The organism is Segatella copri, from assembly GCF_949820605.1.
Classification (GTDB): Bacteria; Bacteroidota; Bacteroidia; order Bacteroidales; family Bacteroidaceae; genus Prevotella.
In genome coordinates this window covers 1,890,586-1,948,256 of the sequence record NZ_CATKVU010000006.1, presented here as the reverse complement: position 1 = coordinate 1,948,256, position 57,671 = coordinate 1,890,586, and the positions used below count along the sequence as shown (strand labels likewise).

The window sequence follows — 57,671 nt, the reverse complement described above, 5'->3', positions numbered from 1 at the left end:
GAAGAGAGATGTTTTCTCCGATTGCCGTTTACAGCAATTTTTCTGCAAATATAGCAAAAAAGAACCAATAATCAAAGCGATTGGAACAAAAACACCAAAAAAAGAAGAAAAAATAACATAGGGTTAACGAAAAAATGCCTATCTTTGCATTATCTTAGCAAAACAGAATAAAGATATAAACAACAAAACAAAACAGAAAAATGAAAAAGACAATGATTTTTTTTCTTCTGATGCTGACAGCAATATCAGCATCAGCGCAATCCACAGCTCGCAAGTTCGTATTGAAGAACAGCAGCGATGGACAGAGTGAACTTACCTGTTATCTTCCTAAGAAACCCTCTGGAAGAGCCGTAGTAGATTGTCCTGGAGGTGGGTATTCTCATCTTGCAATGGACCATGAGGGACATCAGTGGGCAGAATATTTCAACAAACAGGGTATCGCTTTCTTCGTCTTGAAATACCGTATGCCTAAGGGAAACCGCAATATTCCGTTGAGTGATGCCTATCAGGCGATGCGAACCGTTCGTGACAGTTCTGCAGTATGGAGAATAAATAAGGAAGATGTTGGTATCATGGGCTTTTCTGCCGGTGGACATTTAGCTTCTTCCGTCAGTACTCATGCAGAGGCGGCTGTGCGACCTGATTTCTCGATTCTTTTCTATCCTGTGATTTCAATGGATGAGCGTATCTCTCATAAGGGATCATGTGTGAATTTCTTGGGTGAAGAGCGTAATACCGATAAGAAACTGGTAGAAGAGTGGTCTAATGACAAGGCTGTTCGTCCTAATCTTACCCCTCGTGCCATCATACTGATGTCTTTTGATGATAAGGTTGTTCCTCCTGTAACCAATGGCGTAGCCTATTATTCTGCCATGAGCAAGGCGGGCAACGAGTGTACCATGCACATCTATCCGACTGCCGGACATGGATGGGGGTTCCGCGATGCCGCTCATGGCTTCCCGTATCACGACCAAATGTTGAATGACCTTACCTGTTGGCTCAACAGGCTTCCGTCTAAGTAATCTAAGTAATAAGTAAAGAGAATACCTAAAAAGAGGGTGTGTCATAAGTTAATGATACACCCTCTTCTTGTTGTTGGAAAAACTAGGATATGTTGTTGAAAGAGCTAGGATATGTTGTTGGAAGAGCTAGAATATGTTGTTGGAAGAGCTAGGATATGTTGTTGGAAGAGCTAGTATATGTTGTTGAAAGAGCTAGTATATCTAGTATATGTTGGTGGAAAAGTTAGTATATGTTGTTGTGACAGTTAGTATCTCCGGTCGCACAACAGCTGTTGTGCGCTTGCATAACAGCTGATATGCGCATGCACAACAGCTGATGTGCATGCGGTGGCCAACTGTTATGCGCCAACTATTTTCCAAACTTATGGCACATCCTCTTTTTCTTTTTATATACTCCTAATAAGCATTCTTGTCAGGGCAGATAATGCTCTTGGCTGTCATGAAGATAATCTTGATATCAAGCCAGAACGACCAGTTCTCTATATACCAGATATCACGGCGGATACGTTCCTCCATCTGCCAGAGCTCCTTGGTCTCACCACGGAACCCGGTAACCTGAGCCCAACCTGTGATACCCGGCTTGGAGAAGTGGCGAACCATATACTTATCTATCAGGCTTCCATATACCTCTGTATGATGCAGCATGTGAGGGCGCGGACCCACAATACTCATGTCTCCCTTAAGAACATTGAAGAATTGAGGAAACTCATCTATGTTCGTCTTTCTCATAAAGTTGCCGAAAGCAAATTTACGTGGGTCGTTCTTTGTTGCCTGTGCCTTGTCTGCATCCTTGTTTACATGCATGGAACGGAATTTAAGACAGTAGAAGGTATCACCATTCAGACCCGTTCTTGCCTGTTTGAAGAAAATTGGACCAGGACTCTGAATCTTGATGATGAGAGCTATGAATGGAATGAATGGTAGAATGCACAAACATGCAAGCCCGCTCACCACGATGTCAAAGCTACGCTTGATAATGCGGTTTGACGTGCTTGTTAGGGGTTCTATGCGGTTTGAATATACCGTCCTTCCCATGAAATTCTGGGCATCAAGATGCAATTTGTACTCACCAAACACACGTGGCAGGTAGTAGAAGTGTATCACATTTTTATCACAGAAGTGTATGATGTTGATGATCTCAGGATCTTTATGCGACAGGCAGCAGAAAACCTCGTCAATATTGGAAGGTTCACCATTGATGGTATCATTCATGGTAGAAGAGATAATCTCTTTGAGCTGTTTCATGTTTCCTATTCTTTTCAACCCTTCCGGATTATCAGTGATGTCTTCATCTGCATAATATCCTTTTACGATATAACCTGCCGAGGGATCTTCTGTCATCGTCTTGTACATCTCGCTCACGGCAGGATCGTTACCTACAAAGACGACGGTGCGTGAGTTGCGGCCCTTAGAGCGGAAATACTTTAGTAATTTGAGCTCGCAGAGTCGGCTTATGATGAGAGACAGATAGAATGTTATGCCGAAGATAATGCTGAAGGAGAACATCTTTCCCCCGTGACCGAGTAGTCTTGAGAAGGTAAAGAAACAAAATGTTGTTGCTGCAGCCAGATAAAAAGTACGCCTTGTAACCTGCAGGAACCCGATCTTTCTGACATGAATGATGGTGGAATAGAAGTATTCGCCTAGGAACAAGGCAGCATTGGCAACAAAAAAGGTGATCTTTGTTGCTTTGTCGAAATACGCGGGTATGAGTTCTTGACCATATTGGGTATAGAACAACAGTACGATGTTGAGAATAACGAAATCGGCACCTATCACCAGTCTCCTTATCATTTCATTTCCTTTATAATGCTTGTTCGTCATTTGCTTATGTTTATTATACTCCTAGTTATTTATATATCTTTAAGTTGTTTGAGGTATGCTTAAATGATATTTGGTCGCAAAGGTAATAATAATAGTTGAAAATCGGAAATAAATCAGCAAAAAAATATCGAAATAGACCAACATGAACCAGCTTGAACCAGCTTTTCTTGTTTTTAATCTGTTTAAATGATGTTTTTTCTTCCTTTTTACTTTCTTGCGTATATCTAGGTATTTTTATATGAAATAGGTAGTTTTTTTAGAAATTGCTTGGTGGTCTCAAAAGAAAAACGTACTTTTGCAGCCGGATTATCACGGATGAATCTTCTTTGAGACCTGTTGGTACTGGGGGTAAACTCCTGATGTGATGCAGTCTCTCACTGTTAATTTGTGAAATCTCAAGTATGAACAATAAACGATTTAGATAGTAATAATATGCAATTAATTTTATTATCGGGTGGCTCGGGTAAAAGGCTCTGGCCACTTAGCAATAATGCTAGAAGCAAACAGTTCTTGCCATTGCTCGAAAAGGAGAATGGGGAGATGGAAAGTATGGTTCAGCGCGTGGTACGTCAGGCTCAGGAAGCAAATCTGACCAACGATATTACGCTTGCTACAAACGCCAGTCAGCTGGATATCATCCAGAACCAGCTGGGAGAGCGGGTTTCTGTGGTTACCGAACCGGAGAGGCGTGATACTTTCCCTGCTATCGCTTTAGCTGCAAGTTATCTGAAACTGAAGAAGAAATGTGAGGATGATGAGGTTGTGGTTATTATGCCTTGTGATCCTTATACCGAGTTGGAATATTTCCATACCATAGCCCGTATGGTGGAATGTGTGGAGAAAAACGTCGCCGACCTCGTGCTGATGGGTATCAAACCTACTTATCCAAGTGCAAAATATGGTTATGTGGTTCCTTTTGCTGAAGGAGAGAAGTATCAGATAGTGAAGAGATTTACCGAGAAACCGGATGTGCCTACAGCAGAGAAACTCCTGGAGGAGGGTGCTTACTGGAATGGTGGTGTCTTCGCTTTCCGTTTGGGCTATATGATGCAGATTGTACGTAAGTATATGCAGAGTGAGAACTTTGAAGATACTCGTGCAAGATATAGCGAATTTCCAAAAATCTCTTTCGACTACGAGGTGGCGGAGAAGGCTGAATCGGTAGCGGTAGTACCGTTTAATGGTGAATGGAAGGACCTGGGTACCTGGAATACACTCACTGATGAGCTGCACCATGCCAGCATTGGTAATGCGGTGATGGGAAGTCATTGCGAGAATACGCATGTCATCAACGAACTCCAGTTGCCTCTGTATGTGGATGGCTTGAAGGATGCTGTTGTTGCAGCGAGTCCTGATGGCATCTTCGTCTGTGCAAAGAAATATTCCGAGGACATCAAGAAGGCGGTAGAACATCTTACTCCGCGTCCGATGTATGAGGAAAGAAGGTGGGGTACTTATCGGGTGATTGACGATTCTGAGTATGCTGACGGCAATCATTCGCTCACCAAGAGTATTACCTTGAAGCCAGGTAAGAATATCAGTTATCAGCTTCATCACCATCGTTCAGAGGTGTGGACATTCGTAGAAGGTGAGGGCATCTTTGTACTTGATGGTGAGGAGAAACATGTGAAGGCTGGTGATACCGTGGTGATTCCTCTGGAGCATTATCATGCCATCAAGGCGATTACACAGCTGACTTTCATCGAAGTTCAGAATGGTAATCCACTGGTTGAGGAGGATATTGAAAGATTCGATTATCAGTGGAAAATGAAATAAAACACAAGTTTTTGTGATATAATGTCAGTATTTAAACGTGTCAAAGTGTCAGTATGGATGCTTTGGCACGTTTTTCGTATATCGTCGGAGTGACGGGTAGCAATACCTGTTGGCAAAATAAATGTATAACAATTAAAATATTATAGAATCATGAACATTAAACCATTAGCAGACAGAGTGCTGGTACTTCCTGCACCAGCTGAAGAAAAAGTAGGTGGAATTATTATCCCTGATACAGCAAAAGAGAAACCACAGCGTGGTAAGGTCGTTGCTACAGGTAAGGGTACGAAAGACGAAGAGATGATTCTCAAAGAAGGTGATACCGTACTCTATGGTAAGTATGCTGGCACAGAACTCGAATTCGATGGTACTAAATATATCATGATGCGTCAGAGCGATGTACTCGCTGTAGTAGAAGAGTAATTCTTAAAGGTAAAAAAGTAAAAAGGTAAAAAAACTTTTTGCTGATATTTATTTAAACATTATTAGAAAGAATATATTATGGCTAAAGATATTAAATATAATATGGATGCCCGCGACCTCTTGAAGAAGGGTGTTGATCAGTTGGCAAATGCAGTAAAGGTAACTCTCGGTCCTAAGGGCCGCAACGTGGTAATCGAAAAGAAGTTTGGTGCTCCTCAGATTACTAAAGATGGTGTTACCGTGGCTAAGGAAGTAGAGTTAGAGGATAAATTCGAAAATACTGGTGCTCAGCTTGTTAAGAGCGTTGCCAGCAAGACCGGTGATGATGCCGGTGATGGTACAACAACTGCTACTATCCTGACTCAGGCTATCGTAACAGAGGGCTTGAAGAACGTTACTGCAGGTGCAAACCCAATGGACTTGAAGCGTGGTATCGACAAGGCTGTGGCTGCTGTTGTTGCCTTCATAAAGGAACATGCTGAACAGGTAGACGACAACTACGATAAGATTGAGCAGGTGGCTACTGTTTCTGCCAACAATGATGCTGAGATTGGTAAGCTCTTGGCTGACGCAATGCGCAAGGTTTCTAAGGATGGTGTCATCACTATCGAGGAGAGCAAGAGCCGTGATACCAACATCGGTGTTGTTGAGGGTATGCAGTTTGACCGTGGTTACTTGAGCGGTTACTTCATGACAGATGCAGACAAGATGGAGTGTGTAATGGATAACCCATACATCCTTCTTTATGATAAGAAGATTTCTAACTTGAAGGAGTTCTTGCCAATTCTCCAGCCTGCTGCTGAGAGTGGTCGTCCTTTGTTGGTTATCGCTGAGGATGTTGATTCTGAGGCTTTGACTACATTGGTAGTTAACCGTTTGCGTGGCGGTTTGAAGATTTGTGCTGTAAAGGCTCCTGGCTTCGGCGACCGTCGCAAGGCTATGCTGGAGGATATCGCAGTGTTGACTGGCGGTGTTGTTATCTCTGAGGAGAAGGGCTTGAAGTTGGAGCAGGCAACTTTGGATATGCTGGGTTCAGCTGACAAGGTTACCGTCAACAAGGACAATACAACTATCGTTAATGGTCATGGCGAGAAGGCTAATATCCAGGATCGCGTAGCTCAGATCAAAAACGAAATTGAGAATACCAAGTCTTCATATGATAAGGAGAAACTTCAGGAGCGTCTGGCTAAGCTCGCCGGTGGTGTAGCTGTCCTCTATGTAGGTGCCAACTCTGAGGTTGAGATGAAGGAGAAGAAGGATCGTGTTGACGATGCACTCTGCGCTACCCGTGCCGCTATCGAGGAAGGTATCGTTGCTGGTGGTGGAACTACTTATATCCGTGCTCTCGAGGCGTTGAAGGATATGAAGGGTGATAACGCTGACGAGACAACAGGTATCCGTATCGTAGAGCGTGCTATTGAGGAGCCTCTCCGTCAGATTGTTGCCAATGCCGGTGGCGAGGGTTCTGTAGTAGTAAATAAGGTACGCGAGGGCGAGGGTGACTTCGGTTACAATGCCCGCAAGGACGTTTACGAAGATATGCGTCAGGCTGGTATCGTAGATCCTGCCAAGGTAGAGCGTGTAGCTTTGGAGAATGCTGCTTCTATCGCAGGCTTGTTCCTGACAACAGAGTGTGTGTTGGTTGACAAACCAGAGCCTGCACCAGTTGCACCAGCTGCAGCACCTGGTATGGGTGGCATGATGTAATTAGATGAATAATTTGAGCAAACAAAGCACATCGTAAGACAGCGAGTTTGCAAAGCGAAAATATCAAATAGGGGTGATTCTCAGCGAATTATCCCTATTTTTTTGTTTTTTTAGTCATAAAGATGCAAAAAATAGCAAAATTATTTGGTTCGAATAATCTTTTTTTGTAACTTTGCATCGTAAATAAAAGAAAGTATCATCCGAAGGGATGGCAAAGATATTTTTTTGATTTGTTTTAGTAGATTAGTTTTTAAGTAGTTTGTTTTTGGAAATCGGTTGTCGTGAGACATCCGATTTTTTTTTGTTTTTATTTTGTTTTCTCAATTTAATTGTGTAATTTTGCAGCATAATAGAAAATTCATAGCATGAACAATATTGATTGGAAAAAAGCAGTGGTCTTTCTGATTGTTATCGGAGGACTCATTTATATTACAAAGGCAGAGTTGGGAATGACTACTACAAACTCGTTCCTTACTACGCTGGGTATCTTATTGCTTCTCTTTATCGGAGATAACTTCGCACAGAAGATTGATGATGATCGGAAACGACGTAAACTGAATAATGATGGAAAAGCTGATTGATTTATATAAAAAATGGGCGGGTGAAGAACCGGCGGATGTCATAAAATTGGCAGGGCAGGGGAGTAACCGGCAGTATTTCCGTATCATTGGGCATGATGGTGATACGGTAATTGGTGTGATAGGAACCAGTCGTGATGAGGATCATGCCTTTGTATATCTGGCTCAGCATTTCCAGCTCAGACAGTTGCCTGTTCCCCAGATTCTGGCGGTGAGCGATGATGAACTCTGCTATCTTCAGACAGACCTTGGCGGTACTTCGCTTTTCGATGCCATCAAGGGCGGACGAGATGCGGGCGGACGTTACAATCAGAAAGAGAAGGAACTCCTTAAGAAAACCATTCGTGAACTTCCGAATATCCAGATTCGCGGTGCAAGAGGATTGGATTGGCAGAACTGCTATCCGCAGCCAGAATTCGATGTAGACAGTGTACTCTTCGACCTCAACTACTTCAAGTATTGTTTCCTGAAGCCTACCGATTTGGATTTTCACGAACTGAAGCTCGAAGCCAACTTCCGGCTTTTTGCCAAGGATCTGACATCAGAACCGATGGATTGTTTCCTTTATCGCGATTTTCAGGCGCGCAACATCATGCTGGATGATAAGGGAAATCCATACTTTATTGATTTTCAGGGTGGCCGAAAGGGACCATTTTATTATGATCTGGCCTCATTCCTCTGGCAGGCATCTGCTAAGTATCCGTTCAAACTGCGCAGAGAACTGGTTTGGGAATACTACCAGTCATTGAAACATTATACCGAGGTACCTACGGTGCGACATTTTGTAAATCGGTTGAGTCTTTTTGTGCTCTTCCGTACCTTGCAAGTGTTGGGTGCCTATGGATTCCGTGGTTATTTCGAGCGCAAGAAGCATTTCATTGACAGCATTCCGCCGGCTATCCAGAATTTACGCGATCTTCTGAAAATGGGAGACAAGGTATTCCCTTATCCTTATATGATGGATATGTTGAGAAGACTGACCGAATTGCCACAGTTCAAGGTGATAGAGAGTGTGGCGCTGAGTCGTGCAGACGGCTATAAGACTACCGACAACAATATCTATCGTGCGCATCCGCAGGACGGACCTGCCACCTATTCTAAATATGATGGTAAGGGACCGCTGGTGGTAAGAGTGTATAGTTTTTCTTTCCGTAAGGGCATTCCAGAGGATCCGTCGGGCAATGGTGGAGGTTATGTCTTCGACTGCAGAAGTACCCATAACCCTGGCAGATACGAGCCTTATAAGAAGTTGACGGGTCTGGATGAGCCTGTTATCCGATTCCTGGAGGATGATGGTGAGATATTGAAGTTCCTGGATCATGTCTATGCACTTGCCGACCATCATGTAAACCGCTACATGCAGCGTGGTTTCACCTCTCTGATGTTCTGTTTCGGATGTACAGGCGGTCAGCATCGCAGTGTATATTCTGCGCAGCATCTTGCCGAACATATTCACCGGAAGTTTGGTGTAGAAGTGCAGATTTGTCATCGTGAACAGCATATTGAACAGGTTTTGCCGGCAAAACAATAGAAAATAGCGTGCAAATTTGGCTATCTCGCAAAAAGTTAGTAAATTTGCACGCACATTTTAAAATAGCTATTTAGCAATGATGCAAGCAATGATATTCGCAGCAGGTTTGGGCACTCGCCTTAAGCCACTTACCGACCGCATTCCGAAGGCTCTGGTAAGTGTCGGGGGAGAACCTTTGCTCAAACGTGTCATCTTTCAGTTGAAGGATGCCGGTTTCACTCGCATTGTAGTGAACGTGCATCATTTCTCCCAACAAATTATCGATTATCTCAGAGCACATGACAACTTCGGTATGGACATCCGTATCAGTGATGAGAGTGAAAAGCTGCTCGAAACGGGTGGAGGTATCCGGAAGGCATGGCCGCTCTTCAACCAGTCAGAGCCTATTCTAATCCACAACGTTGATATTCTGAGTAATGTAGATCTGAAGAAATTCTACCAGATGGAGAGCAGGGATATGATTGCTGCCCGCCTGATGGTGAGCGAACGCAAGACCAAGCGTTATCTGCTCTTTGATGACAGCATGCGACTGGTGGGATGGACGAATATAGAAACGGGCGAGGTGAAGAGTCCTTATCCTGATCTCAATCCCAAAGATTATAAGATGTATGCTTTCTCGGGCATTCATATGGTTGCCCCATCGCTCTTTCCATTGATGGAGGAGGAACCGGACAAGTTCCCTATCATGGACTTCTATCTGAAGCATTGCGACAAGGTGCGCATAGAGGGATATGTAAAGAACGACCTCAAGCTGATGGATGTGGGAAAGCAGGAGACGCTGAAAGAGGCGGAAGCATTCCTGGAATCGTTAGTTAATAGTTTATAGTTAATAGCGGTATGCCGTATAGCAAGATTACTATAAACTATAAATTGTAAACTGTAAATTAAAATTAGATATTATGCAACAGAAGATTATTATTTTGGATTTCGGTTCACAGACCACACAGCTCATCGGCCGTCGTGTCCGTGAACTCGATACCTTCTGCGAGATCATGCCTTACAACAAGTTTCCGAAGGATGACCCATCTGTCATTGGTGTCATCTTGAGCGGTAGCCCTTATTCCGTTCATGATCCGGAAGCTTTCAAGGTAGATCTGAGCCAGTTTATCGGTCGCATTCCTGTACTCGGCATCTGCTATGGTGCTCAGTTCCTCTCTTACGCCCAGGGCGGTAAGGTGGAGGCTGCTGACAGCCGTGAGTATGGTCGTGCCAACTTGGAGCATTTCGATAAGGAGAATCCTTTGTTCAAGGGATTCATCGAGAACTCTCAGGTTTGGATGAGCCATGGTGATACCATCACTGCTATCCCTGATGATTACAAGTGCATCGCTTCTACTGCTAATGTGAAGTATGCTGCTTATGCTTCTACCAAACAGCCTGTATGGGCAGTACAGTTCCACCCAGAGGTGTTCCACTCTTTGCAGGGTACACAGCTCTTGAAGAACTTCGTGGTTGATATCTGCGGAAGTAAGCAGGACTGGAGTGCTGACTCTTTTGTTGAGACAACAGTTGCTGAGTTGAAGGAACAGTTGGGCGACGATAAGGTTATCCTCGGTCTTTCTGGCGGTGTTGACTCCAGTGTGGCTGCCGTTCTCCTGAACAAGGCTATCGGTAAGAACCTTACCTGTATCTTCGTAGATCATGGTATGTTGCGCAAGAATGAGTTCCGTGACGTGATGGAAGACTACAAGTGTTTGGGCTTGAATGTAATCGGCGTGGATGCATCAGAGAAGTTCTTTGCTGACCTGGCTGGTGTTACTGACCCTGAGAAGAAGCGTAAGATTATCGGCCGCGACTTCGTGGAGGTTTTCAATGCTGAGGCTAAAAAGCAAACTGGTGCCAAGTGGTTGGCTCAGGGTACCATCTATCCTGACCGTATCGAGAGCTTGAATATCACCGGTAAGGTGATCAAGAGTCATCACAACGTAGGTGGTCTTCCTAAGGAGATGAACCTTCAGTTGTGTGAGCCTTTGAAGTGGTTGTTCAAGGATGAGGTTCGCCGTGTAGGTCGCTCTATGGGTATGCCTGAGCACCTGATTACCCGTCATCCATTCCCTGGTCCTGGTTTGGCTGTCCGTATCTTGGGTGATATCACCCCTGAGAAGGTACGCATTCTCCAGGATGCAGATGATATCTATATCCGTGGCTTGCGTGAGTACAAGGTGAAGTTGAGTGGTGAGGAAGCTCGCCGCGTCCTGGCTGCCGGTGTTCCTGCTGACATGCAGAATGGTGAGATTGAGGTTTCTCTCTACGATCAGATCTGGCAGGCTGGTACCGTATTGCTTTCTACTGTCCGTTCAGTAGGTGTGATGGGTGATGAGCGTACATACGAGCACCCGGTTGCCTTGCGTGCTGTAACCAGTACTGATGCGATGACTGCTGACTGGGCACATCTTCCTTATGATTTCATGGCTAAGGTAAGTAATGAGATTATTAATAAGGTGAAGGGTGTAAACCGTGTATGTTATGACATCTCTTCAAAACCACCTTCGACAATTGAGTGGGAATAAACAGAATAAAAAAGTCGCCTTCAAAGAGGGTGACTTTTTTTTTATTCTTATTTCTGGTTCTTCAGGAGATCACGTATTTCCATGAGAAGTTTTTCTTCATTGCTTGGCTCCGGAGCCTTAGGAGCTTCTGCCGGTTTTTCCTCTTCCTTCTTCTTGGAAATCTTGTTCACCACCTTGATGAGCATGAAGATACAGAAGGCAACGATGAGGAAGTCGAAACAGGTCTGGAGGAAGTTGCCATAGTTGATGGTAGCCGCCTTCAGTTCCTCACCCGCTACATTGACGGTAGGTAGGGTGAGTTTGAGGTCGGCGAAATTCACGCCGCCAATCAGCCATCCTATAGGAGGCATGATGACGTCATCAACAACAGAGCTTACGATTTTGCCAAAGGCACCACCGATGATAACACCGACAGCCATGTCGAGCACATTGCCACGCATGGCGAATTCCTTGAATTCATTCAAAAATTTACTCATACTTTTATCTTTTTAATTATAACTATAGTTTGATTGTTTTTCTTTTTCTCTTTTCTTATGTATATAATAAGGTATAGGATGCTGAGTTTTTCCTTTGCTTTTTGCAATATGGAGTTGTCAGTATGGCATGTAATGAGTGAAAATAATGCCAATATTAAAACTCTAATATTCTTTTTTAACTTATTTAATACTCATTCTGGTTGCAAAGTTAGAAAAAAATTAGTAACTTTGCGCTCGAAAAGAAGAAAAAATGCTCTAAGGCGTAAAAGTTTGAATGTTTCAGCATCGGATGAACGCTTGAAAGCAGTAAAAAGGTAATTTTATTAAACTTTTAATTTAAATATTAAGAACAATGATTAAGATTGGTATTAACGGATTTGGCCGTATCGGTCGTTTCGTATTCCGTTCTACAGTTGAGGCTGAGAACGCAAAGGAAGTACAGGTAGTAGCTATCAATGACTTGTGCCCAGTAGATTACATGGCTTACATGTTGAAGTATGATACAATGCACGGTCATTTCGACGGTACTATCGAGGCTGACGTTGAGAAGAGCGAGTTGATCGTTAACGGTAACCACATCCGTGTTACTGCTGAGCGTGATCCTGAGAACTTGAAGTGGGATGAGGTTGGTGCTGAGTACGTAGTTGAGTCTACAGGTCTCTTCCTCGCTTATGACAAGGCTGAGAAGCACTTGAAGGCTGGTGCTAAGTACGTAGTACTTTCTGCTCCTTCTAAGGCTGACGCTAACGGTAACCAGGCTGATATGTTCGTTTGCGGTGTTAACACAGACAAGTACAATGGTCAGAAGATCGTTTCTAACGCTTCTTGTACAACAAACTGCTTGGCGCCTATCGCTAAGGTATTGAACGATAACTTCGGTATCGAGACAGGTTTGATGACAACTGTTCACTCTACAACTGCTACACAGAAGACTGTTGACGGTCCATCTATGAAGGACTGGCGTGGTGGCCGTGCAGCTGCTGGCAACATCATCCCTTCTTCTACAGGTGCTGCTAAGGCTGTAGGTAAGGTTATCCCTGAGTTGAACGGTAAGTTGACAGGTATCTCTATGCGTGTTCCTACTTTGGACGTATCTGTTGTTGACTTGACAGTTAACTTGAAGAAGGCTGCTTCTAAGGAGGCTATCTGCGCTGCTATGAAGGCTGCTTCTGAGGGTGAGTTGAAGGGTGTACTCGGTTACACAGAGGATGCTGTTGTTTCTTCTGACTTCTTGGGTTGCGCTTTGACATCTATCTTCGACGCTAACGCAGGTGTTTATTTGACAGACAACTTCGTTAAGGTTGTTTCTTGGTATGACAACGAGATTGGTTACTCACACAAGGTTGTTGAGTTGATCAAGATCATGAAGAAGCACAACGGTTAATTCGTTGCCTCTTAACGATTAAGTATATGGCCGTCCAGCATTTTTTCAATGCTGGACGGCTTTTTGTTTTTATAAGTGAGAATTTCTTTTCATTTTATTTTGTTTTCTCAATAATTTCATTTAACTTTGCGGCATGAAATATTCGATGATAACCATATTGGGACCTACGGCGAGTGGTAAGACGAGTCTTGCTGCCGCTCTTGCAGCCAGGATCAATAGCCTGGGTGCCCATTTGTCGGGTACCCCTGCCAATGGCGCTGAAATCATTAGTGCTGACAGCCGGCAGGTATATCGCGGCATGGATATAGGTACGGGTAAGGATCTGGCTGACTATACCATTCATGGCAAGCAGATACCTTATCACCTCATTGACATCTGTGAGCCTGGTACGAAATATAATCTCTTTGAATATCAGCAGGATTTTTATGATGCCTATCAGGATATTCAGAAGAGAGGGGCATTTCCGATATTATGTGGAGGCACAGGACTCTATATTGAGTCGGTGCTGAAAGGTTATCATCTCTCACCTGTTCCGCAGAACCCGGAACTCCGTGAGTCATTGGCTCATAAGAGTTTAGAGGAACTTACGCTGATACTGAAAGAGCTGAAGGCGAAAACGGGTTCTAATATGCACAATCGCACAGACGTGGATACAGCACAGCGAGCTATCCGGGCGATAGAGATTGAAAGCTATAATCTGGAGCATCCGATGCCCGAACGTGAACTCCCTGCGGTTGATTCGCTGATTATCGGTGTCAGCATAGACCGGGACGCAAGAAGGGAGAAAATTTCACGGAGACTGAAACAGCGATTGGATGAGGGAATGGTAGATGAAATCAAGGGACTGCTAGATCGTGGTATTCCTGCCGAAAATCTCATCTATTATGGTTTGGAATATAAGTTTATTACAGAATATGTGATCGGTAAGACTTCATACGATGAGATGTATCGCGGTCTGGAAATTGCAATCCATCAGTTTGCCAAAAGGCAGATGACGTGGTTCAGAGGTATGGAGCGCAGAGGCTTTACTATCCATTGGGTAGATGCATTGCAGCCAATGGAGAAAAAGGTGGAGACGGTTTTGGAGCTGATGAGAAGCTAGGCTGCGGCCTGGAATCTGGCAAGGGCTGGCATCCGATGGAATCGGATGCAACGGTGGCTGGGCGGAAGTGATATTTTATACAACTTTCAAATTACAAAGAAGAGACAATGGTAAACGAGAATAAATGGGGGCTGCTTTATTGCCCTAGAGGAGGCTGGCGAAGTAACAAGCGCTGGGAAAAAATAGAGAAGGTGCTCAAGCAGCAGGGCGTGGATTACGACTTTGTGCAGAGCGAGAATCAGAAGAGCGTAGAACGGCTCATCAGAATGTTTATCAACAATGGTTATAAGACCATTGTCATCGTTGGTGGAGATTCTGCGCTCAATGATGCCGTAAACTGTCTGATGCAGATAGATCCGAAAGAAAGAGAAGAGGTGGCACTGGGTGTTATTCCTAACGGACTGATGAACGACTTTGCCCACTTCTGGGGATTCAGCGACAGCGATATTGAGAAGACGGTGGTGTCGCTGAAAAAACGTCGTATCAGAAAGATTGACCTCGGTTGTATCCGCTATGTGAACAAGAAGGGGGAGAAATGCCGTCGCTATTTCCTCAACTGTATCAATATCGGACTCATCGCCGCCATCATGAACCTGAGACGAAAAACCCATCATATCTTCGGTTCACGTACCCTGTCGTTTCTCTGTTCCTTCATCCTGATGATATTCCAGCGTCTGGACTATAAGATGCATGTGAAAATCAATTCGGATGTTATCAAGCGTAGAGTGATGACGATGTGTATAGGCAATGGAACAGGATATGGACAGACTCCGAATGCTGTGCCATATAACGGACTGCTCGATGTGTCGGTGGTATCTCATCCTAAGACAACCCAGCTCTTCGAGGGAATCTATCTTTTTGTGAAAGGTGAGTTCCTCAACCATAAGAGTGTGCATCCTTACCGTACCCGAGAGGTAGAGGTGCTCGATGCCCAGCATGCCCTGATAGGTATTGATGGCAGATTGATGAATACACCCGTAGGCCCATTCCAGATTACTGTAATTCAGGAGGTTATCAACTTCCTGATACCCGTATAACCAGTATGCCCGTAATAAGTGAAATGTATCAAGAAAAACGTATAATGTAAAACATATAAATAAAAAATAGCAGAACTTTATCCGAGTTCTGCTATTTTTATGATTTCTTCTTCCTGTAAGATTTTGATTTTCCTTCCTTCAGTATTGATGAGTTTTTCTGCCGTAAAGGCTGAGAGCGTACGGATGGCATTGCTCGTTGTCATATTACAGAGATTTGCCAGATCTTCACGACTCAATCGGATGTCAAGAGTTTTTCCGTCTTTTTCTAACCCATAAGAGTCTTTCAGAAATATCAGTCCCTCGGCAAGTCGGGCACGGATATGTTTCTGGGTGAGGTTCACGGTACGGTCGTCCGATTTACCTATCTCTACACTGAGATATTTGATAAAGAAGAAGCCGATGTTGAAACTCTTGGAGAGCAGTTTCATGAGAACTGCCAGCGGGAACTGGGCAACGACGCAGTTTTCCAGCGACATGGCTGCCGTCTTGTATATCTCATCTGCAAAATAGGCTCTGAAACCAAAAAATTCAATCGGTTTGATAACACGGATAATCTGGCTCTTGCCACCGATACCTTCTTTGTATATCTTCACTTTTCCCGCTATGAGACATAGTGCATATTCGGGAGTACCCTCGTTCTTGTAGATGATTTCGTTCTTCTTATACTTCTTGATTTCCAGATGTTCTTTCAGTAAATCGAACTGGTCATCAGTGATGCCTCCCCATAGCTTAGCAATCAGCATTGCTATATTTTCTTTATCGTATTTTCCTCTAGCTGCCATGTGTACAAATCTTTTAAACTGAAAACTGAGTGCAAAAGTAATGCTTTTTCTCGAAATAATCAAGCATTTTTGTCTAAAAATATGTTTTAAAACATAAAAAGGCAATTTTTTCTAAAAATGGCATACAAAAAACTTTGTTATACCATAAAAAAGTGTTACCTTTGAAAGCAATTAATTTAGTCAACAAAAATATAGAACCTTAATATAGATCTATGAGTTATCTAAAATTCGAAAAGGCCCTTATGACGAATCTTCAAGAGTCGTTGCCTAAGGAGTTGTTGAGAACAAATCGCTCGGGTGCATATTCGTGCTCAACGATTGTAGACTGTAATACCCGCAAGTATCACGGATTACTTGTCGTGCCGGTTCCAGAACTGGACGATGAGAACCATGTGCTCTTGAGTTCGCTGGATGTTACGGTGATTCAGCATGGAGCAGAGTTTAACCTCGGCTTGCACAAGTACCAGGGCAACAACTACAGTCCGATGGGCCACAAGTACATTCGTGAGTTTGATTGTGATAAAGTGCCAACTACCCTTTATCGCGTAGGTGGTGTTATCCTGAAAAAGGAAGTTGTATTCCAGCATTATGAGAATCGCATTCTGATTCGCTATACGCTGGTAGACGGCCATTCGGCTACAACCCTTCGTTTCCGTCCTTTTCTGGCTTTCCGCAGTGTTCGTCAGTTTACTCATGAGAATGCTACCGCATCTCGTGATTATGCTGAGGTAGATCATGGCATCAAGACCTGTATGTATGCAGGTTATCCTGATCTCTATATGCAGTTCTCCAAGAAGAACGAGTTTAAATTCTGTCCAGATTGGTATCGTGGTGTGGAATATCCAAAGGAGCAGGAGAGAGGTTATGCTTCTAACGAAGACCTCTATGTTCCTGGCTATTTTGAAATGGATATCAAGAAAGGAGAAACCATCGTCTTTGCTGCTTCTACATCAGAAATCAAGGCGGTCAGCCTGAAGAAGCTCTTCGACAAGGAAGTGGATGAGCGTTCGCCTCGTGACAATTTCTTCCACTGTCTGGTCAATGCGGCTCATCAGTTCCATCGTCGTGAAAAGAACGATGACCGTTATATCCTGGCAGGTTACCCTTGGTTCAAGTGCAGAGCCCGCGATACATTCATCGCTCTTCCGGGTCTTACCCTCTCTATCGAGGAAGATGACTACTTCGAACTGGTGATGAAGACTGCCATGAAGGGATACTACGAGTTTATGGAAGGTAAGCCGGTCAGCGTTCATATTGCTGAGATAGAGCAGCCTGACGTGCCATTGTGGGCTATCTGGGCTTTGCAGCAGTATGCCAAGGAAACCAGCAAGGAAGAATGCTTCAAGAAGTATGGACAGTTTATCAAGGATGTTATCAGCTTTATCCAGGATAACAAGCATCCGAACCTGAAGCTCGAAGAGAACGGATTGCTCTATACCGATGGTAAGGACAAGGCTGTTACCTGGATGAACTCTACTGCCAACGGCAGACCAGTGGTTCCACGTACCGGATATATCGTAGAGTTTAATGCTTTGTGGTATAACGCTTTGTGCTTCTGTGCTTCTCTCGCAGGAATAGTTGGCGAAGAAGACAGCCAGCAGAAACTCCTGGCTCAGGCTGAGCTGACCAAGCAGGCATTCCTCGATACCTTCCTCAATGAATATGGTTATCTCTACGATTATGTTGATGGAAATATGATGGACTGGAGCGTTCGCCCGAACATGATATTTGCAGTGGCTTTCGACTATTCTCCATTGTCGCAAGACCAGAAGAAGCAGGTTCTTGATATCTGTACACGCGAACTCCTTACTCCTAAGGGATTGCGTTCACTCTCGCCAAAGAGCGGTGGATATAATCCTGTTTATGTAGGTCCGCAGACCCAGCGCGATTATGCTTACCATCAGGGTACGGCATGGCCATGGCTCGGTGGCTTCTATATGGAGGCAAGTCTGAAACTCTATAAGCGTACCCGTTTGAGCTTTATCGAACGCCAGATGGTAGGTTATGAGGACGAAATGTCTTCCCACTGTCTCGGTACCATCAGCGAACTCTTCGATGGAAACCCTCCATTCGCAGGTCGTGGTGCCATCTCTTTCGCCATGAATGTGGCTGAGATTCTGCGTGCGCTCGAGTTACTTGAAAAATATCAATATTAATAATAGGAGGACTGCTATATGAAAGTTTTAATGTTTGGATGGGAGTATCCTCCTCACGTATTTGGTGGTTTGGCAACTGCCAACTTTGGTATCTCCCAGGGACTTCATGCCCAGGGCGATGTTGATATCACATTGTGTCTGCCTCATCCTTTCGGTGATGAGGACCGCAGTGCCTGCAAGATTGTGGCAATGAACAGTGTGCCTATCGCCTGGCGAGATGTAAATCACGACTATGTGCAGCAGCGCGTAGGCAATATCATGAATCCGGACGATTATTTCCGCTACCGTGACCACATCTATGCCGATTTTAACTATATGCATGTAAATGACCTCGGCTGTATGGAATTTGCCGGTGGTTATCCGTCAAATCTTCATGACGAGATCAACAACTATAGCATCATTGCCGGAGTTGTAGCCCGTTCAGAAGAATTTGATATTATCCATGCTCACGACTGGCTTACATTCCCTGCCGGAATTCATGCCAAGCGCGTGAGTGGCAAACCATTGTGCATCCACGTTCATGCTACTGATTTCGACCGTAGTCGTGGAAAGGTGAACCCTACCGTTTACGCTATCGAGAAAGACGGTATGGATAATGCCGACTGCATCATGTGTGTATCCGAACTGACCCGCCAGACGGTGATTCACCAGTATCACCAGGATCCACGCAAGTGTTTCGCCATGCACAATGCCGTATACCCATTGAAGCAGGAGTGGCAGGATATTCCACGCCCAAATCATAAGGGCAAGGAGAAGGTAGTAACCTTCCTGGGACGTCTTACCATGCAGAAGGGACCTGAATATTTCGTTGAGGCTGCCAACATGGTATTGCACCGTACCCGCAATGTGCGTTTCTGTATGGCAGGTTCGGGCGATATGATGGATCAGATGATTTATCTCGCTGCCGAAAGAGGCATTGCCGACCGATTCCACTTCCCTGGATTTATGCGCGGCAAACAGGTTTATGAGTGCCTGAAAGATAGTGATGTTTACGTGATGCCATCTGTGAGCGAGCCGTTCGGTATCTCACCTTTGGAAGCTATGCAGTGCGGCACACCAACCATTATCTCCAAGCAGAGTGGATGTGGAGAAATCCTGTCCAACTGTATCAAGGTAGACTACTGGGATATCCATGCCCTTGCCGATGCCATCTACAGCATCTGTCACAACGAGAGTCTTTTCGATTATCTCTCAGAGGAAGGCAAGAAAGAAGTAGACCAGATTACCTGGGAGAAAGTGGGAGCCCGCATCAAAGACCTGTACCTCAAGACCTTAGGGTGGAAGTAGGTTAAGTGAAGAGTGAAGAACGAAGAATGAATAATTTTGAGGCTTTACTCATCTTACAAGTTAAACGTTCAAATTTCAAATTTTTATGAAAACAATTTGTTTATATTTCGAGATACATCAGATTACCCATCTGAAACGCTACCGCTTCTTCGACATCGGTACCGACCATTATTACTATGATGACTACGAGAACGACCGTAGCATCAACGAGATTGCTGAGCGATCTTATATGCCAGCCTTGAATGCCCTTCAGGAGATGATTGAAAAGAACGGCAAGTATTTCAAGGTAGCTTTCTCGCTTTCGGGTGTGGGTATGGAGCAGTTGGAACTTCATGCTCCTCAGGTACTGGAGAAGCTTCAGCAGCTCAACAATACGGGTTGTGTAGAGTTCCTGGCTGAGCCTTACTCTCACGGACTTGCTTCTCTGGTTAATGAGGCAAGTTTCAAGGATGAGGTGATGCGCCAGTGTACTAAGATTGAGGAATATTTCGGAAAGAAACCTACCGTATTGCGCAACTCTTCGCTCATCTACAGCGATGATATCGGTAACGATGTTGCCAACATGGGATTCATTGGTATGCTCACCGAGGGTGCCAAGCACGTGCTCGGCTGGAAGTCTCCTCACTATGTTTACCATTGTGCCCTGAACTCTAAGTTGAAGCTCCTTTTGCGCGATGTGAACCTGAGCGATGATATCTCTCTGCGCTTCAGCAACAGCGATTGGGACGGTTATCCACTCTTTGCCGACAACTATATGAACCGGATTGCTGCCTTCCCAGAGGAGGAGCAGGTTATCAATATCTTCATGGAGCTTTCTGCTCTTGGTATTGCCCAGCCTCTGTCAAGCAACATCCTCGAGTTTATGAAGGCTTTGCCTCAGTGTGCCAAGGACCGTGGCATCACCTTCTCTACACCTAGTGAAATCTGCAAGAAGATCAAGTCGGTAGGCGAGGTGAATGTGCCTGATACCTTGAGTTGGGTAGACGAGGAGCGTGATGTAAGTTCATGGTTGGGTAACCCGATGCAGCGTGAGGCTTTCAACAAGCTTTACAGTGTGGCAGACCGTGTACGTATCGCCAACGATCCACGTATCAATCAGGACTGGGATTACCTGCAGGCAAGTAACAACTTCCGCTTCATGACTACCAAGCCAAGCAATGTGGGTCTTGACAGAGGTATCTATTCAAGTCCTTTCGATGCTTTCACTAACTATATGAACATTCTTGGCGACTTCATCACCCGAGTAAACGACCTCTATCCTGCTGATGTTGATAACGATCAGCTTGAGGGCCTGCTTACTACCATCAAGAATCAGGATGAAGAGCTTGAGATGAAGGACAAGGAGATTGTCCGTCTTCAGGCTAAGATTGAAAAGATAGAGAAGGAGGCAGAGAAGCACCATGGCGAGAAGCCTGCCAAGGCTGCTCCTGCCAAGAAGGCCGCAGCTAAGCCTGCAGCCAAGAAGGCATCTGCCAAGAAAACAACAAAGGCAGAGCCTACAGAAGAAAAGAAAGATTAGAATTTTTAGATTACTTATAAAGATTAATCCCCCTCGCTGCATTGATTTGCAATGAGGGGGATTTTTTTGTTTCCCAAAATATTCTCTGAAATAACGCGTTAGCTGGAAAGCGTTATTTTTCGAAATGAATCCAGTCTACGTCGAAGAAGGCTGCATCGTTCTTCTTGGCTGTGCGGGTGTTGAAGAAACCGAGCTTGGCACCTATCCACTTGCCTTCACGCACAGTGAAAGGATTGCCTATCTTGGTGAATTTCTTGCCATCCAGACTGTAGCTCCATTCAGCGATAGCCTGTATCTGGTTGGCGATGCCTTCGCTATGAACCTTCACGCGGAGCCATACATCCTGGGTAGCGATGCGAGATGAAGGAATATCATCTACGGCATACTTCACGGTGTAAGGTTGAGGCAGCTTGCTGGTCTTGACGGCCACTTGCTTCACCACTTTCTCAGCCTTTCCCTTCTCTGCCTTCTCGCAGGTTACATATTGCAATACAACCCCCTCTTCCTTGGTATCAACAAACTTGAGTGCTGCATAGTCCATGCCTTGCATGATCATGCCGGCGCTTTCGCCCAGTACCTTATCTTTCTCCTTGTAAGCCTCGGTGCGGTTAGGTATGAACTTCACCTTGGCAGTAGCAGTAAAGTTCTCGGTAGGGAGTTTCTGGAGCAGGAGGTTTGGCAAATCATACAGGTTCTTTACATCTTCAGCCTGCTGCACGCCATAGAGACGCAACTTGGAGTTCTTGGCATCACAGAAGTACCAGTACTGACTGTAAGGACCGTTCCACTGCCATTGCAGACCTAAATCTATGCTGTTGAAATCATCCGATTCCTTAGGCTGGAAGTTACCGCTTGATGGCAGGTTTGGCTTCTTCCATTGCTGAACAGGGTCACCGCAGCCGTCACCATCCTTGTCGTCTCCGATAACGAGCCAGTCGTTTACCCATTTGGCTGGTTGCAGATGAACCACACGACCATAAGCGTGCTTATCCTGGAAGTGGAGGAACCAGTCTTCGCCGTTTTGGGTATCTACCCATGCACCCTGGTGAGGGCCGTTTACCTTCTTGTTCTTTCCCTGTGCCATACCCACATACTCCTCGTAAGGACCGTATGGATTCTTGGAACGCAGTTCTACCTGCCAGCCATACTTCACTCCGCCCGCAGGACTCATGATATAATAATATCCGTTGCGCTTGTAGAATTTGGTACCCTCGATGGTAGGCTGGTCTTCGTGACCATCATATACGATGCGTGAAGGACCGATAACCTTGGTGCCGTCTGGTGACATCGGAGCTACGAAGAGCACTGACTTGATGCCGGCTCTTGAACCGGCGCATCCATGCGAAAGATAAGCCTTGCCGTCTTCATCCCAGAGAGGGCAGCAGTCGATAAGACCTTTTCCCTTCATCACCCAAGTGATAGGTTCCCATGGACCACGAGGGTCTTGTGTCTTGGTCATGAAGAGACCCTGGTCAGGATCGCCACAGTAGATGTAGAACCATCCGTCATGGTAGCGGATAGAGGGTGCCCACACATAGTTGCCATGCTGAACCTTCTTGCGCCAATCCAGTTCGGTGCCCTGGTATTCTGGTAAAACAGGATAGTCATCGAGTAGGGCAGCGCCTATAATCTCCCAGTTTACCAGGTCGGTACTGTGCAGAATCTGCAGACCAGGGAAACACTGGAAAGAAGAGGAGGTCATATAGTAGTCATTGCCCACACGGCATACGTCTGGGTCTGAGTAGTCGGCGTCAATAACCGGATTGCGGTACATTCCGTTCTTCAGGTTCGGATTCCATGTCTTGGATACCGCTTTCTGGGCATTCACGCTCACCGCAGAGAGCGGAGAACTCAAAGCGATGGTTGCGAGAAGGCACAGGAGTGAATGAGATTTTATTTTCATTGTTACCGATGTTTAAATGAATTATTTAGCTACGTATTTCTTGTTGTTGTAGATATAGATCCCTTTTTTGAGACCTTGCAGGTCTTCCGCCTTGGCATTGAGCTTTACCATGCGACCGCTGAGGTCGTAAATGTTGTTATTGTTTACCTTGGCGATGGCAGCAATTGGCTGAATGCCTGTAGAAGTCTCTGTATAGAGAGTGAACTGCAGGATGCACTGCTTTACCTTTGGAGTGAAAGTAAGCGTGTGCTCTACAGGTGAATCAAACTCTACTGTATATTTTTTCAGACTTTTGTCTTTTGGAAAAACATAGGTAGAAGCATCATAGCTTGTGCCGTTTATCTCGCCGAGATAGGCATCTGCATCTGTGTAATTGTCTTTTCCCTCGATATCCATTTTGACAATCTTTATGCCGTCAGGAATGATGATGGTGTATTGATTGGCGCTATACTTGATATAGTTGGTACCAGAACCAGTATCGTATATCTTTCCCTTCTCATTGCTGATAGCGAAGCCGTTGCTGAAAGAACCGGCTGTCTTATCCGTCAAAGTTTTTGAGTTTAATGTGAAAGGACCCTTGGTATCAGTAACGGTTGAACCTGTAGACGTAGCATCACATTCGTCTGTCCAAGTAGAAGCAAACTTCTTGAGCCAGATTGAACCGCTGCTGACGGTAATCTTAGAATTATTCTTAAACACGAGATTATCTACGAAACGGATGTCGATACCTTTCTTGGCAGAAATCTGCACGTTGTCGAGTGTCACGTTCTTGATGTGGCTCTCAGGGCGGCCAATCAGGAAGATAGCGTTACCTTCGCAGACATCTGTTGTCTTCACGTTCTGAAGCAGAATGTTGGTGTAGGTTGGGGTAGTACTATCAAGAGCTCTGGCGTTTGCCTTATCTACGGCAGGGTCGCTGTTGTAGTTCTTGTCGTAGTAGCAGTCGATAGAGAATGGGTTCTTAACCTTGGTCATGGTGAAGTTGGTGAACTTCCAGTCCTCCTCGCCACCGCCACGCAGCGTACCATTGCTATTGATACCCGTCTTCATGCGGATTCCTGCTGTTGTTCCGTTCATGGTGATGTTGTCGAACCATACATGCTTGATGTTCTTGGTGTAGCTACCGATAGAAGCACCATGTCCTGTACCGAAGTCGCAGTTCCAAACATGGATATACTGTGCATTGTCATCGCAAACTACGTTATCATCACCTGTACTGATGTTGCAGTTATAGATGTTCATGTGATGACCCCAGATAGAGATACCGTCTGTGTTATGAGAAGGCTGCTCTGTCTTGGTTTCAGAAGAAGGGTTATAGATGATTACATCATGAACAGTACCATTGCTGGCACCATTGCTGTTGCTCAAGGTGATGTTGACACCAGGAGTATTCTGTACCTTGAGACTGCGAATCAGGAATCGGCTGCCTTTCTCGAAACGGATCATCGCTCCAGGATTGAATGTCTCCTTATTGTCGCGAGCCTTCCACCAGCGAGTACCCTGACCATCGATAATAGAAGTTTCACCTTCGCCCTCTATGACAATGTCGCTCTGGTTCTTGTTCTTGCAACCGATAAAGATTGTTTCGTTATTTGGTGCCTTTCCATATTCCACGAGCTTCAAGGTTGCTCCTGCGCAAAGGTGGAGAACGGTTTTCGACTTGATGCTGAGTACTTCGGTCTTGCTTGTCATCTGGTCTATACTACCAAACATCCATGTACCGGCAGGAATCACGACCATACCACCTGTTGTAGGCACAGCATCAAGTGCTTTTTGGATAGCCTTGGTGTTGTCTTCTGTCGTAGTAGAAGCACCATAATCTTTGATATTAAATGTGTTTGCCGAAGTGATGGTAGGCAACTGTGGCAGTTCTACGGCAGTCCATCCTTCAGGAGTTTTCTGTGCGTTCTGCTCGGCTGTGATACCAGCGAAAGTTTGTGCTTTAGCGAACATTGGCAGAGCCATGAGCGCAGCAAGCACGACTGTCTTAATGATTGATTTCTTCATTTCTTCTTAGGTTTATTTATTTTATTATTTTTGTATTCTATAAGATTTTCTGCAAAGTTACGACATTTTTGCTTATCACATGCAGATAGTGGGCGAAAAACTACGAAAACGATTACGTATACCTTGCTGATAGAACCAAAAGAAAGACCGTATCCATCAGGAATTATCTCCCTAGGATACGGTCTTAAACCTAATGATTAACGTATGTCCTGATAGGTTTTCTTATCAACATAATGACTTTGATTAGTAACCAGGATTCTGGTCGGCTAATGTCAGTTGGTCATTGGCATCAATTGCAGCCTGTGGGATAGGGCGAAGAAGCTTCTTGCCGATATACTGGGCAGCCTTGTCTCCCATCTCATGGTTATACTTGGTGCAACGTGTTACCAGGGTCTGTGTTCTTCGAAGATCCATCCAGCGTGCCTCATTACCGAAGTTCTCGCATGCATTCTCATCAAGGATGTCATCGATAGTGATAGTTCCTGTAAGTGCAGAAAGACCAGCGCGCTGGTGAACCTCATTGAGTCGTGCTAATGCCTTATCATTAACACCAGCCTTCAGATAAGCCTCAGCTGCTACGAGATACATCTCTGGCAAAGTGATGATATGGATGTCGCGATAGCAGGTGTTCTTCTCTGTCTTAGCAGTCTTGCTGTCGTCAAACTTCTTGCATGGACTGGAACCATATACCAGTTGCTGATTATCGTAATATTCCATATCTCTGCCGTCCATATTCTGGGCTTCCTTGCTCTGTGAATCCATCGGAATGCGATAGGTGTTTGCTCTGTTGGCTGGATCTATAGCCTTCCATGCTTCAAAGTCGGCATCAGTTTCATACCACGCAGAATAGTAACGGGTTACTGGCTTACCTACCAGACTCTCACCATTCTTGTACCAGGTCCAGTAACCGGTACCTGCAGCATTTCCTTTGTTTATATCTGGCAATTCCTTCATGAAGGTAGCATCGTAACGCTGGTCTCCCTTCTTGAAACAATGCAAGGCATAGAGGGTTGGTACATAGCTGGAGGTTGTAGCCTTGATGTTATCCTCGTTTCCACCCAGATAGTTGCAGTAGTAACCGCTCCATTCTGTACCACCTGATGTTGTATTGTTGGCTGTAGCCAAATCATATTCCACATCCCAAAGGAACTCTTCGTTGTCATCGCCCGATCCGTCTGCCTTCCAGAGCTTGGCAAATGGGGTAGTCAGTTTTCTGCCTGCAATCACCTCATCGGCAAGAGCTGCAGCCTTGGAGAAGTATTCCTGCTTGTTGAGGTCCCATGCTGCAGAAAGGTAGGTCTTGGCAAGGATCGCCTTGGCTGTTTCCTGGCTGATTCTGCCGCCACCCTTGGTAGCTGTAGAAGCTTGGAGCACATTCTTACTGATAACATCTTCGAGCTCGCTGATGATATAGGCATATACATCTGCAGCAGAAGACTTAGGATATCCTGTGTCTGCTGTGGTGAGGAAGTCCTTCATGATAGGAACACCACCGAAGTTGTTTACCAGGAGATAATACTCGTAAGCAGCCAATACACGGGCTTCGCCTACAAGCTGCCCCTTAGTCTTTTCATCAACTTGGGCTGTCTGTGCATAATATGACACGGAGTTGGCTGCACGTATACCTGAATAGAGGTAAGTATAGAGATTCTTGATATCCGTATTTTCTGGAGTCAAGGTCTCGTAAGTGTTCAATGCCTCGTTCATCTTGTTACGGGCATCGGCATACATGTCTGTACCTGCTGAGAAACAGCTAGTGAACAGAGGAGCTGCATAAACGTTTTGCAGATGCTGATAGGCATCATTGACGAGGTTGTTTAATCCCTCTTTTGTCGCAAAACTCTGTTTAGCAGTTACATTCGACTTGTTGCTCGCATCCAGGAAGTCGCTGCAACTTGTCATGGTTCCCATGCAGCAGGCCGCCAATGCTACGCTATATAATATCTTTTTCATAATTGTTTACTTCATTTAATGAGATTAGAACTTAAGATTTACACCAAACTGGTAGGTTACAGATGATGGACCGCCATTCTGCAGATTCTGTGATGCCCACTCTGGGTCGAAGCCCTTGTAGTTGGTGAAGCAGAATGGGTTCAGAACGTTTACATAAACACGGAGATTTCTGATACCAGCCTTGCTAACTACGCTCTTAGGCAATGTGTAACCCAGGGTAATGTTCTTAACCTTGGTGAAAGAGGTCTTCTGATACTGGAAGCCTTCTCCCTTGGCTGAACCCTTGTCGCCGAAGTAACCACCCATAGATGTATCGCTGTTGTTTGGATAAGGATACTTTCCGTAGTGGGTCTCTGTGGCGGTTGTAATCTCACCTGTTGCATGATCGATGATTGGTGCTCCCTTTGGTATGTAGTAATCCAGTTGCATGTGGGCATTACCACGGTCGCTATACTTCATATACTTCTCATGGAAGTAGCTGCGTGACCAGAATCCGCTCTTGGTATAGAACATGATGGAGAAGTCGAAACCCTTGAAGTAAACATTGGTAGAGAAACTACCGGTCCAGCGAGGATCTGTGCAGCCATAAATCTGCTTATCGTTGTCGTCAATCTTACCGTCATCGTTCCAGTCGTTTACGGCTACCTGACCTTCATACCACTTATACTTAGTGCCATACTTCTCGTAGAATTCCTTCAGGGTATAGTGCTTGTCACCATTCATGGTGTGCATGGTTACACCCTTGTCGGTAATCACTTCGGTATGGGTATAGTCACGGAGTACATTCAGTGGTTCGCCGATAAACCAGTTGTTGGCTACCTCGTCAACCTTACCATTACTCAACTCCTTAATCTTGTTCCAGTTGCGGGCGAAGTTTACGTTCGCACTCCAGGAGAAGTCTTTCTTGTTGATGATGTTAAAGTTTAAACCGAGTTCAATACCTCTATTCTGGACAGAACCTACATTGAAGGTTGAAGTCTTCTCACCAGTTTCGATAGGCACTGAACGTGACATAATCTGACCATCAGAAAGACGGTTGTAGAAGTCGGCTGTTACATTGATGCGGTTTTTCAGGAAACTCAGGTCGAGACCTACATCAAATTCCTTTACCTTCTCCCAGATGAGTTTTGTATTTATCAATCCGTTAGGATGATAACCCTGTACCTCTTTGCCGTCAATGGTTACATAAGATGGACCTGTAGCAGAAGCGATAGTTACATAGTCACCCACATTGTTGTTACCTGTAACACCGTATGAAATACGGAGTTTAGCATTATCAAGCCAGTTGTTGAACTGCTTCATCCAAGCTTCATCTGAGATACGCCATGCTGCAGCTACAGAAGGGAACCAGCCCCATCGGTTGCCGTCTGCGAAACGTGAACTGCCATCGGTACGGAGTGTAGCTGTAGCCATGTAACGACCCTTGTAGGAATAGTTGGCACGGAAAGCAAATGACTCCAATGATGACTCAGTATAAGAAGAGGAGAGCGTTTTGTCGCCGCTGGCTGTTCCCAGGTTGTGGAATGTAGTATGGTCGCTGGCGATACCCTTGCCTTCTTCATACTGGTATTCTGTATTGCTCTTGTAGAGTGAGAACAGTGCCATGGCACCAACGGTGTGGTCGCCAAATGTGCGGTTGTAGTCAAACTGGTTGTCCCACGTCCAGTCTACACGGGTTGTATTGGCAACGGATCCGAAGTTGGTCTTGTTCTTCTGGTAGTAAGTAGAACCTACGTCATTACCCTCGTTCAGACCTGTTGCATAGAAGATTCCCTGGCGCTTGTGAGAGTAGTTAGGAGAGAAGGTGGTTGTAAACTTCAATCCCTTGATAATGTTGGCACGCAGGTAGAAGTTACCCATCAGTCGGTACATCTTGGTCTCGTCGGTGTAGTTGCCGTCATTCAAATCGATGAGCGGGTTATATGTAGATGTAAAATTTGCATCTGCACCAAAGGCTGCCTTTGCTCCCGGGTTAGGAATCAGGTTGCCATCTGCATCTGTTGGAGATACGAATGGGTTAAAATAGAATGCATTCACGTATGGAGAATAAGTACCATCAGTACATACGTCCTGGGTGCGGCTCATAGACATGTTGGTAGAGAAACCTGCCTCGAATATCTTGGAGAGCTTGGCATCCATTGCTCCCTTGAAGTTGAAACGCTCATAGTCATTGCCTTTGAATACGTTTTCCTCGCCCTGATAACCCATACCTACACGGTAGTTTACCTTTTCTGTAGCACCGGCAGCACTGATGAAGTGGTTTTGCTGGGCGGCTGTGCGGGTAACCATCTTCTTCCAGTCGTAACCGTCGAAACTTGGATCCATCATCAGCTCATAAATTTTGGAGTCTTTGTAGCTGGTTGCTCCCTTGCGGGCAAGGAAGGCAGAATTCAAGTCGGTATTCTTGATGATGTAGTGTGGATGTCCTTCGGCATCAACACCCTTGCGGCTAGAACCATCGTAGTTCTTACCTTCGAGCGTGGTATATCTGGCAAAACGATAATCCATAAACTCGTTGGCATCCATAAACTCAGGCATGCGCGCCAACTTCTTGATACCATAATATCCGTCATAAGAGATGGTAGCCTTCTGTGCCTTGTCTGCACCCTTGCTGCCCTTGGTGGTAATCATGATGACACCGGCAGAGGCACGGGAACCATAGATGGCGGTAGAAGATGCATCTTTCAATACGTCGATGCGGTCGATATCATCAGGATTGAGGAAGTCCATGTTGTCGCAAACTACACCATCGATAACATACAATGGCTGTGCCTGCTTGTTGATAGAAGCCTGTCCACGAACCTGAATATTGAAGCCTGCACCTGCGCGGCTACCAGACTGGGTGATGTTGACACCAGGAACAGAACCCTGCAGAGACTCAGCAAGATTGGTAGTACCACGAGCGGCTATCTTTTCTGAGTTGACAGATGCGATAGAACCAGTTACGTCGCGTTTACGCATAGTACCATAACCAACGACAACGACCTCGTCAAGGGCTGCGTTGTCATCTTCAAGTACGATGTTCCATGTTTTCTGACTTCCTACTTTAACTTTCTTAGGCTTGCAGCCGATGTAGCTGAAAGTCAAGACCGCATTAGGGTCTGCGTTCTGGATGGTAAACTTACCGTCAAGGTCGGTGATGCCACCTGCTTTACCATTCTGGTCAGTAATGGTTACACCAATCATTGGGTCGCCATTAGCATCCTTAACGGTACCTTGGATTGTTTTCTGCGCAAAGGCGAGGAAACAAACCGAACTCAAGGTCAGTGCCATGCTGGCACGTTTCAGTTGTTGATACATAACGATGTTTGTTTTGTAGGTTATTATTAATCTTGTTAAGTTTCTCTGGTCTAATTGAACTTACTAGCGATTAGTTGTTGTCGTGTTTGATTCTCAATAGATCATAAGGAATCTTCGATTTTTGGTTATAATCTTAGATTTCTGCTACAAAGGTAATTAAAATTTTTAAATGTTGAATAAAATAAATGAAAAATCTAACGTAAACGTTTTCGGAAGTGTTGTTTCTACAATATTGTCTTTTCGTCGTATTGATTCAGGCGGGTAAGTGAGCCTTACGTAACGTTTACTGAGGCTTTTTTGAAGTTCAGATGAGGTTTACTTGATGGGGCAGGAGTTAGCAGAAATTACATCACGACGTATCTGTTGCTACGTCGTGACGCACTGATTGCTACGTCGTGACGCACTGATTGCTACGTCGTGACGTAATTTCAGCAGCCTCAGGGCAAGCGGAGCAGCTTACCAGGGGCGTGGTAACAGGTGGCAATAAGGTGACAATAAAAACGTCCCTTATTGCCACGCGTTATTCGCTTATAATCAGATGGTTAAGTCTAAGTGTGATATTAGTGGTATTAGATTTGAGAAAAATAATTTTTCTTTCAATAAATTCGGCCTTTGAAGTAAGCTGATGAAACCATGTTCTTCATTGCGCAAGTTCATACGTTTCATTGAGCCGATACATCCGACTGCGCTGGTTTAAAGATCCGACTGCGCTGGCTTGAAGATTCGATTGCGCTGGCTTGAAGATATGACTTCGTTGTCTCGAAGATTCGAATTCGTAAGCAGAATGAGACGGATTTGTTTGCAGAATGAAGTGGCTGAGTTTGCAGAATGAAGTGGCTGAAGTAGCGAAAAAAGAGGGCATGTCATCCCACTTATGACACACCCTCTCAATTATTCGTATAGTATTATTGTTCCAATTTCTTGATTTCTTCGATAGATAATCCTGTGGATTTTGCGATGACGTCTATTGGAGTATTGTATGTCAATAGGTTCAAAGCAATCTCTTTCCTACCTTTTTCCATACCTTTTTCTATTCCTTTCTCTTCAGCATGCTTATATACCGCATAATTGTCCCACATGACCATCATGCTGTTGTCGTATTTTTCCTGTTCCTCTTTGGTCAGGCTCTTGGAGTCGGCGATTTCTGCCAACCTCTTGAATATCTTATGCTGAGCCTCGAAAGGCATTTTTTCCAATGTCTCCATATGCTTCAAATTATAAATCCAACAATCTAAAAACGTAGTACACTCTTCCTCTTTCTTCTTGAAAAGAGGCATTACCAAGTAGATGAAGCGGATTTTGTTAGAATAAACCTCTCCGCTATCCTTGTCTGCCAGCACAACGTCTGTTCTGAACTTTTTAGGTGTATTTTCATCTACATCAAAGTTCATGAAACAGATAACATAAACAGGTGTGAGATGATAATCCCATTGTCCTTTTATGCCTTGGTCTACTATCGTTTTCGATGCATAGTAGAGAGACCGGTCGATGAAATAGGACTGGCTCCTGTTTTGCATTTCAACGATAATGTGCTCACCTGTGTCAGTTTCGCAAAAGACGTCGTAGATGATACCTCGTTGGTCTTTTGTTTCTGGCAACATCTCCTTGTCCTTAAACTTCACATCTGTGATATGCTGCTCTCCCAGGAGCAGCTGGTTCAAGAACTCAATCAGCAAGTCTTTGCTGTATTCCTGGCCGAAGATTCGTTTGAACGACCAGTCTGAGAATGGGTTGATGTATCTTGCCATATCTTTGCGATTTTGTGTTCACGCTGCAAAGATACGCTTTTCTTTCGTAACTTCCAAGAAATTAACTAAAAAAGTTTTTGTGGGTGGTAGGGGAGAAGGAGATAAATAAAAAAGTGCAACGCCCGATAGGGGCATTGCACTTTAATATGATAGTTTGATTGAATTTATTTAATCCAACGTGGGTCACCTACCTTTTCCTTCTCCAAGATAGAGTTCTTAAGATAGAATAGACCTTCGGCAGGCTTGCTGAATGCTGAGCTTGATGCAGCTTCGCATGATGTCAAGTCACTCGTAAACTTCGTTTCTCCACCGCCTAATAAAAAGTCGGTAGTATAATAGGTGTTGGAAATGTTATTATTTTTAGTACCTCTAACACCCTTGGCCTTTGCTGGATCGAAGGTTTTAGCTAAGATGACTTTATTGCAATTCCATGTCACATCTTGTCCAGTTTTGTTTCTGTCGATTAGATAACCGCCTGTACCAATTATGTTATAGAATGTACAAGATTCCATATTGATGGTAGTTGGAACTTTGATTTTGTCAATTGCTATCATGGCTTTATTGGTCAAGTTGCAATTGTAGATAGTAGAGTTTGTAATATTGATACTATCCAATTTCTCCATACCTTTATCTAACTGAATGAAACCATTCGCTTTAGTTGTTACATCATGCAAGATGCTGTTGTCTATTACGATTGTTCCGAAAGATTGACCTGCCGAACCTTGGCAACGAATCAATGATGACTTAAAGTTCTTGACTTCGCATTCAGTAATACCCAGTGAGTCAATATTGAATTCTGCCTTGTCTGCAAGGAAATCATCGCAACCTGTACCTGCGTCTGCATCGTATTGGCCATCAATATTTACGTGTTCAAAGCTGATGTAACCATGATTTCCTGCTACAGATACAGCCTTCTTTACATTCAGTGTTGCCTTTTCACCAGCTCTACCAAAGAATGAAATAGAAACACCCTCTGGGATGCTGATTGCTTTTTCTGAAGTACCCAAATCGATAGTCTTACCAGCAGGGATACCTAATGTGATAGATACATTAGAAGCACCTTCCATCTTCTCGAATGCCTTATTAGCCCACTCTTCGATGTCCTCATTTGTGATGACAGTACGGTCTTCATTCAGTTTTACAATGTAGTCGGCAGATGGTAATCCCTTGGCTGTCTTCACAGTCTTGGAACCACGAACTTTCTCTCCATTGAGTAAGCTAAATGTATATGAACGATTTGAGTTCAAACCTGTAATCTTATACTCACCAGCTTCGCGGTCAGCATCTGTCAGAGCGATGTCCTCAGTCTGGATTTCTCCCTCGCTATCCTTATAAGTATAGCGAAGAGTGGTTACGTTAGAACCTGGAATCCATGTCAAGCGGATGTTATCGTCCAAGCGGTCTTTCTCCAAAACATCGTGAAGGATACCTGGAGTACGGAAAGAGTCGCCATCCTTATAATATACCCATTTTGATTCAGCCTTGGTTGAAGACATAGCTTTTACACGCATGTAGTACTTGGTGTATTCTTCCAGGTTGTTAATGTCAACAGGAGCAGATGTGATACTCTTGTCTTCACCGAAGATTCTTGCGTTCTCACCTCCCATAGGTACGTCATCATAAAGAGAGTCTGTGCTCAACTCTACGATGTAGTATTCTGTGTTCTTGTCATAAGCAGAGAAGTTGACTGCAATCTTGGTTGGTTGGTCGTCATCTGTGTCAACAGACAAAGCAGAACTCTTGACACCAAACAAGCGGTCGTGAGCACTGTCAACTTCCCAGTCGTTCTTATCTGTACAAGAAACCATTGGAGTCATGGCCAAGAAGGCCAATGACATTCCAAATATATTCTTTATTTTCATCTTATTTCTATTATTAACAGTTCGTACTAATCGTTATAGCCATAAGAATTGTGCAAATGACCATTTGATGCAGAGATTGTGGTAGATGCAATAGGCATGAGGTATCTGTTCTTAACAGGTACATTGTCGCCTACAAGACCACTGCTGATAGAAGGCAAGTTAGTGTTTACCTGAGTATCCTTGCCGCTTGTCAAGCTAGACTTGCCAAAGCTATCTGTACTACCAGTGAAGTCAGATTCAGACTGGTCTGCGGCGAGACCATACCAAGTTACACTGCTCATGTCAATCTTGGTCTTTGTGTCATCAGTATAGTTGAAGTAAATCTTCTCCTGATATTTCTTGTCAGTCAAGTCCTGGATATAAGTATCCTTGAACTCCTGAATCTTCTGAGCCAAGAGATTCCAGCGAATCAAATCCCATTTGCGGTAACCTTCTCCAGCAAACTCCCAAGCGTTCTCCTGTACGATTGCTTCGAACAGACCTTCCTTGGTTTTAGGAATGTTGTTGATGTAGTGGTTTGCCAAAGCCTTGTCGCTGAAAGCACGGTCGTGTACTTCTGCAAGAGCCTGAAGTGCAGTCATACCTGCGTCACCATCATAACGACCTGTAGGACCAGCCAACTCGTTCATAACCTCAGCGTACCAAAGCAGAATCTGAGAGTAGCGCATCACGACAGGGTTAATACCTGTGGTGTGCTTAGCTGTTGCCTTCAAGTTGTCTGACAACCACTTGTCGTTCATCTTGCGAGCATCCCACTTACCGCAGTAAAGACCAAATGGAGCGTTGCCAAGCATGCTCTCTACAGTCTTCTTACCATCCTGCTTAATCTCGAATGCTGCTACTGTAACGTCACGACGCTGGTCTGCCTTGTCGTAAGAGTAGAGGAGAGGCGCTGTCAACTTCAATTTACCAGAAGAATTACCATAACCATATTCTGTAGTAACGCCATTCAAGCGTACACCAACTGTATAACCCAACTCACCAGTAACATTGCTACCCATAGGTATCTCGAAGAGGTTTTCCTGATAGGTCTTGTCGAGAGTCAGCTGATTCAAGAGATACCATTCATTTTCGAATGATGGATTCAATTTGTGTGAACCACTCTTGATGATAGCACTGAGATGCTTGAGTGCAATCTCATACAGTTCCTTACACTTAGCGGCACCTGGACGCTGTGTAGGGTAGGTTGCGTCTGTGTAAGTTGCAGTCTCGTAGCCTTCCTTCGCTTTTTCGCGGATAGCATATCCTGCACGTGTCAAGGCAATCTGTGCCAAGAGACCATGTGCATAACCCTTGGTTGCATGCTCTGTAGTGTATCCTTCTTGACCTGCCCAAGGAAGAAGTTCGATGGCTTCATCAAGATTTACCATTAAGCTGTCAAGGATGCTGTCGCGATCCATTTTATAAAGGTATGCATTGGAAAGGTCTGATTTTGATGACTCTGCCTTGAAAGGTACGTCACCGAAGAAACGTACCAGGTCGAGATAGCACTGTGCACGGAGTGTTAAAGCCTCACCGAGATAGCGTCCCATTGTTGCTTTGTCTGACTTGCTACCATTCTGGTACAGGTCGCTGTTATTTACGCCATCAACAACGTCGTTTGCGTCTTCAATTACACCATAGAGTGCATCCCACACGCCAGAAATCTTAGACCATCCTGGATCGGCATTGTAGTTCATGTTACCACGCTCACTTGTAGCGTTAGTAGCGTCACTTCCAAGACCATCCACCAATTCGATGTCGCTGTTCAGGTTCCATACGATGGCGAGATCCTGAGAGTATGTACGGTCTTGAGTCAAACCGCCATATATCTTGTTTACTCGTAAGCCTGTGTAGTAGGTAGAACCATATACATTAGAGTTCTCCAACTCAGAAGGTGACTTCTGATCAAGGAAGTCTGAGCAAGAAACCAATGTTGCAGCTCCCAAAGCTACCAAGACTTTTGAAAATATCTTGTTCATGTTCTTTGTTACTTTTTTAGAATGTTACATTAATACCACCTACAAATGTACGGCTCTTAGGGTATGCTGCATAGTCGATACCTGGAGTCATAGGATTCTTTTTGCTGCTTGTGTCAACTTCAGGGTCGTAACCCTTATAGCTTGTCATGCAAAGCAAGTTGTAGCCAGTGAAGTAGATACGTACGTTGCTGATGAAGATGTTCTTCAACCAGGTCTTTGGCAATGTGTAGCCAATAGTTACGTTCTGCAAACGCAGGAATGAAGCGTCTTCTACAGCATAATCAGTCAACTGCATGGCTGTAACGGCAGCTGGATTGTAGATGCTCCTGCCTTGGTTCAACTCGTTCAAGCGAGCCATAACTTCTTCTGTGCCACCATATGTTGTGATGGTTGAAGTAGAAATCTTACCAAGGTTCAAACCATTGTTAGGGTCAATCCATGTGTAACGTTTGTCGAGGGTAAAGTCATCTACAAGGTTGTACTTCTTGTTAGAACCTGAATAGAAGGCGTTAGCCAGCTTGGTTCCGTTTACAATCTTGTTGCCAAGAGAGTAGTTGAAGAACACATTGAAGTCGAAGTTGCCTACGTGACCATCGAAACCGAAACCGCCAGTTGTTGTAGGAACGGTATTTCCAAGACGCTGCTTGATAGGATTACCGTTTTCGTCGCACTGTACCTTAGGACCACCAGGGTAGTAGGTACCGCCGAAGATGTCCTTGCTCTTGTCTTTTACTCCATCAGCCAATTCCCACTTACCCTTGGCATTGAGAACCAAGTCGCCAGTGCCTGTAGCTGGGTCGTATACTGTATAGTAACCATTCATCTTGTAACCCCAGAGCTCACCAAGTCGGCCGCCCTGTTCTACACGGAAGTCTTCATACTTAGAGATGGTTGAACCACTCCAGTTACTGCTCTGCCATGGATTCTCAAGATTCAACTCGTCAATCTTGTTCTTGTTGTAAGAAACATTGAAGTTGAAGTTTAAACCAAACTTCTTCTTGTCTACGATGACAGCATTGAGTGCTAACTCGACACCTTTGTTAGAAGTTTTACCAAAGTTCTGGAACTGGTAGCTATAACCTGTGTTTGATGGAATCAAAGTCTGCATCAAGAGGTCCTTAGTGGTATTCCAGTAGAAATCCAAAGTACCGCTGATACGTCCGTTAAAGAAACCATAGTCGATACCGAAGTTACGGGTAACAGTTGTTTCCCACTTCAGGTTAGGGTTATAGAGATAAGTTCCATGCTCCAACATTGAACCACGATTCTCATCAAAGAATGGAGCCTTTGATGTGTTGCTAGCCATAGAGTATACGGTAGAAATCAAACCGGAATTGATACGGTTGTTACCGGCAGTACCGAAACTCAAGCGAGCTTTCAAGTTAGAGAGCCACTTAGAAGCACCTTTCAGGAATGATTCGTCAGACATACGCCATGCCAAAGCTAAAGATGGGAATACGCCCCACTGGTTGCCGCTGCCAAACTTACTAGAGCCATCAGCACGCATAGTGAATGTTGCCAGATACTTATCATTCAATGTATAATTGATACGACCGAAGTATGAGAGGATGTTCTCATCGGCAGCGATAGTTCCTTCGTTTGGAAGGGCAGTACCTGCACCAGTATTTGACAAAACGTCATCAATACCAAAAGATGCTGGGTAAGCAACAGATATGGCATTTCTTGTAGTCTGCTCGCTGCTGCTCCATTCCTGACCCAACAATACGTTGATATGGTCACGGCCTCCGAAAAGCTTGCTGTTATCGTAAGTGATAGTGTTGGCATTGCGCCAGTTCTTCTTGCTTACCTTAGTAAACACAGCTTGTGGCTGACCATTGTAGCCGTACTTTGAATTGGTTGTGGCATTAGAACCCCAAACCTGATCGGTATTGTTATAATCCCAGCGATAACCAAATTCTGAGCGTAAGGTGATATTCTTGAAAGGCTTCCAGTTCAAACCTACGTTGTAGTTCTGCTGGAAACGCTCCTGATACTTATAAGAATCATAAATACGCTCGATAGGATCGCGTTCTACTGATGTTGAGTTCTCCTCGTCTTCATCGCTATCTGTAAGAGGATATACTGGCCAGAACTTTACGGTATTGGCAACGATAGAGTTGGCTGCGTTGCTTTCGTTTGTGTCAGCACCACCATTCAGACCATCAAGTTTGGTGAATGCCATACGAGCATTGAAGTCGAGTGACAACCACTTGTTCAGGTTGGCGTTGAGTTTTGCGTTAACGTTGTTCTTTGCATAACCAGAACCAAGCATGATACTCTTCTCGTCGTTATGAGAGAAGCCAATGTTATACTTGATATCCTTAGTACCACCGCTAACGCTTACATTATACTGCTTTTGGTTACCAGTACGACCGAAGACTTCGTCCTGATAGTCTGTACCTTCTACAGACTTCCAGATGTCGAGGTCGCTGTAGTTACCATAGTTTGTTGCACCAACTTCATAAAGAGAGTATGCAAAGTTATAAGGATCAAGAGTCTTGATCAACTTTGTAACCTTCTTGTAGCCGAGAGAAGCATTGAAGTTTACCTGAGTCTTACCCTCAGAACCGCTCTTGGTTGTTACGATGATAACACCATTGGCACCACGGGCACCATAGATGGCTGTAGAAGAAGCATCCTTCAATACGTCGATGCTCTGAATTTCACTAGGAGCGATGTCGCTGATTGAGCTAACTGGGAAACCATCAACGATGTAGAGAGGAGAGTTGTCCTGTGAAAGAGAACCACCACCACGCACACGAATCTTCACGTCAGCATCTGGTGAACCCTCTGTGGTGGTGATGTTCACACCTGCCATCTTACCGGTCATCGCCTCGCTTACGTTAGAAACAGGAATGTTGGCAATCTGCTTGTCGCTGATAGAAGATACAGAACCTGTGAGGTCTTTCTTTCTAACAGTACCATAACCGATTACTACGACATCGTTGAGGGTGGTGTTGTCATCCTCAAGCTTTACATCGATCGTTTCTTTACCTGCAACGCTTACTTCCTTAGCTTTCATACCAATGTATGAAATCTTCAGTTTCTTGCTTTTGCCTTTTAAGTTTACTGTGAAGTTACCGTCAAGGTCGGTCACGCCACCATTGCCAGCTACACCTACCTCCATGACAGATGCACCGATGATTGGCTCGCCCGTATTGTCAGTAACAACGCCTTTTACTGTTTGTGCAGATACACTTGTTACTACGAACATCAGTGCGCCTGCCAAAGCAATTTTCTTTTTTCTAAAATTACCAGACATACACTTTAGGTTTAGATAAAACTTATTCTAAATTACTAATATTCTAATGTTTTTTCTTAATGTTTTTAAGTAGAATTCCAGTTCTGAGCAGATGCTTGCTGAAGGGATGTTCCTCTTGGAACCCGAAGGCTCCAAAGGGGCAACCTAGATGCGTAGCAATAGCTAAGTCTTGGTTTTCTTGTTGCAAAAGTATATAAAAAATATGAGAATATAGGTATATTGGGGGTAAAAAATTACGTAAACGTTTACAGATTTTTGCGTAAATACTCTGTTTTTTACATTTCGACGGTCTGTTTTCTCAGTTCCCGTTTCTGCTGTTTCAGAAGCTGAGGGAACAAAAAAAGTGCAATATCCGGCACCCTTCTGAAAGAGGATGGGGATATTGCACTCCGAATGTTATCTGTCAATCTAATTACTTATGGTCTCTGCTTCTTTACTTTACGGTGACCTTGCTTGTCTTCTTGCTGCCATCTGCCAGGGTCTTCACAATGATGTTGATACCCTTCTGAAGATTTGAGAGCTGGGTGCCGTCGGCTGCATAAATGGCGGTCTTGATGACTGCTGCATCTGTAGCAGCGGCGATGTTGCGGATGCCGGTGCCCTGACCAACAACTGTAGCTTCGCTCAAACCGCCCATCTCGTTGGCTGCACGTACGCTCCATGTTGCAGAGGCGTCATCAACGATATAGCTAGGAGTGATGGTGAAGTCTACTACCTTGCCGTTCTTGCATACTGCCCAGAGAAGAGCGTAGTCGTTGTTGTCCCAAGCGAGGGTTGTACCGTTCAGCTTAACCTTGCTAGGTGCTGATGCCTGCTCGGTAGCTGCAGTTGGATCCCAGTCATCATCCTGACCCATTATGTTTTCAACAGTGTAGAACGCAGCTTCCTCTGCTGCGAGGATAGGACTTTCTGCTGTTTCATTGCGACGGTTTACATAATTGTCACCATTCTTTGAGTCGTAGGCATCATAAACTTTCTTTCTGTCCTTGAGGTCAACTGTACTACCTGTTGATGTGGTAGAGTTGTACTCTGCGAAACGCTTAGGGTAACCGCCACTCATCTCGTTCCATCCTGCTGCTGATGGGATAGCTTCCATCTTGGTGTCGATGTAGAGTGCAATAGGTGTGCCTTTGCCCCATGGACGACCTAAGGTGTAGTTACCATTCAGGTCTTTTGCCTCAGTAGCATCCTTGATAGTACAGTCTTTGAAGATGTAGCCATACTTCTTAGGCTGAGAAGGAACTGCGAGATAGCCTCCCTTTTCACAGATCCAGAGTTCTACATTATTATAATATACATCACCCTTACCGCAGAGGTAGTCGGTACGACCACGAAGGATTCCGTCTTCGAAGTAGAATTTACCATTCTGGTTGTTTGATACGTAGGTATCCTGGTAAGCCCAGAGGTTTACGTTCTTGCAGATGGTCTTGTTGCTCTGGTCGTTGAGTACGATGTCGCGACCCTTGTCGTCGCCCATGCTGCTGTACATCTTCAGATCCTGGAAGTAGGTACCCGTAGCTTCCTTCTGCAGGCAGAGTACGTCGCCCTTGCCGATACCTTCCAATACGTTGGCTGGGGTCTTCTTGTTCTCGTTCTTATATTCTGTATTAGGAACAGTGTTGGTCAGAGAGGTGTTGTCCATGCTCTCACCGATAATAGATACGTTTGGCGTATTCATATAAATGGTTGGGTTGGCATAACTCTTACCGTCGCCGCCTGTTACCTTGTTGTTTTCATCTGCAGGAATCTTGTAGTCGCCCTGCTTGATGAAGATGCGGAAACGCTTGCTGGTATCTGTGCGCTTGGCTGCTGCTGCAAGTGCTGCCTTGAAATCGCCGTCGGTTGGGATGATGAAGTCGTAGAGAGCCTTGGTTACAGCTGGCTTGGTCTTGGTAGTGAAGTTCAGAACGATTGCCTGGTCTGTGGCATTGTCTGTCAGGTCGGCTACCGAGCCTGCAGCGAGTGTGAAGGTATAAGCCGTAGCGTAGTTCAAACCTTTGTATGCAAAGGTGATGGTCTTGCCTGATACTGTTCCTTCTATCTTTGCTGTTCCGAGAGTGGCTGCAGCGTTGTCGGTGAGTTTTACCTTCTCATCAAAAGTCAGTACAATCTTGCCGTTGGCAGATGCGTTGGTTGCGCCTTCTGCTGGTACGGTGTTTACGAGTACAGGTGCCTTGCCGTCGTTTACGAGCTGGGCAGTACCTGTGATGTAGATACCTGCTATTGCAATTCCGTCGTTGTTGCCTGTTGCTCCCTTGATAGAAGAAGTCTTGTCGGCAATCCAGCGGATGTATACTTCTGCCTTATTGTTGGCATCGGATGGGAGAGTAAACTCTCCGTCTGTCCAGGCTTTGGCTCCTGGCATATTGATGGCACCTACTTTGGTCCAGTCGGTTCCGTTGAGTGAGTATTCTACATTATATGTTTCGTATGCGTTATAATTGTAGAGCATGCTGCTCTTTACCTTGATGTCGGTAAAGGCTGTTGCGTTGACCTTGGTCTGCCAGTAGGTCTCACCCAGTGGCTTGGTGCTGACTGTGGTCCAGTTTACTGCAGCATTCTTTCCTTCGTAGCCGCCTGCGCTGTTGCTCTTGTCGAGCCAACCGTATGCGTTTCCGTCAGCATCGCGCAGGATGAGCTGGTCTACATCGTTGTCTTCTGCAGCGAAGTCTGCTGTACGACCTTCTCTTGCTGACTTATAGAAGTCCCAGCCTGCGATGAAGTCTTTTGCAGAATATGCTGCTGTGAATGACTGGTCAGCGTTCATGTTTATTTTGCGTTCTGCTCCTGTTTCACCATCATTCCAGTTGGTAAAGGTGAGGATGTCGTTGCTGCTGGCTGTGAGGGTTACTTCTGTTCCCTCTTCATACATATTCTTTCCGTTAACAACGGTTGGGGCAGGAGTTGCGCTTACCATATAGTCTTTTGCACCACCTTCTACCTTGTAATCCAAAGCGAAGGTGTTTATCTTCTCAAAGTTTGCTTTCAATGCTGTGTTGGTTGAGATAGAGAAGGTGTATGCTTCATCTGTAGATACCACCTTATTATTGGCATCTGTCCAATTGACAAATTTGTAGCCGAAATTCTTTGTTGCTGTTACGGTGATTGATGTCTCTGCATCAAATACGGTTCCTGCAGGAGATACTTTGACTGTTCCTGCTCCTACGGTTGAAACGGCAGTCGACAGGGTGTACTGTTCAACCTGCTGAACGGTTCCGTTCAAGAGACCATTGATGTGTACATCGGCAAAGCCTTGCTGCTTATTAGAGCCAACGCCGACGGTGCAACTTAGCGTGAAGCCTTCAGCTGATGTCAGTTGGGCTTGCTGCTCGGCAGTGAGCTGGATGACGATATGGTTGGTCAGGTTTTCGTGATCCTTATATTTGTCAGTCTCTGTTGTCTTGCTCTCTCTTAATGCCGTGAAATTACCCAAGTCTACAGAAGTTCCGTTGCTAAGTTTGGCGGTTACGGTTACTCCATTTTCTGAATCTGTACCGAATCGGTTTACGTAGGTACTGATAGATGTTGGGGTGAATGTAAGACCCTTGCTTGGTTTTACGGTCCATTCTACGGCTTTTGTTGTGCCAACAGGACCGAAACCAGCCATGACCATCTTGTTTCCGTCTTTGTCTTTTGTAGTCTGTGATGTCTTGAGAGAATACTTCAAGTCACCGGTGTTTACGGAAACCAGACTGAAACCATTTTCTGGTGATTTAGTGTACTGCGTAGCGTAGTTGTCGTCATTAAACGGCCATGAAACGCTAGCTTCTTCGTTCTGGTAGGTTTGCGCATTTGCTGCTACCATAACAAACAGGGCTATGAGTAAGAGCCCAAATCTGAGTAGATTCTTTTTCATTTGTTTGCCTTTTAGGTTGTTATACTTATTATAATTTTTATTTTCAGTTTATATTTTAAGTTTGTTGGTGCAAAATTACACTTATTATTTCTATTTAAGAACTTTTTGTTTCAATTTTGTTGTAAAAGCTACGCAATCGTTTTCGTACATTTCCACCTTTTTATCTCTCTTTGCCAAATGAGAATTAAGTCGTATTTTTGCAGGCAAAAACAAACTACTAAACTTTAGTAAGGTATATAGAGGGTGCTTTCATTTCTTGATAAGTGAAAGTTAAGTTATTTGATTTTTTCTTTGGTTAATTCAGATTTTCTTTGTAATTTAGCCGCGCAAAACGTAAAGCATGTAGGAATATGGTAAAAATAGTAAATAAATATCCTGTAGGAATTCAGACTTTTGAAGAAATTCGCGAGAAAGGTTATCTCTATGTAGATAAGACCAAATACATCGTGGATTTCAGAGAAAAAGGTATGAAGTATGTCTTTCTGAGTCGTCCAAGACGATTCGGAAAGTCGCTTTTTGCCTCTACTCTTCAAGCTTATTTCGAGGGTAGAAAGGAACTCTTCAAGGGATTGGCAATAGCTGATTATGAGAAGGAATGGGTGAAGCATCCTGTGCTTCATTTTGATATGAGCGGTGCCAAGCACTTTGATGCTGATGCCTTGAACAGTTATCTGAATCTACAGCTTTTGCCCTATGAAAAGCTATACGGTAAGGGAGAAGGTGAAAAATATCCTAATGAAAGACTGGATGGTATCGTAAAGCGTGCTTATGAACAAACGGGCGAAAAGGCGGTTGTCATCATCGATGAATATGATGCCCCATTGCTGGATGTGGTACATGAGAAGGAGAACCTGCAGCCCCTCCGCCGCATCATGCAGAACTTCTACAGTCCTCTGAAAAAGCTCGACCCATATCTGGAGTTTACCTTCATTACGGGTATCACCAAGTTCTCGCAGCTCAGCATCTTCAGCGAGCTGAATAACCTAGACAATATCAGCATGTTCGACCAGTATTCGGCTATCTGCGGTATCAGCAAGAAGGAACTTACCACTCAGATGAAACCGGATATAGAGGCATTGGGAGAAGACCTGGGTATGACGTATGAGGAGTGCCTGGCAGAGCTGACAAGATTCTACGACGGCTATCATTTCAGTAAGAAATCTGAAGATGTATTCAATCCGTTCAGCCTGGTAAAGGCACTGAATGCACGGGATATTGCTCCTTACTGGTTTGGCTCGGGTACGCCGACTTATCTTATCAAGACGCTGCAGAAGTATCACGTTAATGTGATGGATATTGAGAAGAAATCATGTGATGTGGATGATTTTGATGTTTCGCCGGAAATGATGACTTCTGCGCTTCCATTGCTCTATCAGAGTGGTTATCTCACCATCAAGAAGTATAACCCGATGCTGCATCGTTATACACTGGAATATCCTAACAGGGAGGTAAAGATAGGTATGCTCAAGAGTCTTGCACCTAACTATCTTTCACCAATATCTTTGGATAATAACAGCTTGGTAGGTGATTTCCTGGAAATGCTTTATGATGGAGATGTAGAGGGAGCAATGATTCGATTGAAAGCGTATCTTGCCAGCATCTCCAACCGTTTGAGCAATAAGAACGAACGGGATTTCCAGACGGTGTTCTATCTTATCTTCAACCTGATGGGCGCCCATATGAGGGTAGAGGAGGATAGTGCAATAGGCAGGGCTGATGCCGTTGTGTATATGCCTGATGCTGTATTTGTTTTCGAGTTGAAGTATGATGGTTCTGCCGAAGAAGCAATCAAACAGATAGATGAAAAGGGATATCTGATTCCATATTCTGCTGATGGTAAACGCTTGTTCAAAATTGGTGTTAATTACGATAGTAATCAGCGGACAATTAGTGATTGGAAGATAAAGGAAGGATAAATACTGTACTTTAGTATATAGTTCTGCAACGGGCTGAAGGGGCTGCTGTCTCTTCAGCCCGTTTGGTATCTGCTAGCTAAAACTCTCTTATATTCTGGTACTTGACGTTTGGATTTACGTAATCGTTTTCGTAGTTTTAGTTCATTTTGGTTCACATTTTTCCGAGATTCTCAAAATGATTTATTATTCGTTGCCAACGAAACCAACTAGTAAATGAAGCAAACTAAAATAAAGTTATTCAGCAACTAATTAATAATATATAAACTTAAAATAAAACGATTATGAAGAAATTCTTTACTCTTATTCAGCCGTAGCTTTGGCTGCTAGTGTTAATGCTCAGGGAACTTATGCTGTGCAGGTAGGTGACAAGGTAAATGCTGGTGATAAGATTACGTCAGTAAAAAATGTCACCTTGACTTATATGGAGAATGATGGTACAGCTTTCGCGGATGGTAAGGCAACTACCAACTTGGCTGATGCTGATTTTACTGCTTACGTATGTGGTAAGAACAGTGGTAAGTTGCATTCTGATGCAGAGCCTACTGGCTGCGCTTATAAGTTCGAGACAGTAAAGGCAGGTTCTGTAACTGTAGCTGTTCAGTTGAATGCAGACAAGGGTTTCCATATTCTGGATGCTAATTTTGCAGAGGTAGCTCCTGCTTCTTATAATTTGCCTGCTGCCAAGGATGGTGCTTCTCAGGAGTTCACACAGAACGTGAAGGGCGAGAATATTATTGCAGTGAAGTCTAATGGTACTGTAACATTCAGCGTTGCTGCTGGTGGTACATACTATGTGCTCGCTGCAGGTACTAAAATGGGCTTCTATGGTTTCAAGTACGAGGTAGGTACATCTACCGGCATCTCTTCAGTAAACGCTGCTGCCAAGAAGAATGGTAAGACCTATAATATGGCTGGTCAGGAGGTTTCTTCTTCTGCCAAGGGTATTGTTATCAAGAATGGTAAGAAGTATGTAAAGTAACAGATTATATATACATATAAAACAAAAGGAGGGTGTGTCATGGACTTATGACACACCCTCCTTTGTTGTGAATATTTTCTTTTCCATCGGTGAGAATTCTTTAAATTCAGTTTACAGTTTAGAGTTAATAGTTTATAGGGCAATCTTGCTATACGGCGAAGCCGCTGTAAACTATAAACTGTAAACTTTAAACTATAAACTAAGTTTTACTTATTCAGTCCCTGCATTTCCATTTCCAGACTAGCCCAGATGAAAGGACCTACGCCCTTGGCATCATTGTCGCGGATAGGCTCGCTCATGTAATAGTCGAAGCTGCCGTCGCGCTTGAAGTTTGGCTTCTTGACGTATGGACCAGGGCCAGGACCGAGTCCGCTGACAGCACAGCAGCGGGTAAGGCTGATGGTCTTGTCAGGATTTACCTGGATGAAGTTGTTTAGGATTCCCTCATAAGCCTTGATACCTGCTTTCTGATATTCCTTGCCGAGGTATCCCTTGCGGTAACCTTTGAGGAGAACATAGGCAAACATGCTTGAAGCGGTGCTCTCGAGGTAGTTGCGAGGATCCTTTACGTCCATCACGTCGTACCAAACACCGGTCTTCTTATCCTGATATTTCACCACGCTCTTCATTGCCTTATTTAATAAGGTGATGATTTCGCCGCGGCGAGCATAATCTTCAGGCATGGCATCAAGGCATTCGGTCATTGCCATGACGTACCATCCGAGGGCTCTTGCCCAGGTATGCTGGCTCTTTCCGTCTTCCTTGTTTGCCCAGAACTGGCTGTGGGTCTCGTCCCATGCATGCTTCCAGAGCTGGGTCTTCTCATCATAGGTACGCAGGTCGGTCTTCACAATCTGGTCTACCGCATCGTCGAGAATCTTCTTCGCCTTCTTAGGCTTGAGGTTCTGTACGGCGTAGTTGCAGTAGAAAGGTAGCCCCATGAAGATGCCGTCGAGCCATACCTGGTTGGCGTAGATTGCCTTGTGCCAGTAAACACCTTCCTTGGTGCGAGGTTGGTTCTGCAGCTGCTTGAAGAGCGTCTTCAGTGCCAGTTCGCTGCTCTTGCTAGGGAAGAGGTTGTGCATGCGGAGGATGAACTTCGCTGTGCGCACATTGTCGAGGTTGAAATCCTCATATTTGTAGCCTGTGATGTTTCCTTTTTCGTCAATCATCTTGGCTGGATATTCTTTCAGGTAGTTGATGATAGCCTCGTTGTTGGCTTCGGCATCAGCTCCCTTGAAGGTGCTCTTCCCGTCTTTGTAGTGGAGGTAGGTGTCGAGCATGCCTTCCATCTCAATGCCCATCACGTAGCTCCAGCGAGGTTTCTTCGGACTGAAGTCGAGGTTGTATGGGTGGGGAGTGCGCTGCATCTCGCTGTGGGTGAGCCATTCTGAGTAGGTCTGGTAAGGACGGTCTTCCTTGTTGAAAACCAGTGAACCGTTGATGATGAGGTTGTCGAACTTCACATCGCGTGTCTTGCCGGTCATCTTGACAGGCTGCTTGATGACACCATCGAACTTACAGTTCTTTACATGGATGTCGTATACGTTTTCTACCTTGTTTCCACCGATGATGAGCACACCGTAGTTGCTCTTCTGGCAGGTAACATCTTCCATGCTCACGTTGCGCACGGTAGGTTCAAATCCGCGGTAGCAAGCCTCTCTTGGCTCATAGTCGAGGTTGATTTTGAGCACGGCTTCCTTACACTGTCCTACGGTAACCTTGCGCATGTGGATGTTCTGGATGAGTCCGCCGCGGCAGTTGTTGGTCTTGATGCGGAGGATGCGCTCCAGGTGAGGAGAGTCCATCTCGCAGTTTTCGGCGTATACATTTTCGCATCCGCCTGAAATCTCAGAACCGATGACTACGCCACCATGTCCGTCTTCCATGCGGCAGTTGCGGATGATGATATTCTTGGATGGCTTGTTCCAGAGGCGTCCGTCGTTGTTTCGTCCGCTCTTGATGGCGATGCAGTCGTCGCCGGTGTGGAAGATACAGTTCTGTATGAGTACATTCTCGCATGCCTCAGGGTCGCATCCGTCTCCGTTAGGTCCTTCGTTCCAAACAGTTACGCCGTCTACCGTGATGTCCTTGCAGAGCAGAGGGTGCATCACCCAGAAAGGCGAGTTGATCATCTTTACGTCCTTGATGAGGATGCGCTCAGAGCGTACGAAGTTGACGAGCTGAGGGCGTAGACCCTGTCCCATACCGAACTTACGCTCATCAAAAGGCACGCCGTCTTCTGCCATTTTCTGCAGTCTGGCGCGGGAGCCCATCTTCTGGTGTTCCTTGGTTACGCCCTCCTTGTATCCGAAGTAAGGGTTGCCGTTCCACTGCCACCATGTATCATTATTGCCTCCTCCGTCGATGGTACCTTTACCGGTAATGGCGATGTCGGAAACCTTGTAGGCGTAGATGCATGGAGAGTAGTTCCAGCATGCCAGTCCTTCCCATGCGGTGCGAACCAGCGGATAGAGTTTTGGCTCAAAGGCAAACTGCAGTACTGCACCTTCTTCGAGATTCAGTTCTACGAAGCTCTTCATCTCAATGGCTCCTGTGCGCCAGGTACCCTTCGGGATGACTACAGTACCGCCACCTTTTTTAGAAACGAGGGCGATGAGTTTGTTGATTGCCTTCTGGTTCTGTGCAGCCGAAGCGTTCTGCTTGGCTCCATAGGCAGAAATTACATACTTCTTGGTTGCCTGCTTGATGTTAGGCAACTGTATGCTCTGTTCAATGCGCTGATATTCAGCATCGTTCCATCCGTTGGCCCAAGCGTAGGATGGGATGAGAAGCAGAGCAACGAGTAAGGTCTTAAAGAATTTCTTCATTGTCTTTGTTCTAGTTTTATGATTATTTGTATTTATGAATTCGTTTGTATTGATCTGTTTATTCGTTAGTCAGGTCTTACGTTTAACACATCGCTGCAAAGATACGAATTTTATTTGTAAAACAGGTGCTGGTAATGTTAAAATTAAATGTTTTTGGAAAAATGTTTGGTATTTTGAAAATAAAATGTTACCTTTGCAACGATAATTAACATTATTAACGCAATAAATACTGGGTAGCTTATTGGATAGACATTTACTTAATGAATAAAATAAGATTAAGAAAATGAGTAAACTCAATGAAATGACAGACGAAGAGTTGGCCTTGGCTTATGTCGGGGGCGACAACAGAGCCTTTGATCAGTTGCTTTCCCGCAACGAGGTGAAACTGTTCTCTTATATCCTTTTCGTGGTTCACGATGAGGATCTGGCGAATGATATCTTCCAGGAGACATTCGTGAAGGCAATCAGTCGTTTACATGCTGGCCAGTATTCCAGTTCGGGCAAATTTATTTCGTGGTTAATGCGCATAGCGCATAATGTCATCATCGACGGTTATCGCAGTCAGTGTGTGTTCCGCATGGTAGAACAGGGGAACGATAATGATCTTTCCCGTCTGCGAGGCGAAGATTTTCAGGCAGACTGTGCTGAGCAGGAGATGGTACGCAAACAGGTGCTCCGTGATGTGAAGAAACTGGTAGACTTTCTGCCGGCTCCACAACGCGAAGTGGTTTATATGCGTTTTTATCAGCAGATGTCTTTCAAGGATATAGCCGAGTGTACCAATGTGAGTATCAATACGAGTCTGGGAAGAATGCGTTATGCGCTCCTTAACCTCCGCAAGATGGCTAAGGAGCACAATATCTATCTGAATCTTGATTAGTGGAGTTCTTTCAAGGCATGGATGGTAGCATAAGGGTCTGTGCTCTTGAATACATAACTTCCGCTTACCAGCACGTCTACTCCGGCTTTTACCAGTCTTGGAGCAGTTTCTGCCTGCACGCCGCCATCTACCTCGATGAGTGCCTGACTGCCGCTCTCTTTGATGAGCTGGCGCAGACGGCCTATCTTCTTGATGGTGTTCTCGATGAATTTCTGTCCGCCGAAGCCTGGGTTAACGCTCATCAAAAGTACCATGTCTACATCGCAGATGATGTCTTCCAGCACACATACCGGGGTAGAAGGGTTGAGGGTAACTCCTGCCTTCATGCCTGCTGCATGAATCTGCTGGATGGTGCGGTGCAGATGGGTGCAGGCCTCGTAGTGCACGTTCATCATCATGGCACCGAGCTTGGCAGTCTGCTCAATGTAATTTTCCGGGTGCTGTATCATAAAGTGGACGTCGAGGGGTTTGGTGCACACCTTGCTCACGGCTTCTATCACAGGGAAGCCGAACGAGATGTTGGGCACGAAGACACCATCCATCACATCGAGGTGGAGCCAGTCGGCCTCACTCTTGTTAATCATCTCTATATCACTCTTCAGGTCAATGAAGTTGGCTGAGAGCAATGAAGGGGATACCATTGTTTTCATCTTTCTTCTTCTTTTAGTTAGGATAGCACACCTTTAGCTTCCCATTTTGCACCATGGTATGATAGGAGTAGGCTATCTGCTTGATGAAGTAGATGGTCTGAGCCGAAGGTCTCATTTTCTTTGGTGTAAATACTTGCTTCATAGGCGTGAATCTTTTTATTTGAATGAATACTACTTTTATCTGTTGCTTTCAAGAACGGGCATTTCTTTCTGTGGAGTTTTCCTCCGCCTGTTACCTGTCCTCTAGATAAATAACGGCACGTCTGGCAGATTATTACATTTCGGCGAAATATTTTTTTCTTTTCTCCCTATATATAATAATGTATAGGGGAGAGAAGGGGAAGAAAAAGTGGGCGAAATGGTGATTTAGATGATAAAATAGTGTTAAATCTAAAAATTTCTCGACAAAAAGTTTGTAGTTTAAAAGAAAAACTGTACTTTTGCAGTAGAAAATGAAGAACGAAGGAGAATATTTTCGTTAAAAAGAAAGAAACTCGTCGTTTTTTAGTAGCAACAAACAATTAAAAGAAAAAGCAATATGAATACATTCGTATCTACATCATGGTGGTGGCGTAACTCAAGATTCCAGAAGTCGTGAGTCGAGACGCCGTATGTGGATGTGAACAACATAATATACTAGGGGCCTGCCGTAACTTACGACAGGCCCCTTTTCTTTTACAACGAAAAATAAAAACAAAAAATATAGGAGATATTTACTATGGAAATGAAGGACATTTTGAACAGAATGTTGAACCATGAGGAACTTTCCCGTGAGGAAACCCGAAACATCATTGTAGGAATCACCAAGAGTGAATTTCCTGAGGAGCAGATTACAGCCCTGCTCACCGGTTTGCAGATGAGAGGCGTAACGGTAGATGAACTGCTCGGTTTCCGTGACGGAATTCTTGCCACGGGCGTGCCAGCCATCCTGGATTGTGACCGCTACATTGACGTGGTGGGAACCGGTGGCGACCGCAAGAACACCTTTAACATTTCTACTACTTCCTGCTTCGTCATTGCGGGTGCGGGTTACAAGGTGGCAAAGCACGGCAACTATGCGGCTACTTCGGTGAGTGGTGCCAGCAACGTCATCAAGAACCATGGTGTTCAGTTTACCGATGATATAGACAAGCTGAACCGCAGCATCAACGAGGCAGGCATCGTTTATCTTCATGCCCAGCTCTTCGCCAAGGCAATGAAGTTTGTGGGGCCTATCCGCAAGGCTTTGCAGTTTCCTACCGTGTTCAACCTGTTAGGTCCTCTTGTCAATCCTAGTCAGCCTAAGTGCCAGTTGCTGGGTGTAGCCAATCTCGACCAGATGCGCCTTTATAATCAGGTTTACCAGAAACTAGGCATTGATTTCGGCATTGTTAACAGCATCGACGGATATGATGAAATTTCACTCACCGGCGACTTCAAGGTAACCACCAACAACTATGAGAAGATTTTCAAGTCTCAGGATCTCGGTTTCGAGATAGCCAAACCGGAAGAGGTGCGAGGCGGAGCAACCGAGGAAGAGGCCAAGGACATCTTTGATGCAGTGCTTGAAAACCGTGCCCTCCCAGCTCAGAAGAACATCGTTCTCGCCAATGCAGCCTTCGGTATCCAGGTAATGGAGAAGGGACAGAAGAGCATAGAGGAATGCGTGGAGATAGCAAGAGAGAGCATTGACTCGGGTAAGGCACTCGCTACCTTCAAAAAATTCGTAGAGATCAACAGTTAAAGATAAAAAGTAAAAACGAAAAAATGGCTGATATTTTAGAGGAAATTGTGGCTCATAAAAGAATCGAGATTGAGCAGCGCAAGCGCTTTATCCAGCCACGACAGATGATAACCCTCACCGAGCAGAAAATGCAGGAAGATGGGGGAAAGGTGCCGGGCGGAAGCATGAAGGAGTCGCTGATGCACTCGGAGACGGGAATCATCGCTGAATTCAAGCGCAAATCGCCTTCCAAGGGCTGGATCAAACAGGAGGGTAAGCCGAGCATCATCCCGCTCGCCTACCAGCAGAACGGAGCCTCGGCGCTCAGCATCCTCACCGACATTGATTACTTCGGAGGATATGATGAGTATATTCAGGAGGCGCGCCATGTGGGCGTTACCCTACCTATCTTATATAAGAACTTCGTGGTAGAGGAATACCAGCTGCTGCAGGCGAGATACTGCGGAGCTTCTGCCGTGCTGCTCATTGCGGCCTGCTTGACCAAGGAGGAGTGTAAGATGCTCATGAACATGGCACACCAGCTGGGCATGGAGGTACTGCTCGAGATGCATAATGAGCGCGACTTCGAGTATGCAGAACTGGAACCGGATATGTACGGCATCAACAACCGAAATCTCGGAACCTTCTTTACGGATGTGGAGAACAGCTTCAGATTGGCAGAGAAACTTCCGAAGGATGTGTGCAGGGTGAGCGAGAGTGGTATCTCCAACCCGCAGACGGTTCTCCGGTTGAGAGAAGAAGGCGGCTTCAGGGGTTTCCTGATGGGCGAACAGTTCATGAAACAGGCTGATCCGGGCAGAGCGCTTCAAGAGTTTATCAAGCAGTTGAAACAATAAAGAAAATGTTAGTAAAGGTTTGTGGAATGCGTGAACCTGATAATGTAAAGCAGGTTGCGCAACTCGGCGTTGATATGATGGGATTTATCTTCTATCCTAAGTCTCCACGGTATGCCAGTCATGTGCTGGCTCGCTCTGATGCTGACCGCAATGTGTGCCGAGTGGGAGTCTTCGTAAATGATTCCATTTCCAATATGTTGGATAAGATTCATTCATTCTCTCTGAATGCGGTGCAGATGCATGGAAACGAGAGCAGGGAACTGTGTGAGCAACTGCGTGCAGCAAAGGGGAATATGAAGATAATCAAAGCTATTAGTGTTTCCAATGCCGGGGACATTCAGAAATATAAGGAGTATGTAGGCGCTGTTGACTACTTCCTTTTCGACACCAAATGTAAGACGGTGGGCGGAAGTGGTCAGCAGTTTGACTGGCAGGTACTGGATGAATATGATGGCGATGTTCCATTCCTGTTGAGTGGCGGCATCGGTCCGGAAGATGCTTCCCGCATCCTGTCTTTCTATCAGCCCCGATGCGTAGGAATCGACCTCAACTCCAGGTTTGAGATAGAACCGGGACTGAAGGATGTAGAGAAACTCAAGGAATTCCTTTTAAAGGTAAAAAAGTAAAAGGGTAAAAAAGTAAAAAGGTAAAAAAATGAATAAAATAAATGCATTATTTGCAAACAATAAAGACCGCAAGCTTTTGAGCTTGTATTTCTGCGCCGGATGCCCAACTTTGGAAGGTACCGGTGATGTAATTAAGGCGATGGAGCGCAAGGGGATAGATATGATTGAGGTAGGAATCCCTTTCAGTGATCCGTTGGCTGATGGTCCTGTTATCCAGAGTGCCGGAACCGTGGCTCTGAAGAACGGAATGACAGTGAAGAAACTCTTCGCTCAGTTGAAGAAAATCAAGGATGAAGTGCAGCTTCCACTCGTGCTGATGGGATATCTGAACCCTATCATGCACTACGGCATTGAGGCTTTCTTCAAGAGCTGCGTAGAGAGCGGAGTGAGCGGCACCATCATCCCAGATCTTCCCTTTGATGATTATCTGAAGGTGGTAAAACCCATAGCCGACAAGTATGACATCTGTGTCATCATGATGATTACCCCTGAAACCAGCGAGGAGCGCATCCGTTTCATCGATGAGCATACCGATGGTTTCATCTACATGGTCAGCTCGGCGAGCATCACGGGCGCCCAGAGCAGTTTCGGCGATGCCAAGCTGGCTTATTTCAACCACATCAACGGCATGAATCTACGCAACCCACGCATGATAGGTTTCGGCATCAGCAACAAGCAGACCCTTACCAGTGCTCAGGATAATGCGGCGGGAGCCATCATCGGCAGTAAGTTTGTAACCCTGCTCAATGAAACCGATGATCCGGATAAGGCTTTAGATGAGCTTTTTGAGTGCCTCGAAAAGTAGTTGATAGTTAACAGCGGCTTCGCCGTATAGCAGGCTTGCCCTATAAACTATAAATTATAAACTAAGTATTATGTATCAAGTTGACGAAAAAGGATTTTTTGGAAAATTCGGAGGAGCTTATGTTCCTGAGATATTATATAAATGTGTAACCGAGTTGCAGCAGGCTTACAAGCCAATCATTGATAGCGAGGAGTTCAAGAAGGAATACCGTGCGCTGCTCAAAGATTATGTGGGCCGCCCTTCACCTCTTTATTATGCTAAGCGCATGAGCGAGAAGTACGGATGCCAGCTCTATCTGAAGCGTGAGGACCTGAACCATACCGGTGCACACAAAATTAACAATACCATCGGTCAGATTCTCATGGCCAAGAAGATGGGCAAGACCCGCATCATTGCCGAAACCGGAGCCGGACAGCACGGTGTGGCTACCGCTACGGTATGCGCCCTGATGAACATGAAGTGTGAGATTTTCATGGGTGCCACCGATGTGGAACGCCAGCATACCAACGTAGAGCGTATGAAGATGCTGGGAGCCAAGGTGAACCCTGTGCGCACCGGCAACATGACGCTGAGCGATGCCTGCTCTGAGGCCATACGCGACTGGTGCTGCCACCCGCAGGATACCTTCTATATCGTAGGTTCTACCATGGGTCCGCACCCTTATCCAGACATTGTTGCCAAGATGCAGAGCGTAATCTCTGAAGAACTGAAATGGCAGCTTGAGGAGAAGATAGGCCGCAACTATCCTGATTACCTCATCGCCTGCGTGGGTGGCGGAAGCAACGCTGCCGGAACCATCTACCACTACATTGATGATGACCGCGTGAAGATATATCTGGCTGAGGCTGCCGGACACGGAATAGATACCGATTATACCGCTGCCACCATGCACTGCGGCACAGAAGGCATCATCCACGGAGCACGCACCCTCGTGATGCAGACCGAGGACGGACAGATAGAGGAAGCCTTTACCATCAGTGCCGGCCTCGACTATCCGGGCATCGGCCCTATGCACGCCGACCTTGCCACATCGGGCAGGAGCCATGTGCTCGCCATTAAGGACGATGAGGCCATCTACGCCGGTTACGAACTCACCCGCATGGAGGGCATCATTCCGGCTATTGAGAGTGCGCACGCCGTGGCAGCCCTGAAGAAGATGAAGTTCAAGAAGGATGATGTGGTGGTGCTCACCGTATCAGGCCGTGGCGACAAGGATGTAGAAACGTATTTGAACCATAAGGAAATGGCAGGAGAGTACGGCAATTTTTAAATAGTTAATAGTTTATAGTTAGCAGAGGCTGCGCCGTAGAGCACGATTGTCAAAGCGGTTCATGCTATAAACTGTAAACTATATACAGTAAATCATAAATTAAATGAAGTTTAATTACAAGACAGTTACCCGCAAGATTCTCGCCGACCTCTATACGCCGGTGGGAGTCTACATGCGACTGAGAGATATTTATCCGCAGTCGGCTCTGATGGAGAGTTCCGACTATCATGGCTCCGAGAATTCGCGCTCCTTCATCGGTGTGCATCCGCTGGCAAGCATCGCCGTGAGTCATGGTGAGGTCATCAAGACCTATCCCGACGGAAGAGTAGAGAAAGAGCGGCTTCCTGCCTTCGGTGCCGGTAAGGGCGAGGAGTGCAAACTCGCCATCTCAAAGAGTATCAACTACTTCATCTCTTCCTTCCATGTAGAGGGCGAGAGCAAGGAGTTCTGCGGACTCTATGGATTCACCACCTTCAATGCGGTGAGATATTTTGAGAACATCCCTGTCAAGGATACCACCATGGAGAAGAATGATGCGCCAGACATCTATTACATCATGTATAAGGACATCATCGTCTTCGACTATTTCAACAACACCATGGAGCTCATTGCGCTCCAGGAAAGTGAAGATCCTCACTCTTCACTTCCAGAGCTCGACGAACTGCTCAAGGCGGTGAACAAGGCAAATGTGAAACCTTATGATTTCCACCCGGTGGGCGAAACCACCTCTACGCTCACCGATGAGGAGCACAAGGCAAACATACGCCGATGCATACAGCACTGCCTGCGCGGAGATGTATTCCAGATTGTGGTGAGTCGCCGCTTCGTACAGAAATATGAGGGCGATGATTTCAAACTCTACCGTGCGCTGCGCAGCATCAACCCTTCGCCTTACCTCTTCTATTTCGACTTCGGCGGTTTCCGCATCTTCGGTTCTTCGCCTGAAACCCATAACCGCATCGTGGGCAACAAGGCGTTCATTGACCCGATTGCCGGAACCACCCGACGCACAGGAGATATGGAGCAGGACCGCAAGGCTGCCGAATTCCTGCGCAACGACCCGAAGGAGAATGCCGAGCATGTGATGCTGGTAGACCTGGCACGCAATGATCTGAGCCGCAACTGTCATGGGGTGAAAGTAGATTTCTACAAGGACATGCAGTTCTACAGTCATGTTATCCATCTCGTGAGCCGTGTGAGCGGAGAGTTGGATGAGCATGCCGACCACATCAAGGAGTTTATTGATACCTTCCCTGCCGGCACGCTGAGCGGTGCGCCTAAGGTGAGAGCGATGCAGATTATCTCAGAGCTGGAGCCTCACAACCGCGGTGCCTACGGAGGCTGTATCGGCTTCATCGGTCTGAACGGCGACCTGAATCAGGCCATCGTGATACGTACCTTCATCAGCCGAAACGGCGAACTCTGGTTCCAGGCGGGTAGTGGAGTAGTGGCAAAGAGCAATGATGAGTATGAGCTAGAAGAGTGTAACAACAAGCTCGGTGCGCTGACTAAGGCGATTCACATTGCTGAAGAGTTGTAATAGTGATTAATTATTAGTGATTAGTGATTATTTCTCGCTGATTGTACTCACTACTCACTAATCAATAATAAATAACAAAAGATGAAAGTAGTAATCATAGATAATTACGATTCCTTTACCTATAATCTGGCCCATCTGGTAAAGGAGTTGGGAGCTGACGTTACGGTGTTCCGCAACGACCAGTTCCAGTTGCCGGAGCTGGAATGCTTCGACAAGATCATTCTGAGTCCGGGTCCGGGCATTCCGTCGGAGGCGGGACTGCTGATGGATGTTATCCGCAAGTATGCAGGCCGCAAGCCGATGCTGGGCGTATGCCTGGGTCATCAGGCTATAGGCGAGGCGTTTGGAGCCAAGCTTACCAATCTTTCTGAGGTGTATCATGGAGTGGCAACCCCTTGCACCCAGTTTGGCAACGATGTTATTTTCGACGGGTTGGACAAGCGCATAGAGATTGGCAGATACCACTCTTGGGTGGTAGACCGCTCGGGATTCCCTGACTGCCTGGACGTTACGGCGGTAAGCGATGATGGTTGCATCATGGGTCTGAAGCATAAGAACTATGATATTCATGGTATCCAGTTTCATCCGGAAAGCGTGCTGACACCAGACGGCAAGAAGATGGTGAGAAACTGGTTGGAAAAAGCTTAAT

Annotated in this window: 39 protein-coding genes; 24 read left to right on the top strand and 15 right to left on the bottom strand. The window is 45.3% G+C overall.

Annotation, left to right across the window (positions count from 1 at the left end; translation table 11 throughout):
* The first annotated feature begins 212 nt into the window (after positions 1 to 212).
* Positions 213 to 1,022, top strand: a complete 810-nt coding sequence (locus RCO84_RS09290; RefSeq protein ID WP_317584851.1) for an alpha/beta hydrolase — start codon at positions 213 to 215, stop codon at positions 1,020 to 1,022.
* A 396-nt stretch (positions 1,023 to 1,418) separates the two neighbouring features.
* Here RCO84_RS09290 and RCO84_RS09285 read toward each other — a convergent pair whose 3' ends face one another.
* Positions 1,419 to 2,846 carry an undecaprenyl-phosphate glucose phosphotransferase gene (locus tag RCO84_RS09285; protein ID WP_317584849.1) on the bottom strand — a complete coding sequence of 476 codons (1,428 nt, stop codon included), beginning with the start codon at positions 2,844 to 2,846 and terminating at the stop codon, positions 1,419 to 1,421.
* Positions 2,847 to 3,278: 432 nt separating this feature from the next.
* Between RCO84_RS09285 and RCO84_RS09280 the strand changes: the two genes are divergently transcribed.
* The 7 genes from RCO84_RS09280 to guaA all read left to right on the top strand — a co-directional run bounded on the left by RCO84_RS09280 (position 3,279) and on the right by guaA (position 11,371).
* Complete coding sequence (locus RCO84_RS09280) at positions 3,279 to 4,622, top strand: sugar phosphate nucleotidyltransferase (RefSeq protein ID WP_022121638.1); 1,344 nt, start codon at positions 3,279 to 3,281, stop codon at positions 4,620 to 4,622.
* 150 nt (positions 4,623 to 4,772) lie between these two features.
* On the top strand, positions 4,773 to 5,045 hold the full coding sequence (locus RCO84_RS09275; RefSeq protein ID WP_006846288.1) for a co-chaperone GroES: 273 nt from the start codon (positions 4,773 to 4,775) through the stop codon (positions 5,043 to 5,045).
* A gap of 78 nt (positions 5,046 to 5,123) precedes the next feature.
* Positions 5,124 to 6,752 (top strand): chaperonin GroEL, encoded by a 1,629-nt coding sequence (gene groL, locus RCO84_RS09270; RefSeq protein WP_287587014.1) that lies wholly within the window; start codon positions 5,124 to 5,126, stop codon positions 6,750 to 6,752.
* 365 nt (positions 6,753 to 7,117) lie between these two features.
* On the top strand, positions 7,118 to 7,333 hold the full coding sequence (locus RCO84_RS09265) for a hypothetical protein (RefSeq protein ID WP_006846290.1): 216 nt from the start codon (positions 7,118 to 7,120) through the stop codon (positions 7,331 to 7,333).
* Positions 7,317 to 8,861, top strand: coding sequence for a RapZ C-terminal domain-containing protein (locus RCO84_RS09260; protein WP_317584846.1), 1,545 nt, complete (start codon positions 7,317 to 7,319; stop codon positions 8,859 to 8,861). The genes RCO84_RS09265 and RCO84_RS09260 overlap by 17 nt, the downstream gene beginning before the upstream one ends.
* Positions 8,862 to 8,937: 76 nt before the next feature.
* On the top strand, positions 8,938 to 9,687 hold the full coding sequence (locus RCO84_RS09255; RefSeq protein ID WP_287587008.1) for a nucleotidyltransferase family protein: 750 nt from the start codon (positions 8,938 to 8,940) through the stop codon (positions 9,685 to 9,687).
* 73 nt (positions 9,688 to 9,760) lie between these two features.
* The gene (gene guaA / locus RCO84_RS09250; RefSeq protein WP_022121641.1) at positions 9,761 to 11,371 is read left to right on the top strand and encodes a glutamine-hydrolyzing GMP synthase; all 1,611 of its coding nucleotides are present in this window, start codon (positions 9,761 to 9,763) and stop codon (positions 11,369 to 11,371) included.
* A gap of 47 nt (positions 11,372 to 11,418) precedes the next feature.
* On the opposite strand, the gene mscL is transcribed toward guaA, so the two are convergent.
* Positions 11,419 to 11,847, bottom strand: coding sequence for a large-conductance mechanosensitive channel protein MscL (gene mscL / locus RCO84_RS09245; RefSeq protein ID WP_118152034.1), 429 nt, complete (start codon positions 11,845 to 11,847; stop codon positions 11,419 to 11,421).
* A 352-nt stretch (positions 11,848 to 12,199) separates the two neighbouring features.
* On the opposite strand from mscL, the gene gap reads away from it, so the two are divergent.
* The 3 genes from gap (at position 12,200) to RCO84_RS09230 (ending at position 15,370) form a co-directional block, all read left to right on the top strand.
* Positions 12,200 to 13,231, top strand: coding sequence for a type I glyceraldehyde-3-phosphate dehydrogenase (gap, locus tag RCO84_RS09240; protein ID WP_006846296.1), 1,032 nt, complete (start codon positions 12,200 to 12,202; stop codon positions 13,229 to 13,231).
* A gap of 133 nt (positions 13,232 to 13,364) precedes the next feature.
* Entirely contained in the window at positions 13,365 to 14,333 is a 969-nt protein-coding gene (miaA, locus tag RCO84_RS09235; protein ID WP_287820987.1) for a tRNA (adenosine(37)-N6)-dimethylallyltransferase MiaA, read from the top strand.
* 107 nt (positions 14,334 to 14,440) lie between these two features.
* Positions 14,441 to 15,370: a diacylglycerol/lipid kinase family protein gene (locus RCO84_RS09230; RefSeq protein WP_317584842.1), complete on the top strand. Its 930-nt coding sequence runs from the start codon at positions 14,441 to 14,443 to the stop codon at positions 15,368 to 15,370.
* Positions 15,371 to 15,447: 77 nt separating this feature from the next.
* On the opposite strand, the gene RCO84_RS09225 is transcribed toward RCO84_RS09230, so the two are convergent.
* Entirely contained in the window at positions 15,448 to 16,152 is a 705-nt protein-coding gene (locus RCO84_RS09225; RefSeq protein ID WP_144150979.1) for a Crp/Fnr family transcriptional regulator, read from the bottom strand.
* A gap of 212 nt (positions 16,153 to 16,364) precedes the next feature.
* Here RCO84_RS09225 and RCO84_RS09220 point away from each other — a divergent pair, with 212 nt between their 5' ends.
* From RCO84_RS09220 to RCO84_RS09210, 3 genes are all read left to right on the top strand, one after another.
* Positions 16,365 to 18,308, top strand: a complete 1,944-nt coding sequence (locus tag RCO84_RS09220) for a glycogen debranching enzyme N-terminal domain-containing protein (protein WP_144150977.1) — start codon at positions 16,365 to 16,367, stop codon at positions 18,306 to 18,308.
* An 18-nt stretch (positions 18,309 to 18,326) separates the two neighbouring features.
* On the top strand, positions 18,327 to 19,595 hold the full coding sequence (locus RCO84_RS09215) for a glycosyltransferase family 4 protein (RefSeq protein ID WP_006846301.1): 1,269 nt from the start codon (positions 18,327 to 18,329) through the stop codon (positions 19,593 to 19,595).
* A gap of 85 nt (positions 19,596 to 19,680) precedes the next feature.
* On the top strand, positions 19,681 to 21,114 hold the full coding sequence (locus tag RCO84_RS09210; protein ID WP_317584839.1) for a glycoside hydrolase family 57 protein: 1,434 nt from the start codon (positions 19,681 to 19,683) through the stop codon (positions 21,112 to 21,114).
* Between the two features lie 112 nt (positions 21,115 to 21,226).
* Here RCO84_RS09210 and RCO84_RS09205 read toward each other — a convergent pair whose 3' ends face one another.
* The 9 genes from RCO84_RS09205 to RCO84_RS09165 form a co-directional block, all read right to left on the bottom strand.
* Complete coding sequence (locus tag RCO84_RS09205) at positions 21,227 to 23,017, bottom strand: glycoside hydrolase family 43 protein (protein WP_317584837.1); 1,791 nt, start codon at positions 23,015 to 23,017, stop codon at positions 21,227 to 21,229.
* Positions 23,018 to 23,038: 21 nt separating this feature from the next.
* Positions 23,039 to 25,024 (bottom strand): glycoside hydrolase family 28 protein, encoded by a 1,986-nt coding sequence (locus RCO84_RS09200; RefSeq protein WP_317584835.1) that lies wholly within the window; start codon positions 25,022 to 25,024, stop codon positions 23,039 to 23,041.
* A gap of 243 nt (positions 25,025 to 25,267) precedes the next feature.
* Complete coding sequence (locus RCO84_RS09195; protein ID WP_317584834.1) at positions 25,268 to 26,977, bottom strand: RagB/SusD family nutrient uptake outer membrane protein; 1,710 nt, start codon at positions 26,975 to 26,977, stop codon at positions 25,268 to 25,270.
* A gap of 24 nt (positions 26,978 to 27,001) precedes the next feature.
* Positions 27,002 to 30,277: a SusC/RagA family TonB-linked outer membrane protein gene (locus RCO84_RS09190; RefSeq protein WP_317584833.1), complete on the bottom strand. Its 3,276-nt coding sequence runs from the start codon at positions 30,275 to 30,277 to the stop codon at positions 27,002 to 27,004.
* Positions 30,278 to 31,182: 905 nt separating this feature from the next.
* Positions 31,183 to 32,025 carry an Rpn family recombination-promoting nuclease/putative transposase gene (locus tag RCO84_RS09185; protein ID WP_308260557.1) on the bottom strand — a complete coding sequence of 281 codons (843 nt, stop codon included), beginning with the start codon at positions 32,023 to 32,025 and terminating at the stop codon, positions 31,183 to 31,185.
* 164 nt (positions 32,026 to 32,189) lie between these two features.
* Positions 32,190 to 33,887, bottom strand: a complete 1,698-nt coding sequence (locus RCO84_RS09180; protein WP_287828921.1) for a DUF5123 domain-containing protein — start codon at positions 33,885 to 33,887, stop codon at positions 32,190 to 32,192.
* A gap of 26 nt (positions 33,888 to 33,913) precedes the next feature.
* Positions 33,914 to 35,848: a RagB/SusD family nutrient uptake outer membrane protein gene (locus RCO84_RS09175; protein WP_287828923.1), complete on the bottom strand. Its 1,935-nt coding sequence runs from the start codon at positions 35,846 to 35,848 to the stop codon at positions 33,914 to 33,916.
* A 16-nt stretch (positions 35,849 to 35,864) separates the two neighbouring features.
* Positions 35,865 to 39,110 (bottom strand): SusC/RagA family TonB-linked outer membrane protein, encoded by a 3,246-nt coding sequence (locus RCO84_RS09170; RefSeq protein ID WP_373690122.1) that lies wholly within the window; start codon positions 39,108 to 39,110, stop codon positions 35,865 to 35,867.
* Between the two features lie 433 nt (positions 39,111 to 39,543).
* Complete coding sequence (locus RCO84_RS09165) at positions 39,544 to 42,966, bottom strand: Ig-like domain-containing protein (RefSeq protein ID WP_317584826.1); 3,423 nt, start codon at positions 42,964 to 42,966, stop codon at positions 39,544 to 39,546.
* 350 nt (positions 42,967 to 43,316) lie between these two features.
* Between RCO84_RS09165 and RCO84_RS09160 the strand changes: the two genes are divergently transcribed.
* Both RCO84_RS09160 and RCO84_RS09155 read left to right on the top strand, forming a co-directional pair.
* Complete coding sequence (locus tag RCO84_RS09160) at positions 43,317 to 44,882, top strand: ATP-binding protein (RefSeq protein WP_144150955.1); 1,566 nt, start codon at positions 43,317 to 43,319, stop codon at positions 44,880 to 44,882.
* A 316-nt stretch (positions 44,883 to 45,198) separates the two neighbouring features.
* Positions 45,199 to 45,861: a hypothetical protein gene (locus RCO84_RS09155; RefSeq protein WP_144150953.1), complete on the top strand. Its 663-nt coding sequence runs from the start codon at positions 45,199 to 45,201 to the stop codon at positions 45,859 to 45,861.
* A 206-nt stretch (positions 45,862 to 46,067) separates the two neighbouring features.
* On the opposite strand, the gene RCO84_RS09150 is transcribed toward RCO84_RS09155, so the two are convergent.
* Positions 46,068 to 48,692 (bottom strand): glycoside hydrolase family 88 protein, encoded by a 2,625-nt coding sequence (locus tag RCO84_RS09150; RefSeq protein ID WP_317584825.1) that lies wholly within the window; start codon positions 48,690 to 48,692, stop codon positions 46,068 to 46,070.
* Between the two features lie 283 nt (positions 48,693 to 48,975).
* Here RCO84_RS09150 and RCO84_RS09145 point away from each other — a divergent pair, with 283 nt between their 5' ends.
* Positions 48,976 to 49,572, top strand: a complete 597-nt coding sequence (locus tag RCO84_RS09145; protein WP_264910006.1) for a sigma-70 family RNA polymerase sigma factor — start codon at positions 48,976 to 48,978, stop codon at positions 49,570 to 49,572.
* Here the strand turns inward: RCO84_RS09145 and rpe are convergent.
* Together rpe and RCO84_RS09135 are read right to left on the bottom strand one after the other, a co-directional pair.
* Entirely contained in the window at positions 49,569 to 50,222 is a 654-nt protein-coding gene (rpe, locus tag RCO84_RS09140; protein WP_117727141.1) for a ribulose-phosphate 3-epimerase, read from the bottom strand. The two genes, RCO84_RS09145 and rpe, sit on opposite strands and share 4 nt — an antisense overlap.
* A gap of 13 nt (positions 50,223 to 50,235) precedes the next feature.
* Positions 50,236 to 50,364, bottom strand: a complete 129-nt coding sequence (locus tag RCO84_RS09135; protein ID WP_022120798.1) for a hypothetical protein — start codon at positions 50,362 to 50,364, stop codon at positions 50,236 to 50,238.
* Positions 50,365 to 50,940: 576 nt separating this feature from the next.
* Between RCO84_RS09135 and trpD the strand changes: the two genes are divergently transcribed.
* From trpD to RCO84_RS09100, 7 genes are all read left to right on the top strand, one after another.
* The gene (gene trpD / locus RCO84_RS09130) at positions 50,941 to 51,945 is read left to right on the top strand and encodes an anthranilate phosphoribosyltransferase (protein WP_317584823.1); all 1,005 of its coding nucleotides are present in this window, start codon (positions 50,941 to 50,943) and stop codon (positions 51,943 to 51,945) included.
* A gap of 23 nt (positions 51,946 to 51,968) precedes the next feature.
* Positions 51,969 to 52,781 carry an indole-3-glycerol phosphate synthase TrpC gene (gene trpC / locus RCO84_RS09125; RefSeq protein ID WP_317584821.1) on the top strand — a complete coding sequence of 271 codons (813 nt, stop codon included), beginning with the start codon at positions 51,969 to 51,971 and terminating at the stop codon, positions 52,779 to 52,781.
* A gap of 5 nt (positions 52,782 to 52,786) precedes the next feature.
* Positions 52,787 to 53,407: a phosphoribosylanthranilate isomerase gene (locus tag RCO84_RS09120; protein WP_317584819.1), complete on the top strand. Its 621-nt coding sequence runs from the start codon at positions 52,787 to 52,789 to the stop codon at positions 53,405 to 53,407.
* Between the two features lie 28 nt (positions 53,408 to 53,435).
* A complete protein-coding gene (gene trpA, locus RCO84_RS09115; RefSeq protein ID WP_317584817.1) occupies positions 53,436 to 54,212 on the top strand; it encodes a tryptophan synthase subunit alpha in 777 nt (258 codons plus the stop codon).
* Positions 54,213 to 54,282: 70 nt separating this feature from the next.
* On the top strand, positions 54,283 to 55,482 hold the full coding sequence (gene trpB / locus RCO84_RS09110) for a tryptophan synthase subunit beta (protein ID WP_264910008.1): 1,200 nt from the start codon (positions 54,283 to 54,285) through the stop codon (positions 55,480 to 55,482).
* 103 nt (positions 55,483 to 55,585) lie between these two features.
* On the top strand, positions 55,586 to 57,022 hold the full coding sequence (locus RCO84_RS09105; RefSeq protein WP_317584815.1) for an anthranilate synthase component I family protein: 1,437 nt from the start codon (positions 55,586 to 55,588) through the stop codon (positions 57,020 to 57,022).
* 81 nt (positions 57,023 to 57,103) lie between these two features.
* Positions 57,104 to 57,670: an anthranilate synthase component II gene (locus RCO84_RS09100; protein ID WP_117727135.1), complete on the top strand. Its 567-nt coding sequence runs from the start codon at positions 57,104 to 57,106 to the stop codon at positions 57,668 to 57,670.
* Position 57,671: the final 1 nt, after the last annotated feature.

Coding starts and splice junctions, on each gene's coding strand:
- gap (WP_006846296.1), top strand. CDS start 12,200: ATGATTAAGATTGGTATTAACGGATTTGGCCGTATCGGTCGTTTCGTA.
- rpe (WP_117727141.1), bottom strand. CDS start 50,222: ATGAAAACAATGGTATCCCCTTCATTGCTCTCAGCCAACTTCATTGAC.
- RCO84_RS09225 (WP_144150979.1), bottom strand. CDS start 16,152: ATGGCAGCTAGAGGAAAATACGATAAAGAAAATATAGCAATGCTGATT.
- RCO84_RS09180 (WP_287828921.1), bottom strand. CDS start 33,887: ATGAAAATAAAGAATATATTTGGAATGTCATTGGCCTTCTTGGCCATG.
- RCO84_RS09275 (WP_006846288.1), top strand. CDS start 4,773: ATGAACATTAAACCATTAGCAGACAGAGTGCTGGTACTTCCTGCACCA.
- RCO84_RS09135 (WP_022120798.1), bottom strand. CDS start 50,364: ATGAAGCAAGTATTTACACCAAAGAAAATGAGACCTTCGGCTCAGACC.
- RCO84_RS09100 (WP_117727135.1), top strand. CDS start 57,104: ATGAAAGTAGTAATCATAGATAATTACGATTCCTTTACCTATAATCTG.
- RCO84_RS09105 (WP_317584815.1), top strand. CDS start 55,586: ATGAAGTTTAATTACAAGACAGTTACCCGCAAGATTCTCGCCGACCTC.
- RCO84_RS09215 (WP_006846301.1), top strand. CDS start 18,327: ATGAAAGTTTTAATGTTTGGATGGGAGTATCCTCCTCACGTATTTGGT.
- RCO84_RS09150 (WP_317584825.1), bottom strand. CDS start 48,692: ATGAAGAAATTCTTTAAGACCTTACTCGTTGCTCTGCTTCTCATCCCA.
- RCO84_RS09165 (WP_317584826.1), bottom strand. CDS start 42,966: ATGAAAAAGAATCTACTCAGATTTGGGCTCTTACTCATAGCCCTGTTT.
- trpB (WP_264910008.1), top strand. CDS start 54,283: ATGTATCAAGTTGACGAAAAAGGATTTTTTGGAAAATTCGGAGGAGCT.
- RCO84_RS09185 (WP_308260557.1), bottom strand. CDS start 32,025: ATGGCAAGATACATCAACCCATTCTCAGACTGGTCGTTCAAACGAATC.
- RCO84_RS09230 (WP_317584842.1), top strand. CDS start 14,441: ATGGTAAACGAGAATAAATGGGGGCTGCTTTATTGCCCTAGAGGAGGC.
- RCO84_RS09290 (WP_317584851.1), top strand. CDS start 213: ATGATTTTTTTTCTTCTGATGCTGACAGCAATATCAGCATCAGCGCAA.
- RCO84_RS09200 (WP_317584835.1), bottom strand. CDS start 25,024: ATGAAGAAATCAATCATTAAGACAGTCGTGCTTGCTGCGCTCATGGCT.
- RCO84_RS09190 (WP_317584833.1), bottom strand. CDS start 30,277: ATGTATCAACAACTGAAACGTGCCAGCATGGCACTGACCTTGAGTTCG.
- RCO84_RS09285 (WP_317584849.1), bottom strand. CDS start 2,846: ATGACGAACAAGCATTATAAAGGAAATGAAATGATAAGGAGACTGGTG.
- trpC (WP_317584821.1), top strand. CDS start 51,969: ATGGCTGATATTTTAGAGGAAATTGTGGCTCATAAAAGAATCGAGATT.
- RCO84_RS09195 (WP_317584834.1), bottom strand. CDS start 26,977: ATGAAAAAGATATTATATAGCGTAGCATTGGCGGCCTGCTGCATGGGA.
- mscL (WP_118152034.1), bottom strand. CDS start 11,847: ATGAGTAAATTTTTGAATGAATTCAAGGAATTCGCCATGCGTGGCAAT.
- RCO84_RS09120 (WP_317584819.1), top strand. CDS start 52,787: ATGTTAGTAAAGGTTTGTGGAATGCGTGAACCTGATAATGTAAAGCAG.
- RCO84_RS09255 (WP_287587008.1), top strand. CDS start 8,938: ATGATGCAAGCAATGATATTCGCAGCAGGTTTGGGCACTCGCCTTAAG.
- trpD (WP_317584823.1), top strand. CDS start 50,941: ATGGAAATGAAGGACATTTTGAACAGAATGTTGAACCATGAGGAACTT.
- RCO84_RS09265 (WP_006846290.1), top strand. CDS start 7,118: ATGAACAATATTGATTGGAAAAAAGCAGTGGTCTTTCTGATTGTTATC.
- trpA (WP_317584817.1), top strand. CDS start 53,436: ATGAATAAAATAAATGCATTATTTGCAAACAATAAAGACCGCAAGCTT.
- RCO84_RS09210 (WP_317584839.1), top strand. CDS start 19,681: ATGAAAACAATTTGTTTATATTTCGAGATACATCAGATTACCCATCTG.
- RCO84_RS09220 (WP_144150977.1), top strand. CDS start 16,365: ATGAGTTATCTAAAATTCGAAAAGGCCCTTATGACGAATCTTCAAGAG.
- miaA (WP_287820987.1), top strand. CDS start 13,365: ATGAAATATTCGATGATAACCATATTGGGACCTACGGCGAGTGGTAAG.
- groL (WP_287587014.1), top strand. CDS start 5,124: ATGGCTAAAGATATTAAATATAATATGGATGCCCGCGACCTCTTGAAG.
- RCO84_RS09160 (WP_144150955.1), top strand. CDS start 43,317: ATGGTAAAAATAGTAAATAAATATCCTGTAGGAATTCAGACTTTTGAA.
- RCO84_RS09145 (WP_264910006.1), top strand. CDS start 48,976: ATGAGTAAACTCAATGAAATGACAGACGAAGAGTTGGCCTTGGCTTAT.
- guaA (WP_022121641.1), top strand. CDS start 9,761: ATGCAACAGAAGATTATTATTTTGGATTTCGGTTCACAGACCACACAG.
- RCO84_RS09175 (WP_287828923.1), bottom strand. CDS start 35,848: ATGAACAAGATATTTTCAAAAGTCTTGGTAGCTTTGGGAGCTGCAACA.
- RCO84_RS09260 (WP_317584846.1), top strand. CDS start 7,317: ATGGAAAAGCTGATTGATTTATATAAAAAATGGGCGGGTGAAGAACCG.
- RCO84_RS09170 (WP_373690122.1), bottom strand. CDS start 39,110: ATGTCTGGTAATTTTAGAAAAAAGAAAATTGCTTTGGCAGGCGCACTG.
- RCO84_RS09205 (WP_317584837.1), bottom strand. CDS start 23,017: ATGAAAATAAAATCTCATTCACTCCTGTGCCTTCTCGCAACCATCGCT.
- RCO84_RS09280 (WP_022121638.1), top strand. CDS start 3,279: ATGCAATTAATTTTATTATCGGGTGGCTCGGGTAAAAGGCTCTGGCCA.